A 57,671-nucleotide genomic window follows, 5' to 3' on the forward strand; every position below is an offset into this window, starting at 1 on the left:
CAGCCGACCAGCGGGACCGAGACCCATTCCGGGTTGGCCGCTTCGGCGATCACCAGGACCCGTGGTCGAGACAGGGACATCCAGAGGCCTCTTCGCTAGATCTTGAACGCGCCGGGGCGATGGCCGACAACAGGGAAACACTAGCCGACTCGGACGGTCTAGGCCATCGGCCTGATCGAAAGATTGCACCGATTTTTACAGTCCCGCGCTTTGGATAGCGGCAACGGGCTTCGCGCGGGCAGTAGGGAGACGCGATCTTGGCACTGGGCTATGTTGTTCCCGAATTTCCGTCGCAGACCCATGCGTTCTTCTGGAGAGAGATCGGCGCGATCGAGGATGCTGGCACACCCGTCCGCCTGTATTCGACGCGCCGCCCGCCCGCGGGGTCGTGCCCCCATGCCTTCGCCGAACAGGCCGCGGCGCGCACGACCTACCTGTTTCCACCCCGCATCGGTGCGGTGCGGGGTCTGCTGGCGCATCCGGTCCGTACCGCGCGTGCGGTGGCCTATCTGGCGGGCCTATCGCAGACGTCGATCGCCGGCAGGCTGCGGCTGCTGGCGCTGCTTCCCTCGGCGGCAGATCTGGTCCAGGACGCGCGACGCCACGATGTGCGGCACCTGCACATTCATTCCTGCGCCAATGCCGCGCATCTGGGTGCATTGGCTGCGATCCTGGGCGACCTAACCTACAGCCTGACACTGCATGGGGATCTGCCGGTCTATGGTGTGGACCATGCCGCCAAGATGGCACGTGCCAGCTTTGTCGCCGCGGTGACCCTGCCCTTGGCGCAGCAGATTGCGGAGGTCAGCCCCGCGACCCCGAACCCGGTGATCTGGATGGGCGTCGATTGTGCGCGCTTCACCCCGTCGGATCGTGCGCCGGGGCAGGATTTCACCGTCGCAACGGTGGCCCGTCTGAACCACATGAAGGGCCACCGGTTCTTCCTGCAGGCATTGGCCCAGCTGCGGCAGCAGGGCATTTCCATCGCCTATCGCATCGCAGGTGAAGGCCCTGAACGGGACGCGATCCTGGCCGAAATCGATCGGCTCGGCCTGCAGGACCAGGTCCAGATGATGGGGTCGCTGGACGAATCGCGCGTGCTGGATCTGCTGCGCAGCGTCGACGCGCTAGCCCTGTCATCCATCGGACAGGGCGAAGCGGCCCCGGTCACGGTGATGGAGGCGATGGCCTGCGGCCTGCCGGTGATCTGTTCGCGAATCGGCGGGACGGGCGACATGATTCGCGACGGCGTCGACGGGTTTTTGGTCCCGCAAGGCGATGTTGCGGCCATCGTCGACCGGCTGCGCCGGCTGCAGTCGGACCCGGAATTTGCTGGCGCAATGGGTCAAGCGGCCCGCCAGTCCGCCCTGGTTTCATTCGACCATCAAACAAACGCGCGGCTGCTTCTGAGTCGGATCGCAGAAGCCCAAAAGTAGCATTGGCAGAAAGACAAGCGGAAAATCGCTGCCAACCCCAAAAATTACGTGATACGCCTGCACAAATGCGGGGATCCGCTCAAGGTAATACGGCAATTGCAAAATCTTGCTGCTGATAGGGAACCTTTTCAGTTGGGGATAATAAAGCCTTAATCTTGATCGCATAATGCTGCCGTACATCGGGCAACACGAATGGGATCAAGGGATGCCGACAATCAGAGGATCGAATGGCGACGACGCCATGCGTGGCAGCGGGCAGTCAGACGAAGTCTGGGGTCTTGGAGGATTGGATACGTTCTACTGGCGGCCGGGCATGGGCAATGACCGCTATCACGGCGGTACCGGCAGCGAACGCTTTGATGCTAACCCCTATACGCCCGGCAATCCCGGCGGCGACAGGCTGTATCTGGAAGGCAGCGCGGGTGCCCGCATCTCCCTTCGGTCGACCGAGGACGGCGTGGCCCGGATCGGGAACGAACGGGTGGAGTTCACCGGCATAGAGCGCATCCATGGCACTGCCGGCAACGACATCGTCTCCGCGGCGAATGCATCCATGAACACCGTCGGCGGCGGCAAGCCCGGCCATGGCGTGTCGATCTTTACCGGGGCGGGGAACGACCGCATCGCCGGATCGCGCTATGACGACGTGCTGGACGGCGGGTCGGGCAACGACACGATCAACGGCGGCGCCGGCAACGACTTCATCCATTCCAGCACGGGCAACGACCGGATCAACGGTGGCGCGGGCCAGGACAACATCCGGTGGGGCAATGGCGATGCCAACCACAACCCCGGCCACGACACGATCAACGGTGGGGCAGGCGACGACCTGATCAACATCTGGATCAAGCGCGGCGACATCTGGGGCCATAACGAGGATGTCGGCATCGCAGGCGTTACCGTCACAGTTGACCGCGTGCTGTCGAACGGCGCGTTCTCGGGCAATGCCAGCACCACTATCGGCGGTGACGCCAGCCTGCGCTTCGTCAATTTCGAACTGGGCTGGACCCATTCGGGCAATGACGTCATCGATGCATCGCGGGCGCGAGTGTCCGACAGCGGCGACGGCGTGAACTTCAACACCCGGTGGGGCCATGACCGTCTGACCGGCAGCAGCGGTGACGACACGCTGGACGGATCGATGGGCAAGGACACGGTCCGGGGCGGTCAGGGTGATGACAGCATCTGGATCGGCGACGGCAACAACGGCGATGGCGATCGTGACGTGCTGATCTTCCGCGCGGGTGACGATGCCGATACCGTCTACGGGTTCGAGACGGGTCGCGATGTCCTGGATCTGGGCGGTCGCAGCTATTCCGCGACGGAGGTCCGCGATGGCACCCTGCTGAACTTTGGCGGCGGCGATTCCGTCCTGCTGCACGACGTCTTCGATTTCATCTGACGTCATGACATGATCTGCGCGCATCGGCCCCGATCCGGGCCGATGCGCGCAGAACACTAGCGGTTCAGCACCAGGACGACCCCGACCACGACACCGGCGATCAGGATCACGAAGCTGGCGGCATTTCGCGTCCGTTGAACCACCTGTTCCCGAGCCGTCGGCCGGAACGGGATCGACGCGATCGGCGCCACGCCCAGATATTTCGTCACCATGGCCTGCGTCCGCAGCACAGGGCGTCGCACCTCCAGCAAGAAGCCGGACAGCAGCGCCAGACCCAACCCCAGGACGACACCCAGCATCGCCAGACGCTTGCGGCCCGAACTGAGCGGGTATTCCGCCTCGGTTGCGCTTTCCAGCAGGATCATCTGCTGACCATAGTCGCTGGTCACAAGGCTCTGATCCAGGCGCGCCTGCGACAGGCGTTCGGCGATGGCCATGCGCGGTACCTCCAGCGCGGCAAGCCGGCGGGTATAGTCCGCCATCGTCTCCGACACCTCGGGAATGCCCGCGACATTCGCGGCGATCATCGGCAGGCGGCGGTCGATCGCCGCCAATTCCAGCTGCAGCGATTCCTCCTGCTGCCGGATCAGGTCGATCTGGCGGCTTTGGCCGACCGACATTTGCTGTCCGTCGCCTTCGCGCAGGGCGTCGATCTGCGCCTCCAAGCGCTGCACTTCGGGGTGGTTCGGGGCCAGCGTGCGCCGGGCTTGGGCCAGATCGACCTCCAGGATGCGGAGCTGCTGGGCCAGCGGTTCCTGGCGGCCCAGTTCGGATGTCCCCACCTCCAGCGCCAGGCGCTCGCGTTCCAGCGCCTGCAGGGAGCGGATCAGTTCGGTCCGCTGGCCTTCCAGACGGGTCTGCTCTGCGGCCAAAAACTCCAGGTTCTCAGGCATCCGGTCGGTGTTTTCCGTGCGGAAGGCCGCCAAGTCGGCCTCGACCGCGGCAATCGCCTCAAGCGCGCGGCGGTCCTGCGTCTCCAGCGTGCCGATCAGCTCGCTCAATCGCTGGTCGCGCTCTCTCAAGTTGCCGGTCTGGATCTGGTCGACGATGTCATTGGCCAGATTGGCGGAACCGGCGGCGGTGCCGGTCTGCGCCGTCACCTGGATGGCGGACACCTCCTCCATCGCGCCGGCAGAGGCGGTGACGCCCGCGACAAAGTTGATGCGCACATCCTGGCGGAACTGCGCGACCTTTTCATCCTCGCTCAGCGGCGTGTCGTCGTAGAGGTTGAAACGGTCGATCATGTCCAGCACGTTGTTGCGGGCCATGATCCGCTGTTCGATGGTGCGCAGGCGGGTGGCGGTGTCGCCGCTGTCGACGCCACCGGTCAGGACGGTCGGCTGGACCTGCAGCACGGCGATCGATTCAAACGCTCGGGGCAGCGCCAGCGCCTGTGCCAGCGCGACCAGCACGCAAACGACCAGAAGCGCGGCCATCACCGGTCCCCGGCGCGACAGCATCCCGATGAATTCGCGTATTCCGACAATCGGTCCCATTCAAGCCTCGGCGTTATGAAGAAACAGCCCCAGCACGGGGCAATGACGGGTGACATGCGCCTCGCAGCGGCGCAGATCCGCCGCCGTGTCGCGGCGTCCGTCGATCGTCAGCAAGACCGTGTCGACCAGCGGCAGCGCCGCCAGGCCGGCATCGTCGGACAGGCAAGGGGGCAGGTGCAGAATGGTGACATCCGCGGCCATCCCCATGATCATCTCTGACAGGGCCTGCTGGAACTGCGGCGACAGCAGCGTGATCGCGGCCAGGTCGGGCGCGGCCTGCACGGTGGCAAAGGCAAGCCGCGGCGTCACCGTGCAGGCGCGAAACAGCGGACCGGCGGGCGCCCTGGCTTGGCCAAACCGGGCCAGCACCGGTTGATGCGCAATGTCCAGATCGATCAACAGGACGTGGCGGTCCGGTCGGCGCGCCTCGGACAAGGCCAGGTTCAGCGCGGTCAGCGACGATGCCGGGCCCGGACTGGCCTGGCTGACGCCGATGCGCGTCCAGCCGCGTTCGGTCACCTCGGGCAGCATCCGCGTCCGCAGCAGGTCATAGGATCTGCTGCGTTCAGACCCGTGATCGTCCGCAATCAATGCACGAAGTGCGGCCTTTTGCGGCATCTCGATCTGGGGCAATGCCGACCATGCCTTCAGATGGTCGTGCCTGCGGGCGCTGGTACCGTCCATTCTCAAATTCTTTCTTCCGTCTCGACGCCGTTTCGTATCATATCATCGGGCACATTGCATGAAGCAGATCGACTTGTCCGCACATTCCGACAGCTCCCTTCCGCACTATCCCGTCACCGCGATCGTCATCGGACGGAACGAGGGGGCACGCCTTCAGGCCTGTCTGCGCGCCTTGTCGCAGCAGCTGTCCCGGATTGTCTATGTCGATTCGGGATCGACCGATGGCAGCGCGGATTTTGCGCAGGCGATGGGCGTTCAGGTCGTGCATCTGGATATGGGCCTGCCATTCACCGCGGCGCGGGCCCGCAATGCAGGGTTGAAAGCCATTGCCGCCGACCCGACCGAATTCGTCCAGTTCATCGACGGCGACTGCATGCTGCAGCCGGAATGGCTGCCTGCCGCCGTCCCGGCCCTGCAGGCAGATACCCAACTGGCGGTTGTCGCCGGACGGCGCAGGGAGCTTTATCCCGAACGATCGGTCTATAACTGGCTGTGCGACCTGGAATGGGACACGCCGGTCGGCGACGCCCGCGCCGTGGGCGGCGACATGCTGATTCGCCATCATGCGATCGCCGCCGTCGGGGGTTTCCGCGAATCGCTGATCGCGGGAGAAGAGCCCGAGATGTGCGTCCGCCTGCGGGCGGCCGGGTGGCGCATTCGCCGGCTGCCCGTGGAAATGACGCTGCATGACGCGGACATCACCCGGTTCGGGCAATGGTGGCGGCGCAGCAAGCGCGCGGGGCATGCCTTTGCCGAAGGTGCGGCCCTGCATGGCGCGCCCCCCGAACGACACTGGACCGCGGAGACCCGGCGCGCCCTGATCTGGGGCCTGATCCTGCCGGTGGTGGCGGTTCTTGGCGCGCTGCTGGTGCATCCGGTGTTGCTGGCGCTGCTGCTGGTCTATCCGTTGCAGGCGATACGCCTGTCGCGGCGCTTGGGACGCAAGCGGGCGGTCTATACCCTGATGGGCAAGTTCCCCGAGGCCATGGGCGTGGCCCAGTTCCACCTGAACCGGCTGCGCAACCGCCGAGGCGCGCTGATCGAATACAAGTAGGTCGTCGGCCGGTTCCCCGGCCGACATATGCCGGGTCAGTTTTGGCCCGTGGGCCGCATGCGTGCGCGCAGAGCGCGGCGCGCGGCCATCATGTCGCCCGCGGCGGCGGGCTGGACCGCATCCGGGGTGGGAGAGGGGGCAGCGGCCACCGGTGCAGGGGTCGCGGGCGTGGCCCGTGTTCCGCCCAGATGCGCGGCCAGATCACGCAGCACCGGGAACCGGAAGATGTCCGTGATCGAACTCCGCGTTACTGCCAGCTCGTCCCGGATCGTCCGGTGCAGCTGCACCGCCAGCAGCGAGTGCCCACCCAGTTGGAAGAAGTTGTCATCCGCGCGAACCTCGGGCAGGCCCAGGATGCGGGCCATGATCTGGCCGATCCGCGATTGCAGGTCGTTGACCTCGGGCGCCGGGGCGGGGACCAGCGTGGCGGCCGCAACGGGCGGTGGTGCCGGCGGTGCGACCCGGGCCGTGGGCGGCGCGGCATCGGCCGCCGCCAGCGCCTTGCGGTCGATCTTGCGGTTGGGCGTCAGCGGCATTTCCGGCAGGACATGGATCTGCAGCGGCACCATGAAATCGGGCAGCTCGCGCGACAGCGCCGCGCGCAGCGCCGCGCCGTCCAGCCCTTCTCCGGTGGCATAGCCGATCAGTTGCCGATCGCCCGGACCCTGGCCCTTGGCGACGACCGCCACGTCGCGGACGCCGGGCAGGCGGGCCAACCGGGTCTCGATCTCTCCCAGTTCGATGCGATAGCCGCGCAGCTTGACCTGCTGGTCGATGCGACCCAGGAACCGCAGGCGCCCGGTGCTGTCGCGACGGCACAGATCGCCGGTCCGATACAGACGTCCCTGGTCGGTCTGCGGAAAGGCCGCATCGGTCTGCGCCTGACGGTTCCAGTAGCCGCGGGTGACGCCCGCCCCGCCGATCCACAATTCTCCCGCGACACCGTCGGCGACCGCCTCTCCCTGCGGGTCGCGCAGGTGCAGGCTGGTGGCGGCGATGGGGTCACCCAGCCAGACATCGTCGGCCTGCGTGCCCAGATCGGCGACCGCCGACCAGATCGTCGTTTCGGTCGGGCCGTACATGTTCAGGACGCGCGCAGATCCGTTCCGTCGCAGATCGGCCAGCAGGCCCTGGCTCAGGGCCTCTCCGCCCAGGGCGATGGTCTTCAGCCCCGCCATCGCGGCACGCGACGGTGCGTCCTCCAACAGCAGGCGCGCCATCGATGGGGTGGCCTGCAGGTGCGTGACCTTGTGCCGCGTGATCTGGGCCGCGATGCCGTAATCGGCGACCTCGGTCGTGACCGGGTTCACGCGGTCATGCAGCACCGCCAGATGCCGCAGGCTGTCCAGCACCATCGACGGGGCGATGCCATAGTCGATCAGGCAGGCGATCTCGGTCACGCCGATCTTGCGCAGTGCTGCGATCCGCGCCTCGGCATCGTCGACGGTCCCGAACAGGCCGCTGTCGTTGAAATAGCGCAGGAAGGCGAAATCGAGGATGCCCTCCATCTCGTCCGGGTCCAGGTTCGACAGGTCCAGCGACATCGCGTCGGTGACGCCCGCGGGCTTCTTGAAGGCCGGGAAGGCCCAGGCATATTGCTTGACCAGCGCGGCGGCGGCGCGAAGGTATTCCTTCATCGGCTCGCGCGCGGTCTCCATCGCGGCCTCGCGCGTGTCGGCCAGATAACTGTGCAGCATCAGCGTGACGGTGAAATCCGCCGGATCGTGACCCGCCTCCCGCAGGGCTGCGTGATATTCCGGGATGCGGGCGGCGATGTCGTCCATGCTTTGACCCAGAAGATGGGTCAGCACGTTCGCGCCAAGCCGCCCGGCCTCGCGCCAGGTCTCGGGGTTGCCCGCGGTGGTCACCCAGATGGGCAGTTCCGCCGATACCGGCCGGGGCTGGGTTACGACGGCAAAGGGGGTGCCGTCGGCGCGCGGAAACTCGACCGCCTCGCCGCGCCACAGCCGGCGGACCTGGTCGATGGTCTGCAGCATCGCGGGCTTGTTGGCGGGCGGCGTGTTCTGCGGGCGCAGCACGAAATCGTCCGGCTGCCAGCCGGAGGCCACGGCGATGCCGGAGCGCCCGTTGGTCAGGTTGTCGATGACGGCCCATTCCTCGGCGATGCGGGCAGGGTGGTGGAGCGGGCCGACGCACGACCCTGCGCGGACCGCAATGTTCTGCGTGACCGCCGCCACCGCCGCCCCGGTGACCGACGGGTTCGGATAGGGGCCGCCGAAGGCGTGAAAGTGCCGCTCGGGCGTCCAGACGGCCACGAAGCCGTGGCGGTCGGCGAATTTCGCGCCCTCCAGCAGCAGTTCGTATTTCTTGGGGCCTGCACCGTCGTCATTGCCCCAGTAGTACAGCGACATCTGCATGCCCTTGCGGCTGCCGGTGGCAGGCTCCGCCGTGGCACCACCCAGAAGATCGCCTGCGATGACGACCTTCCAGCCACGGGTCAGCGTCCAGAAGATCTCCAGCACGGAAATGTCGAAGGACAGGCTGGTGACCGCCAGCCAGGTGCCCGGTTCGGGGTCATCCAGCGACCGGTCCATGCCGGCGAAGAAGTTCACCACGTTGCGATGTTCGACCATCACCCCCTTGGGCGTCCCGGTCGAGCCGGAGGTATAGATCAGATAGGCCAAGTCCTGGCCCGATGCGGGCCGGGGGTCCGCCTCCGGTCCCTTGGCGTCCAGCGGCAGCACGCGCGCCTGATGCGCGGGCAGGCGCGACAGGATCGCCGGGTCGGCCACGACCACCGGCGCACCGCTGTCGGCGATGTAATGCTGCAGCCGGTCGGCCGGATAGTCCGGGTCCAGCGGCACATAGGCGCCGCCCGCCTTCAGGATCGCCAGCGCACCGACGACCAGTCCCAGCCCGCGCGGGGCGAAGAGGCCCACGGGCACGCCGGGTCCGACACCCATCGCGGCCAGCTGTCGCGCCAGATGGGACGCGCGTTGGTCCAGCTGGGCATAGCTCAGCCTCTCTCCGCGAAAGATCAGCGCGTCGGAATCGGGGCGTCGGGCGACCTGTGCGGCGAACGCGTCCTGGATCGTCGCAGGCGCGCCCGGGCCCGCATCGCGGTCGTCGCGGGCCACGGTCGCCATGGCATGGGCCGGCAGGGTCGGCGCCTTGTCCAGCGGCAGGGACGGATCGGCCGCGGCCAGCGCCTCGGTCACGTTGGCGATGGCGCGCCATGCGGCCTGCGAAAGGCGCGTGCGGTCCCACCAGACCTGCACGCGCGACTGCTCGCCCTCCTCAAGCGCCACGCAGATCGCGGCGCCGGTCGGCGCGTCCCGCGGTCCCGCGGCCAGGATCAGGCCGGGTGTCCCCGGGCGCCCCAGTTCCGGCGCGCGGGCGATCAGGTCGGCCAGCACCGGCGCCCGGTCCAGCAGCGCGCGGCGATCGCGGTCAAGGGCCGCGGCCAGCGCCTGCAGCGTCTCGCCATCGGCATCGACGGGCAGCGGGCGGAACCCCAGCATGTGGTCGCGCACGGCGTCCGGCAGATGCGGCGCAAGCCCGATGTCGAAGGCCGACGATCCCGTCATCCGGACCAGCGCGCCCACCAGCGCGGCCAGAACCGCCGCGGCGGGAAGCGGGCGGGGCAGCGTCAGGCCGTCGGCCTGCCAATCCGCGGGCGCGTCCGACAGCGCGGCTTCGGGAACGACCACGGGGGCAAGACGCGCCATGCGCTTGCGCCAGAACGGCTCGTCCCGGGCAGCGTCGCGGATGGCCGCATCCAGGGCCGGATCGGCGGGGCCGGTCGGCAGCCGGTCGCCCACGGACAGCCCATGCGCCACGGCCTGCCCGTCCGTGCCGTGCAGGCCCGACAGGCGCAGCGCGCCGCCCTGTGCCATGGCGACCAGAATATCGTGGTCGCGGACCTCCAGCACCTGTCCGGGCTGGGCCGACGGGTTGCCCTGCGCGGGTTCCGCCCCGCCCACCAGCAGGATGCCACGACCGGTCCGCAGGCGCGGGCGCAGCATCGGGTTCCAGTAGGGGCCGTGGTCCAGCGCACGGACCAGCCGCGCCTGGCTGTCGGCATCCTGCGCCGGGTCCAGCGTCGCCGCATGCGCCGGTCGGTCGATCCGCATGTGGCGTTTCACCGGCGCGTGAGGCTGAGCCGAGCCCTGATCGTCGCCCCGTTCCAGCATGTCGATCAGCTGGGGCAGGCTGCTCAGCGCTGCTTCCCAGCAGCGGGCGTTCAGGGTCAGGGCGGTGTCGTCGGGTGCGATCTGGACCGGCACGCGCAGCAGGACCGGACCTTCGTCCACGCCGCCGCTGATGCGGTGCCAGGTGATCGCGTGGCTTTGCACCCCCTCCAGCAGCGCCCAGATCGGGGCGTTCAGCCCGGCCCGTTCGGGCAGCGGACCGTCGTGGAAATTGACCGCCCCCCGCCGCGCCAGGGCCAGCGTCTGCGCCGGAATGACGGTCAGGTTCGCCACGCTGAGGATATAATCGCATTCCGCCACAGGACCCACCGGCAGGCCCTGCGCCCGCGCCGCCGCAGCCAGAGCCGGGTCCTCGACCGTGAACGAGCGCAGGACATGGCCGCGCCCGGTCAGGATCCGCGCTGCCTCCAGCGCAAGCGAGGCGTTGCCGATCAATGCGAAATCAAGCTGGGTCACGGTCTGTCTCCGGGTCGAAAAATCTGTCGGGGTCGGCTTGGGGCCAGCGCGTGGCGGATCAGCGCGCGCGCCTGCCCCTTGGGCATGGTCTGGTCTTCGCGGCGGATCGCGCGCAGGCGCCGCACGGTCAGGCCGGCCAGATGGGCCAGCACCGCCGCGACGGCATAGGCGCGGCCGTGGTTCTTGCGGAAGTAATGCTCGCGCGAGGCGAACCAGTAATCGGGCGGCAGGGTCCATTCCCGCATGCCCGTGCTGACCGACCCGATATGCATCACGCGGGCATCCGGCAGGTAATGCGTGGGCCAGCCCGCCTTTGCGGCGCGCAGGCACAGGTCTGTTTCCTCGAAATAGAGGAAATACGCCTCGTCAAAGCCGCCGATCGCGTCCAGGACGTCGCGGCGGATCATCAGCGCCGCACCGGCGGCCCAGTCCACCGGCGCGGCGAAGGGCGGCATCGGCATGGTGACGACATGGCGTGCCAGCAGGCGTGAGATCGGCCCGGTACGGGCCGCGTCCTCCAGCTCGCTGGCGGCGGTCGGGAAGCGGAAATGCGTGGTGTGGTGGTTGCCGTGCTCGCCCACGACCCGGCACCCCAGCAGGCCGATGGCCGGATGCGTCAGCATGTGCGCCCGCATCCGCGCGATCGTGTCGGGTTCCAGGAATGCATCCGAGTTCACGATCAGCACCAGATCGCAGGGTCGATCCGTCGGCACGCGCAGCGCGGCATTGTTGCCCGCACCGAAGCCGCCGTTATGGCCCGACTGCAGCACCCGCAGACGGCCGCCTGCGGTCCAGCCGCGGTCGGCGGCCACCCGGCTCATCTCCTCGAAGCTGCCATCGCCGGAATCATTGTCGATCAGCGAGACGACGCCCTCGATCCCCTCCATCGCGATGACGGCGGCCTCGGCCGAGCGCAGAGACATCTGCGCGCTGCGCCAGTTCAGGATGATCACATGCACGGCGCCCACGCTCATTCCGCCGCCCTCCGGAGGTCAGCCTTGTCGCCCTCTGCCAGATCCTTGCGCATCCGGTCTGCCAGTACCCTGACGCAGGGCTCCAACACCATCGAATCGTGGTCCCCGGGTACCTCGATGACGGTCAGCTCCGGCATCCAGGGCGACCACAGGTTGTCCTCGAAGACGTATTCGCGCGCGGTGCTGACATGCATTCCGCCCGACACCTTGAACTGCCGGTCCAGCCGCGGCCGGTATAGGGTGACCGGACCGTCCCAGACCCGCATCTCGAACTGGGGCAGCGCGCCCAGGAAGGCGGCATGGATGGCGGCGTTGTGGAAGCCCGCGGAATCCGCCTGCGGCAGCTGCTGGCGACGCGACCGTTCGTAGGCCAGCCGTTCCCGCAGCCAACGCGACAGGAAGCCAGGCCCCTCGCGGCGGATCTCGGCGGCCCGGATCATCAGGCGGTCCTTGCGCGTAAGGGTCGGGCGCATGGGCACGGGCGTGTCCAGCATGACCAGGCGCGCCACGCTCTCTCCATCGGCCTGCAACTGACGCGCGATCTCCAGCGCGGTCAGGCCGCCGCCGGAAAAGCCCGCGACCAGATAGGGGCCTTGCGGCTGGATCTGGCGGATCTCCTCGATGCAGCTGGTGGCGGCCTCGGCCAAGGTCGCATGCGGGGCGGCATCGCCGAACAGGCCGCGCGCCTGCAGGCCCCAGACCGGACGGTCGGGCGACAGGCGCTGCGCCAGCGCGCGCAGGTTCAGCACGTTGCCGAACATGCCCGCGACGATGAACAGCGGCGTGCCCCCGCCCGCGGCGCCCTGGCTCATCGGCACCAGATGGGTGAAGCTGGCGGTCTGCGCCTGAGCCAGGGGGACGACCTGACCGGGGCTGCTGTCGGGGCGCGGACCGATCCGCGCCTCGATCAGGGCGGCCAGGGCCGCGACGTTCGGGGCCTCGAACAGCGTCGCCAGCGGCAGGTCGATCGCATAGGCCTTGCGGATCATCGCGAACAGCCGCACCGCGATCAGCGAATGGCCGCCAAGGTCGAAGAACCCGTCATCGACGCCCACCTGCTGCACGCCCAGCAGGTCGCGGAAGAATCCCGCGATGCTGCGTTCCAGATCGGTTCGCGGTTCGACATAGTCGCTGTCCAGGTCCGGACGCTCGAAGCTGGTGCTGGCGCCGGCGGCGCGGGCGCGGCTGCTGCGGGTCTCCTGCGCGATCAGCTGCGGCAGGTCCATGCTGGAGATGGCGATCTGCGGCAGCCCGGCCTGCAGCGCCTGTTCCAGAAGCGCGGGCCCGCGGCCGGGCGGAATGCCCTGCGCGACCATGCGCGCCAGACGCTCCTGTCCGGGGCGGGTGGGCTGCGCCATCTCGGGACCGCGCGCGGCCAGGCGCACCGCGGGGGCGGCGTCCAGGCGGCGCAGGGTCAACCCCTCGACCTCGACCAGAACGCGGCCCTGCGCATCGGTCAGCGTCACGTCGAAGCTGGCATAGCCGTCGGATGCGTTGGCCAGCCTGACAAGGCTGGTGACGGCGGCCGGCAGGGGCGCATGCATGGTCAGCGCCCGATAGGACAGCGGCACCCACAGCTGCGCCCGGTCATAGCCGGGGATCAGGTCCATCGCCCAGCCCGTCGCGATATCCATCAGCGCCGGGTGCAGGATGAACCCAAGGTCCAGATCGGCCAGGGCGGCATCGGGCAGGCGCAGCTGCGCCAGGCCCTGGCCGTCGCCCATCCAGGTCGCCTGCAGGACGCGCCACCGCGGACCAAAGGCCATCTGACCCTCCTGCGCGGATTCCAGGGCATGGCCCACCGGCGCACGGTCGACCCGCATCCCCGCCGTCAGCGCCAGAAGGTCCAGCGGCGCGCGTGCGGGTTCGGCGGCGGTGATGCCGCCCTCGGCCACGGCGACGGGCCCCTGGCCGAAATCGGCCTCGACCAGGAAGCCGGTGGTCTCCTGTCCTTGGGTCAGCGTCACGCGGAAATCGCGGGTGCCGCCATCCTCGACCGTCAGCGGGTCAAGGAAGGTCAGGTCGCGCAAGGCCCAGGGCGCATGCCGACCCGCCGCCTGCAGCGCCTGCGCCGCCAGTTCGATGGTCCCCGTGCCGGGAAGCAGCGCCACGCCGTCGCGGGTCCGGTGTTCGGCGATGATCCAGTCAGAGGCCGACAGCCTGCCGCCGAAGCGGTCGACCGCGCCCTGGCGCGCATGCGTGGACAGCAGGGGCTGATCGACGGGCAACGGCGGCGGGTCGTCGCGGCGCCCCGTCAGCGCGTCGGCAGCCATGCCGATGTCGGCCCAGACCCCCCAGTTCAGCGACACCACCTGGCCAAAGGCCGCGATCCCGGCTCCGGCGACGGCGTTCAGATATTCGTTGGCGGCGACATAGTCGACCTGTCCCGCCGCCGCGATCTCGGTCGAGGTCGACGAGAACAGCACGGTGCGCTGGACCGGATGCGCCGCCAGCACCATCGCCAGGTTGCGCGTGCCGTGGACCTTGGGGGCCAGCACGTCCTCGATCCCGGCGGTGGACTTGGCCAGCATCGGCGCATCGTCGACGACGCCCGCGGCATGGATCAGGTCGGTGATCGGACCCAGCCTGCCGCGCAGCGCGGCCACGGCGCGCGACAACGCCTCGGCATCGGTGACGTCCGCGGCCTCGACCGCGATGGTCGCCCCGGCCGCGCGCAGGTCGCGCAGCGCCGCCATCTGGCGGGCCTGACGGTGGTCGGGATCGGCGGCGATGCGGGCGTCCCATTCCTCCTCGGGCGGCAGGGGTCGCCGCGTCAGCAGCGCCACCGCCGCGCCCTGCGCGCTGATGTGGCGCGCCAGGGTCAGCGCGATGCCGCCCAGGCCGCCGGTGATCAGCACCGTCCGCCCCGGACCGAATGTCGGCGCGGCGTCCGGCGCAGGCAGCGTGGCGGGCACCAGATGGCGCGCCAAGCGGCGACCGTCGCGCCATGCGGCGCGGGCCGGGGGCGCGGGGTCCAGCAGATCCTCGACCAGGCGTTGGGCCAGTGCGGTCTGATCGCCGCGCGTCTGCACGTCGATGCTGCGCGCCGACAGCCACGGGAATTCGCGCATGCCGACGGCCAGGGGGCCCAGAATGGTGGCCTTTTCGGGGGCCTCGATCTTTTCGGCCCCCACCTGCACGGCGTCCGAGGTGATGGCGACAAAGTCGATCTCCTGCCCGCCGCCCTCGTTCGCCAGAGCCCGGATCAGGTGCAACGCGCTGTTGAAGCCCTGTTCCAGATGGCGATGGAAGGCGCTGAAGCCCGCCCGCGCGCCTTGGCGCCCGGCATCGGGCACCAGCCAGAAGCTGACGATCCGTTGCGGCAGCCGGTTCTGCGCCACCAGCGCGGCGATCAGCAGCTCGAAATCCGATGCGCCATTCTCTGGCGCGACGATGAAGTCGGATTCCCCCGTCTGCGCGAAACAATCGCCCGGGCGCAGCCAGATCACCTCGTGCCCGGCATCGCGCAGCTGCGTGCCCACGCGGGTCGCCAATCCGGTCTCGTCTGCCAGGATCAGCCAACGTTCCGCCGCGGCCTGCGGACGGCCATCGGCACCCAGTTCGATGTCTGGGGCCGACAGCCGCCAGGACGGTCGCCATGCCCAGCCCTGTGCTTCCGGGATGGCCAGCGGTGCGTCGTCGGTCGTGGCATAGGAGGCGTCGGACGATGCCGGTTCGATGAAGTAACGCTTGCTTTGGAACACATAGCCCGGCAGCGGCACCCGGCGGCGACCCTCGCCCCAGATCGGCGACCAGTCCAGCGCCAGCCCGGTGGCCGAAAGCCGCGCGAACGCGTTCAGGAAGAAGGCGTCATCCTCGATCGCGTGGTCCGGATGGCGCAGGGTGCTGATCACCCGGTCGGGTGCTGCGCCATTGGCCTGCGCCAAGGCAGACATGGCGCGGCCGGGGCCGACCTCGACGAACAGGCGCGCGGGATCCTCGCGCAGCGTGGCGATGCAGCCCGCGAAATCGACATGGTGGCGCAGGTGATCGACCCAATAGCGCGGGTCGGTGGCCTGTGCGTCCGTCATCCAGGTGCCGGTGCGGTTCGACAGGATCGGGATGCTTGGCGCGGACAGCGGGATGCTGCGCAGGAAGGCCTCGAATTCCGGCAGGATCGGATCCAGCATCCGCGAATGGGCGGCGATGTCGATCGCCACGCGCTGACAGTCGATGCCGCGCGCGACCAGCGTCGCCTGCAGCGCGTCGATCCGGTCGCGGGGGCCGGACACCACCGACAGGCCGGGGGCGTTGTCGCAGGCCAGATCCAGGTCGTCGCCCGCCTCGGCCATCAGCTCTGCAGCGGGCAGCGGCACGCTGAGCATGCCCCCCGGCGCGATGCGGTCGAACAGCCGCCCGCGCAGTTCCACCAGCGCGATGCAATCCTCGAACCCGATCACCCCCGACAGGCAGGCGGCAGTGTTCTCGCCCATCGAATGACCGGCCAGCGCCTGCGGGACGACACCCCAGCTGATCCACAGCTGCGCCAGCGCGTATTCGACGATCATGATCAGCGGAAGCTGGACCGACGGGCGGTTCAACGCCTCGGTCGCCGCCTGTTCCTGGCCCGGCTCGGGCAGCCACAGCGCCCTGGGGTCGCGGTCGGTCAGGCGTTCCAGCACGGCAAGGCCGCGGTCCATCCAGTCGCGGAAGACCGGCTCGGTCTCGTACAGGCCGCGCGCCATGTGGATCGATTGCGCGCCGCCGCCGGGGAACAGGAAGGCAGGCTTGGGCGCCGCCGTCATCCGGTCGTGGTTGAAGACCCGGCGGGTGTTGCCGGTCTCCAGCAGCTCGGCCGCCTCGGTCACATCGGCGGCGACCAGCACGCGGCGCTTGTCGAACAGCTTGCGTCCCTGCTGCAGGGTGAACCCCACATCGGCCAGGTTGGCGTCGGGATGGGCGCGCAGCCACGCGGCCAGCGCGGCCGCGTTGGCGTCCAGCGCGGCGCGGGTGCGACCCGACACGATCAGCGGCTGGACTGGCCAGTCGGAGGGCTCCGAGGGCGGGGCAGGGGGCGCCTCCTCGACCACGACATGCGCGTTTGTGCCGCCCACGCCAAGCGAGTTTACCGCCGCCCGGCCCGGGCGGTCCGGGTGCGCGGGCCAAGGCTCGCGTTTGGCGACGACGTGGAAGGGGGTCGAATCAAAATCGATCACCGGGTTCGGCGCCTCGTATCCCAGGCTCGGCGGGATTTCGCGGTGATGCAGCGACAGGGCGACCTTGATCAGACCGGCAGTGCCGGCGGCGGTGTCGGTATGGCCGATATTCGTCTTGACCGACCCGATGCCGGTCCGACCGCCCCCCTGGCCCAGGGCAAAGGCCTCGGCCAGGGCCGCAACCTCGATCGGGTCGCCCAGGCTGGTGCCCGTTCCGTGGCATTCGACGTAGTCGATGGTCGAGGGGTCGACGCCCGCGATCAGATGCGCCTCGGCCATGGCGGCCGCCTGCCCCTCGACCGAGGGAGCCAGATAGCCGGCCTTGGCCGAACCGTCGTTGTTGATCGCGCTGCCCCGGATCACCGCCCAGATGTGATCGCCGTCAGCGATCGCGTCCGAGAGGCGGCGCAGCAGCACGACCGCCGCGCCGCTGCCGAAGACGGTGCCCTGGCTGCGGTGATCGAAGGCGCGGCAATGACCGTCCGGCGACAGGATTTCGTTCGGTTTGTAGATATATCCCCGACCCTGCGGCAGCTCGATCGTGACGCCGCCGGCAAGCGCCGCGTCGCAATCGCCCGCCAGCAGCGCCTGGCATGCCGAATGGACCGCCACCAGCGAGGTGGAGCAGGCCGTCTGCACGGATACGCTTGGCCCGCGCAGGTCGAAGATGTGGCTGACCCGGGTGGACAGGAAATCCTTATCGTTGCCGGTATGGCGCAGCAGGAACATGCCCGTTTCCTCGACCAGGTCGCGGTTCGAGCAGATGTTGACGGAAAAGTAGCTGCCCATCCCGCAGCCCGCCCAGACCCCGACCATGCCCAGGCTGTCGGGCCGGTGCCCGGCATGGTCCAGCGCATGCCAGCAGGTCTCCAGGAACTTGCGGTGCTGGGGGTCCATCACCGCCGCATCCTTGGGGCTGAGGCCGAAGAACTCGGCATCGAAATGATCGAACCCGTCCAGCCGGGCGGCAAAGGGGACGTAATCGGGATGGCTGATCCGTGATTCCATCTCTCCGGCCGCGCGCAGCTCCTCCGGCGTTAGATGGATGATCGATTCGACCCCGTCGCGCAGGTTTTGCCAGTACTGCCGGGGGTCGGACGCGCCGGGAAGATCGACACCAAAGCCCACGATGGCGATGTCACGCATGTTGATCGGCGTATCGGTCAAGCCCGTCTTCCTTGTTCTTCCGGATCACAACCCTGCGCTGAGCGCGGTCCGCAATCCACCACTGAAACCTTACAATGGGATGATTATCAAAGCTGACGGAATGTTGCATGGGAATTTACGCTAATTCCTGTGGATTCACGTCATCGTTCCCCTTAAGCGTGACGTTCAAGCTGGGAGAAGACATGGGCAACAGTCTGTCGCTGATCATGTTGGCAGCGTGGCCGGCCGTGGCGGCGATGCTGTTCTCGCGGCTGACGCCCCGACAGGCGCTCATCTGGGTGCCGCTGCTGGGATACCTGCTGCTGCCGCCGGTGGTGGGGATCGATCTGCCGATTCTGCCGACCCTGGACAAGCATGCGATCCCGTCCCTGTGCGCGATGCTGGGCGCGGTCATGCTGCGCGATCGCTTTCCGATGCCCTGGATCCGGCTGGAGGGCTGGGTCGTCATCCTGACAGTCCTGGCGATGGTCACCCCGACCCTGACGGTGGCCACCAATCCCGAACCGTTGATCGAGGGGATCACCTATCGTCCCGGCCTGGGTCTGTTCGACGCGCTCAACGGCACGATCAACACCGTGCTGACATTGCTGCCCTTCCTGCTGGGGTATCTGGTCTTGTCGTCAATCGACGGCATCCGGGCCTGGATGGTGGCGCTGACGCTGGCGACCTTGGCCTATTCCCTGCCGATGCTGTTGGAGATTCGGGTTAGCCCGCAACTGAACGTCTGGATCTACGGCTTTTTCGCGCATGATTTCAGCCAGACGATCCGCTATGGCGGCTTCCGCCCGATGGTCTTCCTGGAACACGGCCTTTGGGTCGCGATCCTGGTCGTGACCGCTGTCATCTGCGCCGCGGTGGCGCTGCGCGACGGGGATGCGCAGGCGCGGACCCGCAACATGGCCGTCCTGGCCTATCTGCTGGTGGTCCTGGTGCTGTGCAAAAGCGCGGCATCGATCATCTACGGAATGCTTCTCGTGCCGCTGGTGCTGATGACGCCGCCGCGCCTGCAGGTTAGCATCGCCGCGGCGTTGGCCGCGGTGGTGATGGCCTATCCGCTGGCGCTTTGGCTGGGTGTGATGCCCACCGACGCGATTCGCGACTTTGCCTTGTCGATGGATGCCGAACGGGGCCGGTCGCTGGAGTTCCGTTTCATGAACGAACAGGTGCTGCTGGACCGCGCCTCGCAGAAGCCGCTGGCGGGCTGGGGCGGATGGGGCCGCAACCTCGAGATCGATCCGATCTCGGGTGAGTACACCAGCGTCAGCGACGGATACTGGGTGGTGGTGATGACCATCAGCGGCATTCTGGGCTATCTGTCGATCTTCGGCCTGCTGTGCGGTTCGGTGATCCGGCTGTGGCTGGCGACGCGGTCCGGTCCGGTCGACCGCTGGACCGCCGGCCTGGCCCTGATCATGGCGGCAAGCCTGGTGGACCTGATCCCCAATGCGACCGTCACTCCCCTGACCTGGATGAGCGCGGGTGCCCTGGCCGGGCTGGCGGCCCGCGGCATGCCCGTCGGAGCCAGGCAGGCCGCACCGGCCCCCGCCGCGCGCCGGGCGATGAAGACGGTGATTGGATGACCGGGCGCGCGCACTTCCAGGCCGCCGCGATGCGGGTAGTGGAACCGCATGGCGCGTCTGCGGCATCCGGCCCCCGGCCATTCAAACCCCTGACAATCGAGGGCACGTGGACGAACTCCTGAACAGATCTTGGGACGTGATTATCGTCGGCGCCGGCCTGGGCGGTGGCCTCTGCGGTCGTGCCCTGGCCGAGGCGGGCCTTTCGGTGCTGTTCGTGGAAAAGGGGTCCACCGGCCCCCGCTTGGCCGAGAACGGCCAGGAATGCGGCTATGACGACCCGTTCGCGCGGCAGATGTTCGGCTGCTGGCCGGTGCCGGTGGAATCGACGGTGGACGGTGCCACGTCGGTTGGCTGGGGCGCGCAGGGTGTGGGCGTCGGCGGCACCTCGGTCTTCTATGCCGCCGCCATGGAACAGCCCGAACGCCACGACATGGAATCCGTCCCCGGCCTGCCGCATCCGACGGGCGGCTGGCCGGTGGGCTATGATGAATTCGCGCCTTGGTACGACCGTGCGCGCGACGTGATGGCCGTCAACGGCAGCCAGGACCCGTTGGGCGAACCGGCAGCGCCCCTGGCGGCCCCGCGCCCGCTGGCCGCGCGGGACGAAGCCTTGGGCCAGGCGCTGGAGAGGGCAGGGCTGCATCCCTATCGCGCGCACCTTGGCATCCGCCAGCTGGAGGGGTGTCGCGAGTGCATCGGCCGCAAGTGCCCCCGCGACTGCAAGATGGACGGTCGGTCGGCGGGCGTCCTGCCCGCCCTTGCCACGGGGCGCGCCGCGGTGCTGGACGGCACTGATGCCCTGTCGCTGCAAGGTGATGCCAGGACGGTCACACATCTTCGCGTGCGCCGCGACGGAGTCGAGCATCTGCTGTCAGCGCGGGCCTTCGTGCTTGCTGGAGGCAGCCTGTCGTCGCCGCGCCTGCTGTTGGCCTCCAGCACCGATTACTGGCCCGACGGCTGCGGCAATACCAGCGGCCTGGTGGGTCGGGGCCTGATGTTCCACATCAACGAACGCATAGCCATCTGGCCCCCGCGTAACGCGCCCGTCAGCGCGCCCGGACCGCTCAAGACCTTTTCGCTGCGTGACCTGTACCGGGACGGGCCCGATCGGATGGGGCTGTTCCAGTCCCTGGGACTGCCCGCCGATTACGGAAACATCCTCTACGTGCTGCGCCAGCGCTATCAGGCCTCGCCCTTCAGACACTTGCGCATCGGTCATGAGTTGCTGCGCCTGCCCGCGCTGACCGCGGCCAAGCTTCTGGGAGATGCCCGCGTCTTCGCCGGGATCATCGAGGACCTGCCGGACGAGGACAACCGCGTCCGGCACGACCCCGCGCGGCCCGACACGATCATCTACGAATACCGCATGTCCGAAGAGCTTCTGGCCCGCCGCCTGCGGTTCCGCAAACTGCTCAAGCGGCGCCTGCGCGGGCTCCGGTCCCTGTGGCTCAGCCATGCGCCCGAACTGAACATCGCGCATCCCTGCGGTACCCTTCGCTTTTCGGACGATCCACGCCAAGGCGTCCTGGACCGCGACTGCAAGGCGCATGACCTGGACAACCTGTTCGTCGCCGATGCCAGCTTCATGCCCAGTTCGACCGGGGTGAACCCGGGCATGACCATCGTGGCGAACGCCTTGCGGGTGGCCGATGCGATGGCCCGGCGGCTGAAGGCCGCGCCATGACCGGGGTCGCCGTCATCACCGGCAGCAGCACGAATCTTGGTCAGGCGATTGCGCGCCGCCTGGCGGCGCATGGGATGACGGTGCGGGGCGTCTCCCGCCACCCGCGCCCGGCCGAGGGACTGTTTCAGACGCTGCAGGGCGACGTCACCGACGCCCAGGCCATGCGCGACCTGGCGCAGAGGATCGAGGGCGAACTTGGTCCGGTCACCATTCTGATCCATGCCGCGGCGATCCATCGCCGCCAGGACTTCCTGTCCGCCCGGGCCGAGGATGTGTGCCATCAGGTGCAGGTGAACCTGTGCGGGCGCATCAACGTGACGGCCGCGTTCCTGCCCGGCATGGTCGCACAGGGGCGCGGCCGCATCATCAACGTCGCCCGTCCGGTGCCGCGTCCCCCGTTGCCCGGCAACCTGGGATTCGCCGCCGCGCAGGCCGGAGCAGACATCCTGACCCGGACCCTGTCGGTCGAGGTCGGCGGCCGTCTGCCCGGCATCGTCGTGACCGAGTGGGTGCCTGACCTTGATCCCGAACATGGCCCCGATCGGGTTGCAGGACTGGGCGCGGCGTTGGCGTTGAACGATGATCCGGCCCTGCACGGCGCGACCGTCCTTGGGGATCGCCAGATCCTGCCGGGCCGATCGCTGCGGCGCCGTGTCCTGGACCTGCTGCTGCTGAAACCCGCCGCCAGACCAATCGTCCTGGCCCCGGAACCGACCAGCCTGAAAGAGACGACATGAAGCACATCCTGTATTCCGCCCTTGCCGCCCTTGGCCTGTCCGTGCCCGCGCCTGTTACAGCCGAACCCGTGCCCGAACGTGACAGCGCCCGCGTGTTCGTCTTCGGCAACAGCCTGATCCATCACCTGACCGACACGGACGAGACGACCGTCCCCCATTGGCTGGCCGTGATGGCCCGGCACGACGGGCGCGATCTGGCGCTGGACGGACGCTTCGGCTTTCCGCGCGAATTCGCGGCGGAACTGCCGCCGGTTCCGAACTGGTCGTTCGATGCGGTCACCCCCGCCTGGAATCCGGATCAGCCCTTTGCCTCGGCGCGGTTCGACACGATCATCCTGAACCCCGAGAATTTCATTCAATACGGCCGTTCGGACAAGCGCTATCCGGGCGACAACCCCGACCGCCAGTCCCCTTATGGCGCAACGGTCACCGTCTTGGACTGGGTCGTGCAGAACACCGACGCGCCGCGCATCCTGATCTACGAAGGGTGGGCCGACCTTCACCCCTTTGCCGATGATTTTCCGCCTGAACCGGCCGAGATGCAGCGGTATTACCGCCACGCGCAGAACGGCTATGCCCGCTGGTACGACGACTATGTCGCGCGGCTTGCGGGGGTGCGTCCCGATGCCGACATCAGCCTGCTGCCGGTCGGTCGCGTGATGGCACGCCTGCTGTCCGAGGCGCCGCTGTCGGCCATCGCGCCCGATGCGCTGTTTTCCGACCTGTCCCCCCACGGGACCGAGACGATCTATCTGCTGGCGGCGATGATCACCTATGCCGATCTCTATGGCGCGCGGCCGCCGTCGGGACTGGCGCTGCCCGACACCATTAATCCCGACTTCGCCGCCGCGTATGAGGATACGGCCGACAGAATCTGGGACATCATGCAGACCGGGCGGCACTGACGACCATGCGCGCAATGATCGGATCGCTGTTCACGGGGCAGGGGCTTGCCCAACGGGCCTTCCGCGGCTCTGCCCTGACGATGATCAGCTTCGGGGGCATCCAGGCGATCCGCCTGGCCTCGAACCTGGTACTGACTCGTCTCCTGTTCCCCGAGGTTTTCGGCCTGATGACCCTTATCATGGTCATCATCCAAGGCCTGAACAACTTTTCGGACGTGGGGATCACCCCTGCCATCCTGCAAAGCCGGCGGGGCGACGACCGGACCTTCCTGGACACGGCCTTTACCATGCAGGCCATCCGCGGGGTGATCCTGTGGCTGGGCTGCTGCATCCTGGCGGTGCCGGCGGCGTCCTTCTACGGGGTGCCCGAACTGGTCTGGTTCCTGCCCGTCGCGGGAACCACCGCGATGATCTATGGCCTGCTGCCCACGAAGATCGAGACCGCGAACCGTCATCTGCAGATGGGTCGCCTGACCATCGTGGAACTGGCGACCGCGGCGGTGACCACGATCATCACCATCGGGCTGGCCGCCATGCTGGAATCGGCCTGGGCGCTGGTGATCGGGCTGATCCTGGGGTCGGTGGTCAAGGTGCTGATGGTCAGCTACTGGATGCCGGGCCCGGCAAACCGGTTCCGGTGGGACCCGGATTGTGTTGCCGAACTGGTGCGTTTCGGCAAATGGATCATGCCGTCGACCGTGGTGGGCTTTGTCATCTCTCAGGGTGACAAGGCGGTCCTGGCGCGCTTGCTGACGCTGACGCAGCTGGGCATCTACAATATCGCGTTCTTTCTGGCCAGCTTTCCGCTGATGCTGGGAACGACGGTGATATCCCGCGTGATGATCCCGCTTTATCGTACCGCGTTCGAGGATCCCAGTGCCGGGCACATGCGTCGCGTGCGCATCGTGCGCGCCGCGCTGACGGGCAGCTTCATGCTGCTGCTGGCGCTGCTGGCGACATTCGGGGAACATCTCGTCGTGCTGCTCTATGATCCGCGCTATGCCAGTGCGGGGCCGCTGGTGACGCTGATCGCGCTGGCCAGCATTCCGTCGTTGATCGGTCTCAGCTATGACCAGGCCGCTTTGGCCGGAGGGGACTCCCGCGGGTTCTTCTGGGTCACGCTGGTGCGCGCGGTGCTGTTTCTCAGCCTGTTCACCCTTGGTGGCGTCCAGGCGGGCATTCCGGGCGCCTTGGCGGGGCAGGCGCTGGCGGCGATTCTGGCCTATCCGATGCTGGTGCGCATTGCACGCAAGCACGGGGCATGGGATGGTCTGCACGACCTGACCTTCGGCGCGGTTGGGCTGGTCTTGGCCGCGGTTCTGCTGATCTAGGCGGGCTTTGCCGCCACGCGGTGCAGGTGTTCCATGCGGCGCCTGAACTCGCTGTGGAAGTCATGGGCCTGCGCGAAGTCCAACGCGTGGGCCGAGGCCTTGGCGATTGCCGCCCGGTCCAGCCCCGCGATGATGTCGGCGGCCTTCCTGGGCTGTCCCATCGGCATGACCCAACCGCCGCCGGATTGCTGCGCCAGTTCAGACCACATCCGGTTGTTCGTGCCCAGAACGGGCACACCGCAGCCCATCGCCTCCAGATAGCTGCACGAGGGGTCGGACTGCCTGTGCGGGGCCAGGAACAGATCCGCGTTCCGGCGCATCCACGGCACCAGGCCGGTGGCGAAATCGACAGGCTGATGCAGATGAACCGCCTCGCCCAGATCATGCCGCGCCACATCGTCCGCGATCGCCTGCCGCATGTCGCCGGCGCCAAAGATGTCCATGCGGAAATCCACGCCCTGCTCGCGCAGCGCGATGGCGGTGGGGATCAGGTCCTGCGTGCCCTTCATCGCGATCAACCGGCCGGCATGGACGATCCGCAGCGGCCCGTTCCACCCCGCGCGGGCCTGCATTTCTGAAGCCGTGGCCATGGTCTCCCGCTCCGACCGATTGTCCAGATAGAGGCATGTGTCGTCGTTCAGCCCCCCATAGGCCGCCATCGCTGGATAACCGTTGGCCTGCACCCCGTCCGCTGACCGCAGCGCACGGCGCAGCCGCAACTCCTGCGTCAGAAGCCACTGGACCGACCGGGCCAGCCGCAACGGGCGGCGCGCCAGGTCCAGCCGCGCGACGGCCAGGCGGGTCTGCAGCGGGTATTCGATCGCATAGACCAGCCGCGCCCCAACCGCGCCCCACAGGCGGGCCAGATCCAGCTGCCGATGGTCGTCGGCCGTGCCCAGCACCACCTGCGCGCCGCGCAGATCCTCGGCTGAGATGGGCGCGTCCTGGGCGATCAGGCGCAGCTCTCCGGGCAGGTCCGCGGCCGTCACCGGGCTGGCAAAGGGCAGCGTCGCCGATCCCTGTCGCAGCACGACACGGGTCGGGCCGCCCCATTCGCGCGCAAACAGGTGCAGGCCCGCCACGAACTTGTCGTCCATCCATATCTGCCCGTCACGCATCATCACGTGGACCGAGGGCACCATGACCAGCATGCCGGTCATGACTGCCGGGGTCTTTCACGCAGGGCGCGCAGAGCATGTCCCGGCAGGATCAGCGCGCCGCGGACATAGCGCGGGCCCAACCGCTTGGGGCTCAGCGCGGCGCGCCACAGCCATTCCATGCGGGCCGCCCGGAACAACCGCGGGGCGCGGCGCTGCTTGCCCGTGACGAAATCGATGCCCGCCCCCACCGAGGCAAAGCCGACCTGCGGGCAGATCCTGCGCCCGCGCGCGGCCAGGATCTCCTGCCGCGGGGCGCCAAGGGCCAGCAGGCACAGCGATGCGCCGCTGGCGTTCAGGCGGTCCAGCAGGGCGTCGGCCTCGGCACCGTGGGGATCGAAAGGAAAGCCGGGGGCAGCGACCAGGCTGACGGTCAGTCCGGGATGCGCGGCGATCAGGCGGCGGGCAGCATCCTGTCCGCCCTCCTCGGTGCCGGCCAGAATGGCCACGCCGCGGTCCAGGCGGGCAGCCAGCGCGCACAATGGCTGCACCAGGTCCGATCCTGGCACCAGCGACACCCGCTGTCCGCCAAGCCGCGCCAGCCAGACGACCGGGTTGCCGTCCGCCACGATCAGGTCATGCTGCGCATAGGCCGTGCGGAAATCGGCGTCGCTGCGCAGCTTTTCCAGATGATCGACATTCATCGTCGCCAAGGCAAAACCCTGACGGGCCGCCAGCCGGGTTTCGACGATCGACAGCAGCGCTTGGCGGTCCGGCACGGTCAGGGCGACGCGGTCGTCGCCGATTGCGAATTGCATCATGGCTCCTTCACGGGGGTGGCGGTCGGCGTCGGCGGCAGAAGTCTGCGCAAATGGTCGGCAAGCACCTCGACATTGCCCGGCTCAAGGATCGACAGATGCGTTCCCGGCAGGTCGTGGAGGGTCCACCCGCCCGCCGCAATCTGCGCCCAGCCCAACCCCTGACGTTTGCCCTCCGGGGAATCCCAGAAGCTGGCATCGGCGCGGAAGATCGCGATGGGCCGATCATAGGGCTGGGGGCTGTAATGGATCACGGCCTGCACGTTCGCCTCGATCAGCTGGGCCATGTCGACGGTCGGACCTTTGCCGTCGGTCGGCAGCAGGTCGCGCACCTCGGGCTGTTCATGGGGTCGGCGGTTGTCCAGCGTTTCGACGATATGGCGCAGGCCGTGGCGGCGCAGCTGGCCCAGATGCGCCCGCAGCTTGGCCCAGCCTCGGACCGAGGGCCGTCCGCCGGGGCCCGCGGCGTCCAGCACCACCAGCAGGGGCACCTCGCGCCCCGCGCGGCGCAATTGCTGCGCCAGTTCCAGCGCGAAATACGACGCCATCGACACCGCGACCAGGCAGACCGGCTGCCCCGGCAGGTGCCGGTCCAGCTCCTCCAGATAGGTGCGGGCGACGGCTTCGACCCTGATATCCAGTCCGCCCTCGGGAACGCCGACCGTCAGGCCCAGCACCGGATAGTCGGGACCAAGCGCGTCCGACAGGGGCCGGAACAGTGCCTGCTTGCGGCCCAGAACATGGACGCCGATGATCGGAACGTTATGTCCCAGGGGCTGGGTCGGGATCAGATAGCGGGGCCGATCCGGGGTCGTGCGATGCAGGCGGACCAGCCCTTCGGGCGTGGGGGCCTGCATGACATCGGCCGTGTGCAGGCGCAGTCCGGTGCGGCTTCGCACAAGGCTGATCAGGCGCAACGCCAGAAGGGAATCGCCGCCAAGGTCGTAGAAGTCGTCATCCGGTCCGACATGGGCCAGGTCCAGCACATTGGCCATGCAGGCGGCCACGGACAGGACCTGCGGTTCGGCATGGCCGGGTCCGGCCACGGGCCCGGCGGCGGCGGGACGGGGCAGCAGGTCCCGCGCGATCTTGCCGTTCGCGGTGACCGGCAGATCATCGACCGCCATCAGCCGTGGCACCATATAGGCAGGCAGCTGGTCGCGCAGATCGCGCGCGACCTGGTCGATGTCGGTGCCATCCTCGGCGACGACCCAGCCCAGCAGGCGTGCCGGCGGTCCCTTGTCCAGGTCCACGAAAAGCTGCAGGACGCCGGGGCGTGCCGCCAGGGCGCTTTCGATCTGGCCCAGTTCGATCCGCTGGCCGCGCAGCTTGACCTGTCGATCCTCGCGCCCCAGGAACATCAGCTGCCCGTCTGCCGACCAGCGGCCCAGATCGCCGCTGCGATACAGCCGGCCTTCGGCGTCGGCCGTGAACGCCCGTGCGGTCGAATCAGGATCGTCCAGATAGCCGCCGCTGACGGCCTGACCGCCGATCACGATCTCTCCCTCGCCACCCACAGGCGTGGGCGTACCGTCCGGCGCGCGCAGCACGACGCGGGCATGGCCAGCGGGACGACCGATCGGAACCTCGGACCCGGCGGACAAAGACGATCCCTGCCACAGGGTACTGGTCACCGTGGCTTCGGCCGGGCCATAGGCGTTGACGAACCGGACGCCAGGGGCCAGGCGCTGCCATTCGCGGAAGGCTGCGGGCGGCACGCGTTCGCTGCCCGTCACCAACAGGCGCAGGCTGTCTGGTATGGGCCGCGGATGATCGCGCAGGTCCGCGACCATCTGTTGCCAATAGCTGGCGGGCAGGTTCAGAACCGTCAGCCCATGCCGCCGGACCAGATCCAGCAGACCCTGGATCGAGCCGAGCGGCGTGGCGTCGCGCAACACGACATGCGCGCCGGACAGCAGGGTCGGCCAGACCTCCTCCAGTGCGACGTCGAAACTGGGCGTCGCGAATTGCAGGACAGCATCCTGTTCGGTCAGCGCATAGGCGTCGACCATCGCATGGGCATGCGCGCTGAGTGCCGCGTTCAGCCCCCGAACCGCCTTGGGCGTTCCGGTGGAGCCGGAGGTGAAGGTGACATAGGCCAGGCTGTCCGCATCCAGGGGTGGTCGCGGCGGGGCGTGGGCTTGGCAGGCGTCGTCGGCCATCACCACGTTCGGTGCAGCGGTCGACAGCGGCATGTCCTGCTGGACCACGATGGCCTTGGCACGGGCCTGGCGGATCAGGCCGGACAAGTAGTCGTGGGACTGATCCAGATCCAGCAGCAGAAAACCGGCGCCAGCCTTGAGCGTGGCCAGCATCGCGGCGATCTGGCGCACGGATCGGGGCAGGGCGATCGCCACGACATCCTGCGGACCGATGCCGCATTCGACAAGCCGCGCCGCAAGGGCATTGGCCTGCTGGTCCAAGGTGCGGAAATCGACGGAATGACCCGTCTGCGCCTCGGTCACGGCGGTCCGGTCGCCATGACGGGCGACCGTCGCCTCGAAGGCCGATGCCAGGTCGGGCAGCACATCCGGGACGGGCCGGTCGGGGCGCCCCAGGGTGTGCAGGTGTCGCTGCTCCTCTGCGTCCAGCATCGTTAGGTCGGACAGCGGCGTGTCGGTGTCGGCTCGACCCATCGCCTGCAGCAGGTTGGCCATCTGGTGCAGGATGCGGGCCGCCACCTCGTCCGGCAACCGGGCGGCGTCATGTTCCAGCGACAGCCACAACGCACCTTCGTCATGGACCGACAGCGACATCAGCGCCGTGCCCTCCTCGATCAGGCGGACGCCGGTCCAGCCGCAGCCGTCCGCCGCAAGCCGCGCGGCAAGCGTGCCGCGCTGGTACATCAGAACGGTATCGTAAAGCGCCGAACGGCCCTGCCGACCGGACCACTGCCGGATGAGCGTCTGTCGCGCATGGGAATGCGGCCGCAACTGCAGCGTCTGCGCCCGCAGGCGCGCCAGCAGGTCGCCGAAGGTTCCGATGTCGTCCATCCGCACCTGGAACGGCACCGTCGTGACCAGACAGCCCGCGACCCGATCATTGCGACCACGACCCGATTCCACCAGACCGAAGGCCGCGCCCGACCGCCCGGTCCAGCGCACCAGCAGCATCGACCAAGCCGCCTGCACCACCGTCAGCGTGGTCACCTGCGCCGCATGCGCCAGACGGCGGATGGCGTCGCACGCGTCCATCGACAGAGTCAGGTCGGTCTGGTGCATCGGGCCATGCGTTTTCGCCGGGGCCGCGGGAAAGGCCGACGCGACGGTTTCATCGGACAACGTGGTGGCAAAGGCGGCGCGGGCCTGCGGCTCGTCCAGCTGATGCTCCCGGATCGCCTGGATGAAGCCGATGCCGGGTGCCATCAGCGGATCGCCGGACAGGATCCGCCACAGTTCGGTCAGAATCAACGCGATGCTGGTCCCGTCGATCAGGGCGTGGTGGATGGTCCAGACCATCCGGGCCTGCCCCCCACCCAGATCGGCCATCGTGACCCGCCATCCGGGCCGTTCGGTGGGGTCCACGCCGGCCGCGCGGTCATCGGCCAGAAAACGGTCCACCATCCCGTCCGACAAATCGGCACTGTCCATATGCACCGGCGCGTGGTCCAGCACGTCCAGGCGCAGGATGCCGGTATCGTCGGTGACCAGGACGGTCCGCAGTGTCTCGTGACGGTCTGACAACTGCTGCCATGCGGCCAACAAGGGGCCGGGCGCCAAAATGTCGGACGGCGCGTCCAGAACGATCTGTTCGATATGGGCGCGGTTCGGATCTGCCTGATCGCTGCCCGCTAGAAAAGCCGCCTGGCTGTCGGTGGCGGCGGGCAGATCGCGGACGATCTTTCGATCATCCGTGCTGACAGACGGTCCGTGCAGCATATTCCTAATCCGTTCCGACCAAATAAGATGAAACCAGCGATACCCGTCCAATCACGCTATCGCAAAGAAAGAGTTGCCGCATAGCCGATTGATCGCGATTTTACATAGATGAACCTGCACGCGACCTTACCGGTTCCGGCTGTCCGCGAACAGTGCGGCCAGCTTGCCGGCCTCTGTTGCGATGTCATGGCGCGTCAGCGCGCGCGTACGGGCGGCGGCGCCCATCCGTTCCAGTTGGTCTCGTGGGGTCCGGGCGGCGGTGTCCAGCGCCCTCGCCAGGTCGTCTTCGGACCCGGCCGGGATGAGCCAGCCGGTCTGGCCGTCGACCATCAGCTCGGGGATGCCAGCGATCAGGGTGGCGATGCAGGGGCGGCCCGCCGCCATCGCCTCCATCAGGGCCACGGGCAGGCCTTCGGCAAAGCTGGGCATGGCCATGACATGCGCCGCAGACAGCGCGTCGCGCACGCCGGTCTCGTCCAGCCAGCCGGCCAGCGTGACGCGCGTGTCCAGCCCGTGCGCCCTGATCGACCGCTGGATCTCGGCCCGCAGCGGGCCGTCACCCACCAGCGTCAGGTGCACCGGCGCGGTGCAGCGCGCCATCGCCTCGATCAGCAGGACCTGGCCCTTCTGCTCGGCGAAGCGGCCAATGCAGACCACGCGCAGTGGGTCGTGCACGTCCGGTCCCGGCGGCAGGGGAACTGGCGCCGCGAACAGGGCGGGGTCGATGCCGCAATGGACCACTTTGATGCGGTCCCAGGCATCGAAGGGCGCCCATCGCGCCAGCTGGCTGCGTCCGAAGGCGCTGACCGCCACCGCGAAACGCGCTTCGGCCACCTTGTCACGCAGCAGTAGCGTGTGCGGGCTATCGAACTCCTCGGGGCCGTGAAAGGTCACGCTGTAGCCCGGGCCGCCCAGCATCCTTACATAGCGGACCAAATCGGCCGAGTTTGTTCCGAAATGGGCATGCAGATGCGTCAGGCCCAGCTGCCGGCTGCGATCGGCCAGGATGGCAGCCTCTGCCAGATAGATCACCTGGCGCAGGGGGCCGCGCCCGGGCCCGCCCCGCCGCCCTGCCGACAATGCCCGAAGCAGGCTGCGCGGATGGCGGATCACCGCACGGATCAGCGCCATGCCCAAGGCCAACGCACCCCGGTCCAGCACGTATTCGGTCCGGTCGGCCTCGGCCTGATCCTCGGCAGACAGCACGGGTTGATCGTCGCGCCGCATGGCGAACCGCGCGACGGTCAGACCGGCCGCCTCGAGGGCCCGAATCTCCCTGCGGATGAAGGTCTGGGACGGACGGGGATAGGTGTTGATGACATAGCCGATCCGGTCGGGGGGCAGCGTCGTGTCCATGTCGTCACCGTTCATATTATTCGCCTTAAAGTTTAATTACTTGCGTCTTACACTCGCATGAATGGTGCCCGAAAGACGCCATTCTGTCGATCTTGTTTCGCAAATGAACCGATCGGTGCTATAGTTGTCAGGATCATTTTGAAAGGGTCGGGGCATTTTGCTGGTCGGTATTATCGCAACCTCTGCAGTCATTGGCATCGTCTCAACCATCCTGTTCCTCGTGCTGGGGTTCGGGTGGCTGTCGTCGATCCTGTGGGGCTACGTCGGTTGCGGCATGCTCAGCGTGTTCGCATTGTCCCTTCTTGTCAGCCGTTCCCTTCGATACCGCAATTGTCCGGGGCGATCCAACCTGAACGATGCGGCGCCCGTCGGCGGCGCGGACTGCGATTAAACTTGTACGCAAGATAAACTGGCGCGATGAGTTGGCACGGCTATTGCTGAGGCTCCATGATGGAGGCTCAGATGACGAACGCCGTGACCTGGATGTGGATTGGCAACCACCAGCAGATCAACACCACGCCAGGAACGCCCGCGACCGGGACCGAGGCGGACGGGATGAAGGGCTACAAGGTTGTCGGCCAGAATCAGATCAAGCCGGTCGAGTTGGACGGACAGCTGCGCGCGATCAATACCGCCCAGGGCCCGGCCGAGGCTTATGCGACAAGCTACAGCCAGCATCCTGACGGTGCCAGCAAGTTCGCCTATGGTTCGCCCACCGATGGGGGGCAAAGCACCAGCCAGATCACCGGCTTCCTCAAGGTTCAGTACAAGCTGACCTTTCCGGACAACACCACCAGCACCCAGGACGGCGTGCTGATCCAGATGCGCAACGGGGACATGTTCTTCCGCCCTGCCAAGGACAGCGTCGCGGCATGGTCCGACGTCAAGTCGCTGCATTCGGTCGAGATCATCGAGGCCGACCCCCTGCCCAAGGAGGTCTATGTCGCCAAGATCTCGTTCGCGCCTGACATCCACGACATGGAGATCATGTGCTTTGCCGCGGACACGCTGATCCTGACCGCGGACGGGCCGCGCCCGGTCGACAGCCTGCAGCCGGGTGACCTGATCTGGACGCGCGATCACAGATATCAGCCCCTGCGCTGGATCGGCAGGCGCCGTTTCGATGCCGTGGATCTGGCGGCGAACCCCAAGCTTCGTCCGATCCGCATTGCGGCCGGGGCGCTTGGCCTAAACCAGCCGTCGGCGCCCCTGTCCGTGTCGCGCCAGCACCGCATCATGATCCGGTCATCGGTCGCGCGGATCCTGTTCGGGACCGACGAGATCCTGGCACCGGCTTGCCAACTGATCGATGTTCCGGGCATCGCGGTGGACATGTCCGTGTCGCAGGTGACCTATTGCCATCTGATGTTCGACGCCCACCAGGTCGTCGATTCCAACGGCGCACAGACGGAATCTTTGTATCCCGGCCCCCAGGCCCTGCGCGCGATGGGGTCGGCGGCCCTGTCCGAACTGCGGCAGATCTTTCCCGAATTGTTCGCGGATCAGGCCCACCCGGCCGAGGCCCGCACATTCGTGCGCGGCCCCCGGCTGCGCCAGCTTGTTCAGCTACACACCGTCGGACAGGCCGCGCTGGTCAGCTGAACGCTGCCGGCCTCAGCCGGCCGTCGGCGCGCCGTAAAGGCTGCGCGCCTCGCGGAAGGACACAAGGCGACGACGATTTTCGTCCCAGAGGTGCAGGTTCACCGACCGCAGGCTTTCGCGCAAGGTCAGCCGCTGTGCCGATGCAAGTTCGTCATGGTCGCGCAGGATTTCCGGCAGGCGATAGAACGGGATGCGGCTGTACAGGTGGTGGACATGATGCACCCCGATATTGGCGGACAGCCAGCGCAGGGGCTGGGGCAGGATGTAATGCGACGATCCGGCCAGCGCCGCATCGTGCAATTGCCATTCGTCCCCATTGGCCCAGTGTGTTTCCTCGAACTGATGCTGGACATAGAACAGCCACACGCCGACGGTCCCCGCGACGATGGTCGTGGGCAGGAAGATCAGCAGGACGGGCATCGGCCCGGCAAACCAGATCATCGTGCCCAGGATCAACGCCAGCGCCAGATTGGTGCCCAGGGCCGATGCCCAGAACCGCCATCCCGCCCGCATCAGCCCAAGCGGCAGACGGTTCTGCAGCAGGAACAGATAGCTTGGCCCCAGCACGAACAGCACCAGGGGGTGGCGATACAGCCGGTACATCAGCCGGCCGAACCGGCCGCGGCTGCGATACTCGCCCACCGTCAGGGTCATCACGTCGCCGATGCCGCGTTCGTCCAGGTTCCCGTGCTGAGCGTGGTGCAGCGAATGGGTCCGGCGCCAGACGTCATAGGGCGTCAGGGTCAGCACGCCCAGACCCCGCCCGATCCAGTCCTGGACCTTGCGATTGCGAAAGAACGACGCGTGGCCGCAATCATGCTGGATGCAGAAGATGCGGACCAGGAACAGCCCGTTCACCAGCGCGATCGGCACGGCCAGCCAATAGCTGACCGACAGCGCCGCCCAAGCCAGCGCCCAGAGTGCCAGGAACGGAACGATCGTGGCCATCAACTCCCACACGCTGCGGCGGGTCGACGGCTCGCGATACTTGGCGAGGACCTGCACCCATTCCTTGGCCTGGCGCGGCGTGCTTGCGTTTGGTGTACCCATAATCAGCGACTCTGCGCCCCCTCAGTTCATTTCAGGCGGCGATAGCACAGAAAGGACGCCGCCGCCTATGGGGCCCGTGACGTCCCATTGCCGCATCATGGCTGACAAAGGGTTGGAGACCGGATCGGACACGGTTTCGTCACCGGACCGACAGCAGTGGTGATGATGCGCGGAACCGGCGCACGCCGGCCGCGTTTTGCGGTGAACAATTCAGGCGAGGCCACCCGATGATCATCCCGTTTGCACGACTGACGCTGACTGCGGCCGTTCTGGCGCTGGCAGTCCCCATCGGCGGTCTGTCAGGCAGTGCGGCGTGGGCGCAGGCCGCACCGGCCGAGCGCGGGTCCGAGGCACCGGAATGCGCGGCCGATGCCGGTGTTGCCGAACCGGCAACCCAGCCTGACGCATCCGAGGACAGCACAGCCGCGGAAAACACCGGAACCACCGGCTGGAGCGGTGGAACGGGCGGGTCACAGTTGGGGACCAACATTCAGGGCGCCGTCGAATCGTCCCCGACCTGGCAGCCCCCGACGGCGCGAGGTTTGGATCTTGCCGGAACTGCGGAAGACCAGCCGGCCTGCTGACGCCTGCGCTGCAAGATCATTCGGACGGTGCCGCTTGTTGGTGCATCGCTGACATTTTGTGCATCTTTCACGGGTGCCGTAACCTGTGATTACAGCCTTGTGGCTCTCCTCACGGAATCATGGTCATTTTATTGAGAGTTACGCAAAAGCCGCTGCCGAACAATCGGCAGCGGCTTATTTTTGTCTGCGCTCCAGAGGCCACCCCGCTGTGGTGCACTCAGAATTCCATCATGCGTGCGGTGCCTGCCTTGGGCGATCCGGCCCTATGGCGCGGCGCGGCGACTTGGACGAACGGATCGTCGCTGGTGCGAAGTGGATCATCCCGTGTGTCCCATGTCGAGGCCGGCTGGAAGGTGAAGCTGGTCAGGGCTGATGCCAGTACGCCTGCCTGATGCTGCAGTGATGCTGCGGCGGCGTTCGTTTCCTCGGCCACGGCGGCGTTCTGCTGGGTCACTTGGTCCAGATGGTTCACGCCCGAGTTGATCTCGGACAATGCGGTGGACTGGTCGCTGGCGGCCAGGGCGATGGCTGCGACCTGATCCGACACCTCGCGGGCCTTGGACAGGATCTGCTCGAGACTGCCCCCGGTGCGGCTGACCAGTGAGGATCCTGACCGAACGTGCTGCGAGGAATCCGAGATGAGCCCCTTGATCTCACGCGCGGATTCCGACGCACGCTGCGCCAGCCCGCGCACCTCGGATGCGACCACGGCGAAACCGCGACCCGCCTCTCCGGCGCGGGCGGCCTCGACCCCGGCGTTCAGCGCCAGCAGGTTCGTCTGGAACGCGATATCGTCGATGACGGTGATGATGCGGTTGATTTGGTCCGAGGACGCCTCGATCTTTTCCATGGCCTGGATCGCCTCTCCGACGATGCTGCGGCCCTCCTCGGCGATCGAGCGGTTGGCGCGCGACACGCTCTCGGCCGTGCGCGCCAGATCGGCGGTGGAGTGCACGCTGGCGGTCAGTTCGGTCAGCGCCGCCGCCGATTCCTCCAGCGTGGCGGCCTGCGTCTCTGCGCGACCTGCCAGGTCCTGGGCGGCAGAGGTGATCTCGTCCGAGCCCGTGCGCACCTGGCGGGCGACCTCGACGATGCGGCCCATCGTGCTGCCCAGATCGGACACGACCTTGTTGAAGCTGGCGCGCAGCGCCTCGTATTCTTGGGGGAAGGGATCATGCGCGGGGCTGGCGATCTGGGCGGTCAGGTCGCCAGCCGCCAGCCGCTCCAACCCGGTGGAAATGTCGGTCACGATGCGCGCCTGCTTGCGGGACTGCGCCTGCGCCTCGGCGGCGCCGGCCTCGCGCAGGGCGGCGGCGGCGTGGCGGGCCTCCTGGGCCTGGGCCAGGCCATCGCGGAACTGTTCCAGATTGCGGGCGATCGAGCCGATCTCGTCGCGCATCGCCGTGCCGGGGATCGGCCGGTCGTAGTTCTGGCGGGCGACATCCTGCATCGCGGCGTCGACGGCCGCCAAGGGCCGCAGGGCACGACGCGTCATCACCTGGTTCAGCGCAAAGGCCAGCAGCAGCGCGGCGGCGGTCAGGGCCACGGCCGTGGTCAGGTTACGCCACAGTACCGCCTCGATCCCGTCCATCGCCACGCCTGCATAAAGGACGCCGTTCACCTGACCCTGTTGATCGCGGACTGGGACATACAGCGTCAGATAGGGATGATCCAGGATCGTGGTCGTGCCGGAATAGGTCCGCCCCTCCAGCATGGCGGCATGAACCGGGCCCGTCGGGTCCAGCGGCGTGCCGACCGCGCGGGTGCCGTCCGGGCGCTTGACGTTGGTCGTCACGCGCATGAACTGGCCCAGTTCGGGGTCAAGCCGGAAGATGGTCGCCGTCTCTCCGGTCTGGCCGCCGACATCGTCGATCATGGTGTGATCGGCGAAATCGGGGATCTGCGGCCAGACGACGTCGCCCAGGGTGCCGTCCGGCCTGGTCGTCGCGGAAAAGCCGTCGTGGTCCACGGCAAGATCATAGGACAGGACGCGCAGCGTCACCCGTTGCGCGCTTTGGGCGTTTTCCAGAAGGCTTTGGCGTTGCGCCATGCTGAGCACGGTGACCAGCACAAGCGCCAGGGCCGTCATCAGGCCAAGGCTGGTCAGGGTGATCTTTTGGCGCAGGGACAGGCGCGGGACGAAGGACATCGAAATCTCCGGGACAGGGACCAGGAGCCGACGCTAGCGCACAAATGCTAATGCCCGGTTAGCGTGCCCCCGCTTGACTTGGCCCGGCCCCCCGCCTAGGCACGCGCCCTTCGCAGTCACAGGGCAGGGCATCCGACATGGCACCGCGCGGCAACGGCCTGGGCATCGACTTCGGCACCTCGAACTCGGCGGCGGGACATGCGCCGGACGGGACGCCGCGCCTGATCCGGCTGGAACCGGGGCAGACGACCATGCCCACGACCTTTTTCCTGGACGCCGACAGCCGCACCACCCTGATGGGCCAGCCCGCGAACCGCGCCCTGCTGGACGGGCACGAGGGCCGCTTCATGCGGGCGCTGAAGCGTGTCCTGGGCACATCGCTGATGCATGAAAAGCGGATGATCCTGAACGAGAGGGTGACCTTCGTCGACCTGATCGCGCGCTTTCTGAACCGCATCAAGACGCGGGCCGAGGCCGAGACCGGGCAGACCTTCGACCGCGCGCTGTCGGGCCGGCCCGTCGTCTTTCATGGCGATGGCGACCCGCGCGAGGCGCAGGCCGAGGACGATCTGCGTCTATGCTATCTGGCTGCGGGATTTCGCGACGTGGACTTCATGCCCGAGCCCGAGGCCGCGGCCATCGCCGCCGGTGCCGCGCGGCCCGGCGCCACTGGCCTGATCGTGGACGTGGGCGGAGGCACGTCAGATTTCTCGCTGTTCCAGGGGCAGTGGGCGGGGGTGCGGATCCTGGCCAGCCACGGCGTGCGGATCGGCGGCACCGATTTCGACCGCGCGGTCAGCCTGGATCACGTGATGCCGCTGCTGGGCCGGGGATCGGTTTTGCGCAAGGCGATGGGGCCGGGGACGTCGCCCGTACCGAACGCCATCTACAACGACCTTGCCACGTGGGAGAAGATCCCCTTTGTGAACACCCCCCAGAACCGCCGCATGGTTGCCGAAATGGTCCGGCTGGCCGAACAGCCCGACGCCATGGCCCGCCTGTCGCGCGTGCTGGAGGACGATCTGGGCCACGATCTGGCCTTTGCCGTCGAACGCGGCAAGATCGCCGCCAATGACGGTGCCGACGACGCGGCCATCCTGCTGGACGAGGTCGAACGCGGCCTGTCCGCGCCGCTGGCAGGGCAGGCGTTGGCCGACAGCCTGTCGCGCCACGCCAGCCAGCTGCACGAGGGCGCCGTCGAGACGCTGCACCGCGCACAACTGACCCCGGCGCAGGTCGACCGGGTGATCTATGTCGGGGGGTCAAGCCTGATGACGGTTGTGGGCGACACGATGCGCGCGGCCTTTCCCGATGCAGATCATTCGGCACAGGACGTGTTCACGGCCGTGGCCGACGGGCTGGCCATCGCGGCGCGGTAGGGGCGGGGAAGGCTGGCGGAAGGGAATGGGAGTCGAACCCACCCGGGACAGGCTCGCTGCCCCAACCGGATTTGAAGTCCGGCCAAACCACCGGGTCTGATGCCCTTCCGCGGTCCTTCGTCCCTGTCACCTAGGGGCTGGTGGCGGGTCCTGCAATAGAATGTTTCGCAACATGGCGGCCCGGGACGCAAGCTGCGATGCCAGGTCGCGGTGGTCCGGGTCGTCGAACGTCACGGCATCGACGGCCTGACACAGGCTTGCCACGGCCCGGTCGCGGTCCTGCGCGGACACACGGGCGAATTGTCGCGCCACTGTCGCGACCATCAGGTTGCCCGTCGGGCGCATCGCGTGGAACGCCGCAAGGGTCGCCAGCCGCAGGGGCCCGACCTGATCGACGTGACGCGCCAGGCGGGCATAGACGGCGATGAAATCCGGGGGCAGGGATTCGTTGATCCGCGGGGCGTCCTGCAGGGGCGCGTCGGGGGACAGGCCAAGCAGCCCTGCGAACACGCCGATGAAATCCGCGTCCAGCCGGGTCAGCACCCGCGCCGAGGCCCCGGTCCTGTCCGCGATCAGATCGGCCATATGGCCAAGGTCCATCATCGCGCGGATGGCGGGCATGCGGCAGAAGACCGCAAAATCGGGCAGGCTCAGCGGCCTGCCCGGTGGCACCGGGTTGATCAGCGCCTGTTTCCACAACGACCGCAGCCACCCGTCCAGATCGCGCCCGACCAGGAACAGGGTCGTGTCGAAACCCGTCAGCACCTCTCGGACCTGCTGCCAGGCGCAGTCGGGGATCAGCGCCCGATTGGTCATCACCCCCTCGCAGGACAGGATCAGCGTGTGGGCGCGCCCATCACGCAGGGGGCCGGTCTCGGCCGCAAGCCGCGACAGGTCGCCGCGTTTCAACCCTTGGACCAGCCATTGATGCTTGGGGTCGCGGGGCGTGTCGACCGAGGCATAGACGATGCCCTGCGCCGCCAGCACCCCGCGGTTCAGATGGCACCACGCCTGCAGGGTGGACGTCCCGGTCTTGGGCGGACCGGGATGCAGGATCACGCGCGGACGGCTGTCGTTCATGCGCGCCATGTCGGCCCGATCCGCCGGCGATGTCAACGCAGGGTGCGCCCTCAGCCCGCCAGCAGCGCGGCGTTCCCCCCCGCGGCGGTGGTGTCGACGCACAGGTGGCGTTCATGCGTGACGTGGGCGCGGTCCGGCACCGCCGTGATCAGCGGCACCAGCGGACCTGGCCGCGCGGCCAGGGCCCGAGCCATCGCCCGCCCCGTCGCCACGTCACCCCACCACAGCACCGCAGTCACATCGGGCAGATCGCGCAGCGCATGCGGATCGACATCGCCCTCTGCGACAACCGCCTGACCGCCGGCATCGGTCACGGCACGTGCCTGTGCCGCCGCGGCAGGGGCGCCGGGGCCCAGGCACAGGACGGGGCCGCGGGGCAGGGTGGTCAGGCGGTTCAGCTCTCCGGTCGGGCCGGGCATCAGCTGGTCGGTGGGCGCGGCGCCAGGGGCGGGACGGGTCAGCGCCGCAGCCAGGCGGTCGGTGCTGTCGGCCCCGGTCCAGTCCGTCGCCGCGGCGGCGGGGGCTGCGGGCGCGAACAGCCGCGTCAGGTACTGCGGGCCGCCGGCCTTGGGTCCCGTGCCCGACAGGCCCTCTCCGCCAAAGGGCTGGCTGCCGACGGTGGCGCCGACCTGGTTGCGGTTGACGTACAGGTTGCCCGCATGGACCGCCTGCGTGACCTCCTGCACCCGGCTGTCGATGCGCGAATGCAGCCCGAAGGTCAGCCCGTATCCCGTCGCGTTGATCGCCGCCACGACCCGGTCCAGGTCCCGCGCCTTGAAAGTCGCGACATGCAGGACGGGGCCGAAGATCTCGCGCTCCAGCGCCTGGATGCCGTCGATGCGGATCAGCGTGGGCGGTACGAAATGCCCCGTGGCGGGCGCCGCGACCTGGTGCAGGATCCGGTCGCGGTTCTGGTCCAGATACGCCAGGATCCCGGCCTGCGCCTCGGCGTCGATGACCGGGCCGACATCGGTGGACAGATCCCACGGGTCGCCCACGCGAAGCTGGTCCATCGCCCCCTGGATCATCGCGATCAGATGCGGGGCCACGTCCTCCTGCACGTAGAGACAGCGCAGCGCCGAACAGCGCTGGCCTGCCGACCGGAAGCTGGAGGCGATGATGTCGCGCACCGCCTGTTCGGGCAGGGCCGTGCTGTCCACGATCATCGCGTTCAGACCGCCCGTCTCCGCGATCAGCGGCGTGCCGGGGGCCATGTGGTCCGCCATGCTGGCGGCGATCAGCCGCGCCGTATCGGTGCCGCCGGTAAAGACGACGCCGTTGATGCGCGGATCGCGTGTCAGCGCCGCACCGACCGTCGCGCCGTCGCCCGGCAGCAGCTGCAGTGCGCCGGCCGGAACGCCCGCACGGTGCATCAGGCGCACGGCAAGGGCCGCGATCAGCGGGGTCTGTTCGGCCGGCTTGGCCAGCACCGCGTTCCCCGCCATCAGCGCCGCCGCGACCTGTCCGGTGAAGATCGCCAGCGGAAAGTTCCAGGGGCTGATCGCAGCGATGATCCCGCGCGGGGCATCCGTGCGGCCCTCGCCCTGCTGGGCGTAATAGCGCAGGAAATCCACCGCCTCGCGCAGTTCGGCCACGGCGTCGTTCAGGGTCTTGCCCGCCTCGCGGGACAGGATGCCGAAGATCGGGCCGAAATCAGCCTCGAACAGGTCCGCGGCGCGGCGCAGGGTCGCGGCCCGTTCCGAGGCAGGGGCCGCCCAGGGGCGGGCCGCATCGATGGCGCGGGTCACGGTGGCCTCGTCCGCCTCGGTGGCGGTTGCCAGGATGTCGCCGGTGGCGGGGTTCACCACCGGACTCGCCTGTCCGGTCGTCGCCTGCGCGGTCAAGGGGCCGGCATCGGCGATGGACCCGTCACGGGCAGCAAAGATCCGGTCCAGCTGGTCGCGGGCGGCCAGGTCAAAGCCCTGCGCGTTCACGCGGCCCGCGCCATAGATCGCATGGGGCGCCAGCAGGGTCGCGGGGGCCTGGGCCGTCGCCAGCGCGTCAAACGGATCGCGGGCGATCTGTTCGGGCGTCACGTCCAGATCGACGATCTGGTTCACGAAGCTGCTGTTCGCGCCGTTCTCCAGCAGGCGGCGCACCAGATAGGCCAGCAGGTCCTGATGCGCGCCGACCGGGGCATAGATGCGACAGGCGGTGCGATGATCGCGCAGGACGATGTCGTGCAGCCGCTCTCCCATCCCGTGCAGGCGCTGGAATTCGAACGGCGCATTGCCCGCCAGTTCCAGGATGGCCGCGACGCTGTGCGCGTTGTGCGTGGCGAATTGCGGATAGATGCGGTCGGTCATGCCCAACAGTCTCTTCGCCAGCGCGACATAGCTGACATCCGTCGCGGTCTTGGAGATGAACAGCGGAAAATCCGGATGCCCCTCGACCTGGGCGCGCTTCATCTCGGTGTCCCAATAGGCACCCTTGACCAGGCGCAGCATGATGCGGCGGTCGTGCCGGACCGCCAGCGCATGCAGCGCATCGATCATCGGCCCCGCCCGCTTGCCATAGGCCTGCACGACCACGCCGAACCCGTCCCATCCGGCCAGATCGGGGTCCGGCAGGACGGCCTCGATCACCTGCAGCGACAGGGCGAGGCGGTCCTGCTCCTCGGCGTCGATGTTCAGGCCCATGTTCGCCGCACGCGCCCGGCGGGCCAGATCGCGGACCACGGGGACCAGTTCGGCCATCACCCGATCCTCCTGCGCGACCTCATAGCGGGGGTGCAGCGCCGACAGCTTGATCGAGATGCCGGGGTTCCGGGCGACGGAGCCATGCGTGCAAGCGCCTGCGATGGCCGCGATGGCCTTGCGGTATTCGTCGGCATAGCGGTCGGCGTCGCGGGCGGTCATCGCCGCCTCGCCCAGCATGTCATAGCTGTAGGTGTATCCCTTGGCCTCCTGACCCTTCGCCCGGTCCAACGCGGCGTCGATGGTCTGGCCCAGGACGAACTGGCGTCCCATCTCGCGCATCGCGCGGGTGACGGCGGTGCGGATCACCGGCTCTCCAAGGCGGCGGACCGCGCCGCGCAGGGTGCCCGCCAGACCGGGCTTGCTGTCGTCCAGCACCCGCCCCGTCAGCATCAGCGCCCAGGTCGAGGCGTTGACCAGGCTGGAGGAGCTGTCGCCCAGGTGGCGGCCCCAATCGGAGGGGGCGATCTTGTCCTCAATCAGCGCATCGATGGTGGCACGGTCGGGCACGCGCAGCATCGCCTCGGCCAGGCACATCAGGGCCACGCCCTCGCGGGTGGACAGGCCGTATTCGGCCAGCATCAGTTCCATCATCGTGGGCTTGGATTCGGCGCGGATGCGGCGGATCAGGTTGGCCGCGCGGTCGCTGATCCGCGCACGGGTATCAGGCGACAACGCCGCATCGCGGACCAGCCGGTCCAGCAGGGGCGCTTCGGGTTGGAACTTGGCGGAAAAGGAAAGGTCGGTCATGGCGGCACCCCTGTCTGATATCGGCAGAATATCGCGTGCCGTCTGGACGATGGGACCAATGATGGGCAGGATCGCAGCCATATCGTCCAATCATGGGGCATAAAACGTGACCGACATCCTGGACCCGATCAATCGCCGCATTCTGGCGGAACTGGTGGCCAACGCCCGCATCCCGGTGACCGAACTGGCGCGCAAGGTCGGCCTGTCCAAGACCCCCGTGGCCCTGCGCATCCGCCAGCTGGAGGAGGCGGGGCTGATCACCGGATACCGGGCCATCCTGTCGCCCGTGCGCCTTGGCCTGACCCATGTCACCTATGTCGAGATGCGCCTGTCGGACACCCGCCACAAGGCGCTGGAATCGTTCAACGCCGCCATCCGCCTGATTCCCGAGGTCGAGGAATGCTACATGATCGCGGGGGGGTTCGACTATCTGCTCAAGGTGCGGTCGCGCGACATGGCCGATTACCGTCGCATCATGGCGGAAAAGCTCTCCGCCCTGCCGCATGTCGCCTCTACCTCCAGCTATGTCGCGATGGAGGCGGTGATCGAACAGGGCATCGCCCCGATCTAGCCGAACAGGTCCAGCCGGTGCGGGTTCAGGCGGCGCAGATCCCCCCGGCGCAGCGTGACGCCGTGCCGGTCGAAGAAATCCAGAATCTCGATGGCGACCTTGCGGCCGTTCTGAACGCGGTCACGGAACAGGGGGGCGGTGAACCAGCCGTCCGGCGTCGCGGCCGCCACATCGCGCAGGATGGTTACCATGTCGGCCGTCACGGCGCGCGCAAAGAAATGGTCATGTGCGATCTGGTCGGTGCGGCCCAGCTTCTGCGTCATGCGCAGCACGCGGCGCACCTCCTTTTCGTCCACCCCGAATTCGGTCGCGAAATCGCGCACCCGCGGCGGGCGATAGCGCAGATCGCCCGTCAGGGACGGAAGGATGCGGGCCCACAGCGCCTCGTCCTCGGCCGACAGGCGCACCTCGTGGCCGGGCAGGCGCAGAAAGGCGCCGTCGGGGACGATCCGGCCGGCATCCGCTTCGCCCCGCAGCAGCGCCAGATAGGACTCCTTGGGCAGCCGCGGCGTCAGCGCCAGGCGCAGCCGTTCGCGGCCCATGCCCGGCAGGTCGGGGTTCTCGGCGTGAAAGGCGGACAGCTCGTCGATGATGCCCCGCTGCAGCGCGTCCAGATGCGCGGGCGACAGGGCCAGCCCCGCGACCATCCGTGCCCCGGACAGTGCCGCGGCCGCATCGGCGGGCGACAGGGCGCGGTCGCGCATGAAGACCGCCGAATCGACCGGGCCCACTGCCAGCATCGCCTGCAGCGGATCGGGGGCCTGGGCGGCCTCGATCAGCGCCAGCCGTTCGGGGGTGCGCCGTTTGCGGGCGGGGGGGCGCAGGTCCAGGAAATGCCCGCCGCCGATGGTCCGGCTGGCGGACACGTCGCGCAGGATGAACCGGTCGCCGATGGTCGCGGCGATGGGACGGTCCAGCACGATCTGGACCGGACCGCTGTGACCGGGGGCAATGGGGTCGCCAAGGGGCACGATCCGCGCGCCCAGTTCGGCCGCGTGGCTGTGCAGGCGGGCGGGAAACCACGTGCCGATGGGCTTCGGTTCCGTGTCCAGCACGGTAAGGACGGCGTCGATCCGTTCGGTCGGCGCGTGCAGCGCGGGGGCCAGCACGATGTTGCCCCGATGGATCGCGTCCTTGGCGACGGCCTCTCCCGCCAGGTTCAGGGCGCAGCGTTGCCCGGCAAGGCCGCGGGTCGCCTGCCGGTTCTGCGCATGGATGCCACGGACCCGCGCCGCGATCCCCGACGGGCTGATCGTCACCAGATCGCCGACGGCGACCTGCCCGGACAGCACCGTCCCGGTCACCACCGTCCCTGCGCCCTGCAGGGTGAAGCTGCGATCGACCGCCAGGCGAAAGCTCGCATCGGCGGTGCGATGGGCCACCTGCGCCTCGGCGGCGATCAGGGCGGCGCGCAGGCTGTCCACGCCCTCGCCGGTCAGGGACGACACGGGGATGATCGGCGCATCCGCCAGCCCGCTGTCGGCCAAGGCGTCGCGGATCTGGGCCGTGACTTCGGCGCGGCGGTCGGCATCGGCCAGATCGGCCTTGGTCAGCGCGACCAGGCCCTGCGACAGGCCCAGCAGGTCCAGGATCGCCAGATGCTCTCGCGTCTGCGGCATGATGCCGTCATTGGCGGCCACGACCAGCAGGGCCAGGTCGATCCCGCCCGCGCCCGCCAGCATCGTGTGGATCAGCCGTTCGTGCCCCGGCACGTCGACGAAACCTGTGACGGTGCCGCCGCCAAGATCGGCATAGGCGAATCCCAGGTCGATGGTGATGCCTCGGGCCTTTTCCTCTGCCAGGCGGTCGGCATCGGTGCCGGTCAGCGCCTTGACCAGCGCGGTCTTGCCGTGGTCGATATGCCCCGCGGTTCCGACGATCACGTCAGCGCCTCCAGCAGGTCGCGGTCATCGCCCAGACAGCGCAGGTCCAGGATCAGCGCGCCGTCGCGGATATGGCCGATGACCGGACGCGGTCGGTCGCGCAGCCATGCCGCTAGGCGGTCCGGCGCGTCGCCGCCCGCCCCGCTGATCCGCAGCCCGGCGGACGGAATCGTGTCCGTCGGCAGCGAACCCGATCCGATCTGGCTGGCGCATTCCGTCGGAACGACCCGATGATCGGGCAGCAGCGCCGCGACCTGCGGCGCCAGACGCGCGGCCTGCGCCGCGATGTCGGCATGCGAACGGGACAGCATGCGCAGCACGGGCAGCCGCTGGTCCAGCCGGTCGGGGTCGAGATAGAGGCGCAGCGTCGCCTGCAGCGCGGCGATGCGGATCTTGTCCAGCCGCACGGCGCGCTTCATGGGGTTCTTGTTGATCCGCGCGATCAGGTCGCGCCGGCCCACGATGAACCCCGCCTGCGGCCCGCCCAGCAGCTTGTCGCCCGAAAAGGTAATCAGGTCCGCGCCTTCGGCCACGGCTTCGGCGACGGTGGGTTCGCGGCGCAGGCCCCAACGGGACAGATCGACCAGTGATCCCGCGCCCAGGTCGTTCAGCATCACCACCCCGGCATCGCGCGCGATGGCGGCCAGGTCCGGGGCCGGAACCTCGGCGGTGAACCCCTCGATGCGATAGTTCGATGTGTGGACCTTGAGGATCAGCCCGGTCCGGTCCGTGATCGCGTCGCGATAGTCGCGGGCGTGGGTGCGGTTGGTCGTCCCTACCTCGACCAGCCGGGTACCGGCGCGGGCCATGATGTCGGGCATGCGGAATGCGCCGCCGATCTCGATCAGCTCGCCGCGCGAGACGATGCTGTCACGGTCCTGGCCGAAGGTGTTCAGCGCGATCAGGACGGCGGCCGCATTGTTGTTGACGATGGTCGCGTCCTCGGCCCCGGTCAGTTCGCACAGAAGACCGCGCAGATGGTCGTCACGCTGGCCGCGCCCGCCGGTCGTCAGGTCGAATTCCAGTGCCAGCGGCGCGGCCATCGCGGCGGAGGCGGCGGCGATCGCCTCGTCCGCCAGGATCGCCCGGCCCAGGTTGGTGTGCAGAACGGTGCCGGTCAGGTTCAGGATCGGGCGCAGCTGCGTGACGGCCGCCGCCGCCAGATCGGCGGCCAGCAGGTGCGGCAGGCGTGCGGCCTCGGCCGCGCCGTCGGCCCCGTCGCGGATGGCCGCGCGGGCCGCATCAAGGCGCAGACGCGCGGTCCGGGTCACCGCCTGACGGCCATGAGCGTCGATCAGCGACGGCACCGCCAACAGCACCTGATCGACCGATGGCAGCGCCCGGAACCCCGACATCAATAGCCTGCAAGGAACGGGTTGAACCCGCCGCGATGCTTGTCGGTGTCCTTCATCAGCAGGTCCAGCCCCAGGCTGCCGACGTCGTCGGCGATCGCCTCAAGGCTGGGGTTCTTGTTCTGGTACAAGATCTTGACCCAACTGTCGCAATCGCCACAGACCTCGGCCCGGACGGTCGCCTGGTCGGTCTCGACGCTGCGATAGCTGATCTGCCCGGTCTGGCCGCAGCACAGGCAGGTCAGGCGGACCTCGTTCCATTGGGTCTGGCAGCAGGCGCAGGCGGCATAGCGCACGCCGTCCAATTCGCCGACCCCGATCACGCTGGAGGTCGCGGGCTTGCCGCCGCAGACCGGGCAGACGCCCGTGCGGATCTTGACCAGCTGATCGGCGGGCAGCCCCGCGGCCAGGCGCGACAGATGCAGCTGCACGGCCAAGGACGCGAACAGGTGCGGCGCAATGCTGTCATCGGGAATGCTGTCCGACAGGATGTTCTCCAGCAGCCAGTGACGATCGGCCAAGGGCGCGGCGGTCACGGCGGACAGCGCGATGCGCGCGGGTTCCGGCATGTCCAGCGCCGCCGCATGGGTCAGCACCGCGTCCAGGACGGCATGCAGGTCGGGGTCGGATGCCAGCCGCTGCCGGTCGATCGGCGGCATGCGGTTTTCGCGGGCCAGGCGGATGCGGTCGGCGGGCAGGGGGGCGGGGCGGGGCAGTTCGTCCGCCAGCCGGGCCTGGAGATCCGCAAGCTGACCCAGAAAGGCCAGCCACGGCCCAAGGTTGTCGCTGTGCTGCGCCAGGAAGGCCAGGCGCTTGGCACGGGTCGCGAACAGGCGCATGGGCTTGGGCAGAAACACCAGCGGCGCCGTGGGTACGCCGCCGATGGCCGATGGATCGGGTTGGATAGTGGTGTTCATGTCAGTCTCCGGGCCGAACCGGCCACAGGGGATGCCGGTGATGGTGGCCGGCAGATTACTCTGCCGGGCCCTTGTTGTCGCGGCTGGCGATCTCTCGCAGCCATTTGCGGTGGTGGCGCCAGGCCCATCCGCCGGTGACCGTGCCCCGGGTCATCGCGCGCAGCGTGCCCCGCGTCCAGATCGCGGCATAGACGTGCATGATGAACACCAGGATGATCGCGACCGCGGACAGCGCATGCACCAGAACCGCGATGCGGCGCAGCGGCACACTGACCAGATGGCCGGCCACCTGCTGCCAGATCATCACGCCGGTGACGATCAGCACGATGATCAGGGCGGACATGCCCCAGAAGACGAACTTCTGGCCCGCGTTGTACTTGCCCAGTTCGGGCAAGTTCTCCTCGCGGCCCTTCACCACGTCGCCGATCTGGGCGACCCAGGTCGTGTCCTCGGGCTTGGGCATGTTCAGGCGCCACAGCTGGATGAACATCAGCGCGAAGCTGAGGAACAGCACCACGCCGATGATCGGGTGGATCCAGCGCGTGGTCTGCCCGCCGCCGAACAGCCCCGTCAGGAAGTACAGCGACGGGTCGAACAACGCCAGGCCGGATAGCGCCAGCGCGATCAGGCTGAACGCGGTCACCCAGTGGTTCGCGCGCGTGAACCCGCGATAGCGGCTGACCTCGACCGGCTGGATGCTTTCCAGCCGGTCACCCCGTTCCGAGTAGTACGGACGATGCGCCATCAGACGTGCCCCCCGCCGGTCGGACCGCCGTCGGGATCTTCGCCCTTTACCAGCTTGTCGGCGGCCTCGATGTCATGCTCCTCGACCTCGTTGCCGCGGGCGAACAGACCGTGCAGCGTGGCGCCCACCGCGGCCAGACCGATGGCCACCAGGCCCGCGGTCTTGGTCACGCCCTTCCAGCCCTCGACCACCGGAGAGATCCGGGGGTTTTCGGGCAGGTCGTTGTAGATCCCGGGCTTGTCCGCGTGATGCAGCACATACATCACGTGGGTGCCGCCCACGCCGGCCGGATCGTACAGGCCCGCGTTTTCATAGCCGCGCGATTTCAGGTCCTCAATCCGGGTCTCGGCATGCGCCTGCATGTCGGCCTTGGTGCCGAAGACGATGGCCTGAGTGGGGCAGGCCTTGGCACAGGCGGGACCTTGGCCCACGGCCACGCGGTCCGAACACAAGGTGCACTTGTAGCTCTTGTGGTCGGTCTGGCTGATGCGCGGGATGTCGAAGGGACAGCCGGTGACGCAATAACCGCAGCCGATGCAATTGTCGTGGATGAAATCCACGATACCGTTGGAGTACTGCACGATGGCGCCCGGCGCCGGGCAGGCCTTGAGGCAGCCCGGATCCTCGCAATGCATGCAGCCGTCCTTGCGGATCAGCCATTCCAGGTCGTTGGTCGCCGGGTTCTCCCATTCCGCGAAACGCATCAGGGTGAACATGTCGGGGGTCAGGTCATGGGGGTTCTCATAGACCCCCACGTTCTCTCCCACCGCCGGGGTCGTGTCGTTCCATTCTACGCAGGCGGACTGGCAGGCCTTGCAGCCGATGCACTTGGACACATCGATCAGCTTGGCCAGCTTTTCCAGCTGGCGGTCCGGTTGCGGCACGTTCCGCGTGGCCGAGATGCGCACGACGTCGCGCGCATCGAAATAGGCCTCGGTCGGTTGCACGGGCGGGTTGGACGCCGCCGTGGTCGGGCTGTTTGCCATGTCGTTCATGCCACCGGCTCCTCGGTTGCGGGTTCGATGTTGACCAGGAACGCCTTGAATTCGGGCGTGTCCGTGTTCGCATCCCCGATGAACGGCGTCAGGCTGTTCGGCCCCCAGCCCTTCTTGGCGGCCCCCATGAAGCCCCAGTGCAGCGGAATGCCCACCACATGGACGGGCTTTCCGTCACAGATCAGCGGCTGCAGGCGACGGGTGACCACCGCCTTGGCCCAGACCTGTCCGCGCTTGCCGAAGACGCGCACGCGGCTGCCGTTGGTGATGCCGCGCTCCTCGGCCAGCTGGACGCTGATCTCCACGAAGAACTCGGGCTGCAACGCGGCGTTCACCCGGTTGTGCTTGGTCCAGTAGTGGAAATGCTCGGTCAGGCGATAGGAGGTCGCGACGAACGGAAACTCGTCGCTGGTCCCAAGCCGGGCCACGTCGCTTTCGAAGACGCGCGCCACCGGGTTCCCGCGCATCCGCGCGTTGAACACGTTGGCCATCGGGCTTTCAAACGGCTCCATATGCGTCGGGAAGGGCCCGTCGCGCATCATGCCCCGGCTGAACAGGCGCGAGACGCCCTCCTGGTTCATGATGAAGGGTCCGACCGTCGACGGGTCCGCCGTCGGCGCGATGTCGGGCACGTCGTAGCCGCCCCATTTCGCCCCCTCCCACTGGATCAGCGGGCGCGTGGCGTCCCAAGGCTGGCCCGCCATGTCGGCCGAGGCGCGGTTGTACAGCACGCGACGGTTGGCCGGCCAGGCAAAGGCCCAGTTCAGGAACATGCCGGTCTCGTCGGGATCGGAATTGTCCCGCCGCGCCATCATGTTGCCGTCCTCGGTCCAGCTGCCGGCATAGATCCAGCAGCCCGCCATGGTCGTCCCGTCATCGCGCAGCTGTCCGAAGCCGGACACCTGCTGACCGGCCTGCAGAATCTGCGCGCCCGTTGCCGGGTCCGTCACCGGAGCCAGCGCGCGGCCGTTCATCTCGCGGGCCAGTTCCTCGGGCGTGGGCTCTCCCGGATCGGCATAGTCCCAGGACAGGTTCACGATCGGATCGGGGAAGGCGCCGCCTTCGGCCCGATACAGGTTGCGCACCCGCGTCCAGATCTGCGCCATGATCCAGGTGTCGTGCTTGGCCTCGCCCGGCGGCGTCGCGCCCGGCCAGTGCCACTGCAGCCAGCGGCCCGAATTGACCAGCGCGCCCTCGTCCTCGGCAAAGCAGGTCGTGGGCAGTTCCAGAACTTCGGTCTGGATACTGGCCGTGTCGACCTCGTTATGCGCGCCGTGGTTCTCCCAGAAATGCGAAGTCTCGGTGGACAGGGGGTCCATCACGACCAGCATCTTCAGCTTGGACAGACCCGCCGTCACCTTGCCGCGGTCCGGGATGGACAGCATCGGGTTGAAGCCCTGACAGAAGTACAGGTTCACCCGGTCGTTGTTCATCAGTTCGAACATGCGCAGGATGTCATAGGCCGGAACGTCCAGCTTGGGCAGGTATTCATATGCCCAGTCATTCTCGGCCGTAGCGGCATCGCCCCACATCGCCTTGAGGAAGCTGACCATGAACTTGGGATAGTTCTGCCAATAGCTGGTCTGACCCGGCTGCAGCGGCGTGAACTCGCGCGTGGACAGATAGGTCTGCCAGTCGACCTCCTTCTCGGTCGGGATGTTCAGGTATCCCGGGATCAGGTTCGACATCAGGCCGATATCCGTCAGGCCCTGGATGTTGGAGTGACCGCGCAGCGCGTTCATCCCGCCACCGCGGACGCCGATATTGCCCAGGATCAGCTGCAGCATCGCCATGCCGCGGATGTTCTGGGCACCCTTGGAATGCTGGGTCCAGCCAAGCGCGTACATGGACGTCATCGTCCGGTCCACGGCCGAGCATTCGCCGATCATCCCACAGATATCCAGGAACTTGTCACGCGGCGTGCCGGTGATGTTCTCCACGAATTCCGGCGTGTAGACGTCGACATGCTGCTTGAGCATGTTCCAGACGCAGCGCGGGTCCTGCAGCGTGGGATCGGTCAGCGCAAAGCCGTCCTCGCCCATCTGATAGTCCCAGCTCTCCTTGTTGAAGTCGCGCTTTTCCTCGTCATAGCCGGTAAACAGGCCGTCGGACCAGCCGAAGTCCTCGCGCACCAGGAAGGACGCGTTGGTAAAGTTGCGGACATAGTCCCACTGGACCTTGTCGTTCTCGATGCACCAGCGGATCACCCCCATCAGGAAGGCGATGTCGGTGCCCGGACGGATCGGCGCATAGTAGTCCGCGACCGATGCGGTGCGGGTGTAACGCGGGTCGACCACGATCAGCTTGGCGCCGCGATGCGCCTTGGCCTCGGTCACCCACTTGAAGCCGCAGGGATGCGCCTCGGCAGCATTGCCGCCCATGACGATCGCCAGGTCGGTGTTCTTGATGTCAGTCCACGGATTGGTCATCGCTCCACGGCCGAATGTCGGGCCCAAACTGGACACCGTAGGGCCGTGTCAGACGCGTGCCTGGTTGTCGAATCCCACAATCCCCATGGACCGGACCGTCTTGTAGGTCAGCCATGCGGTTTCGTTGGTCGTGGCCGAAGCCGCCAGGAATCCCGTCGTCGTCCAACGGTTGACGGGGGTGCCGTCATCGTTGGTGGCGATGAAGTTCGCGTCCCGATCATCCTTGAGGGCGCGGGCGATCTTGTCCAGCGCCTCCTCCCAGGTGATCTCCTCGAAGCGGTCCGATCCCGGACGGCGCAGGCGGGGCTGCGTCAGGCGCGTAGGCGCATGGACGAAGTCCTTCAGCGCGGCGCCCTTGGGGCACAGCGTTCCGCGGTTCGTCGGGTGATCGGCATCGCCCTCGATATGCATCAGCTCGGCGGTTTCGCCGGCCTTCACGTCCCCGCGCGAATACATGATGATCCCGCAGGCGACCGAGCAATAGGGACAGGTGTTGCGTGTTTCCGTGGTCGTGGCCAGCTTGAACGCGCGCACATGCGCCGCCTCCGCTGCCTCGGCCCCGCCGAAGCCCATGGCTCCAAGCGACGTTGCCGCAACCCCCGCACCCGCTAGCCGTAAAAAGCCGCGACGCGAAAGGTCGATATTCATGGGACCCTCCCTCTGCCTGTCAAATTCGATAGGTACATCCCAATTCTCTGCCGCGGCCCCGGCCAAGTCAAGGCACGAAGCCTTGCGCGCGACCGAACGGACGGTCTAGAACAGGGCATCAAGCCGATGCGCCGGGGGCGTTCGGGCCGCGTGGCTCCGCCGGAAACGGGGGCTTGGCACATCGGCGCGAGACCCCGCGTTCAGCGGGGTCCGCCGATCCCAGCCCTCAAACCCTGACCGGAGCCATCCCATGCCCCTGATGTCACGCCTGCTGGCCACCGTCCTGGCCACCGCCCTGCCGCTTTCCGCCGCGGCCCAGGAAACGCTGTATTTCTCGGCCATTCCCGACGAGGACGAGACCCGCCTGGTCGAACGCTTCACCGCCGTCGCCGACTATCTGTCGGAGGAGCTGGGCGTGCCGGTCGAATTCGTTCCGGTCAAATCCTATCCCGCCGCCGTCACCGCCTTCCGCAACGACCAGGTCCAGCTGGCCTGGTTCGGGGGGCTGTCGGGCGTGCAGGCGCGGCTGCTGGTGGACGGCGCCCGCGCCATCGCGCAGGGCGACGAGGATACCAGTTTCGTCAGCTATTTCATCGCCCATACCGACACCGGCCTGACCGAGTCCGAGACCTTTCCCGAGGCCGCGCGCGGCATGTCCTTCACCTTCGGCGCCAAGACCTCGACCTCGGGGCGCCTGATGCCGGAATACGCGATCCGCGAGAATACCGGCGAGGCGCCGGAGGAGTTCTTCGACCGCGTGGGCTTCTCGGGCGATCACAGCCAGACGCTGCGGCTGGTCGCGTCGGGTGCCTGGCAGGTCGGCGCGCTGAATTATGCCGTTTACGATCAGGCGGTTGCCGATAACGCGCCCGAGGTCGAGACGGCCAAGGTCATCTGGAAGACGCCGCCCTATCCCGACTACAACTGGACCATCCGCGGCGACGTGGACGCCCGGTGGGGCGAGGGTTTCGCCGACGAGGTGCAGGCCGCGCTGGTCGGCATGGACGACCCGGAGCTGCTGGCGGCCTTCCCGCGCAACGCCTTCATCCCCGCCGCGAACGAGGACTATGCCCCCATCGAACAGGTCGCCCGCGATCTGGACCTGCTGGAGTAATCCTTGCAACTGCTGGACGGGGTCGATCTGGGCTATGGCGGCACGCCCGTCCTGGCCGGGGTGCGACTGCATGTCGCGCCGGGCGAACGGGTCGCCCTGCTGGGACGCAGCGGTTCGGGCAAGTCGACGCTCCTCTCCGCCCTGCACGGGGCGGCGGCGGGGCGGGGAATGCGAATCGCGCTGGTCCCGCAGGACGCGGCGCTGGTCCCCCAGCTGTCGGCCCTGCGCAACGTGCTGATGGGGCGGCTGGACGATCACGGTGCCTGGCGCAACCTGCGCACGCTGGTCCGTCCAGCCTCCCCCGACCGCGCCGCCGCCCTGGCCGATCTGGACCGCGTGGGCCTGACACCCCAGGCCGATGCCCGCGTGGAATCCCTGTCGGGCGGGCAGAAGCAGCGCGTGGCCCTGGCCCGCGCCCTGCATCGCGGAGGCGACCTGATCCTGGGGGACGAGCCGCTCTCTGCCGTCGATCCGCGCCAGGCGCAGGAGTTGGCCGCGCTGCTGCGCGCGGCCTTCCCGACGGCGATCCTGGCGCTGCATGACGTGGCCGTCGCGCGGGCCTTTGCCACGCGGGTCATCGGCCTGAAGCAGGGTGAGTTCCTGTTCGACCTGCCGGTGGGCCAACTGGACGCCTCGCGGATCGAGGCCCTCTATGGCTAGCCTGTCGCGCCTCGGCGTGGTGGCGGGGTTCCTGGCCGTGGCCGCCCTGTGCCTACCGCTGGCCGACCTGACGGTGGCGGGCCACGACCCCTGGGCCGCGCTGGCCCGGATGGGCCGCGGCTTTCTGGCGCCCGATTTCGGCGCCATCGAACAGATCGCCCGCGCCGTCGCGCTGACCGTGGCCTTCGCGGTCGCGGGCGTGACCCTGGGGGGCGTGGCGGGGCTGATCCTGGCGCCCTTCTACCGGCTGCGCGCGGTGCGGGGCTTGGCCATCGCCCTTCGCTCGGTCCACGAGCTGTTCTGGGCGCTGCTGCTGCTGCAGGTCTTCGGGATCAGCGTTTGGTCGGGGGTGCTGGCCATCGCGCTGCCCTATGCCGGGATCTTCGCCAAGGTCCTGTCCGAGATCCTGGACGAATCCGACCGCCGCCCCGACCGCTGGCTGGGTCCGTCGGTCGATCCGCTGACGCGGTTCCTCTGGGCGCGCGCGCCACTGGCCTGGCCGCAGATGGCGACCTATGCGCTCTATCGGCTGGAATGCGGGCTGCGGTCCTCGGCGGTGCTGGGCTTCATCGGGCTGCCGACGCTCGGCTTCCAGCTGGACACATTCTTTCGGCAGGGGGAATACGGCGCGGCGGGGGCGGTCATGGTGATCTACATCACGCTGATCGCCACGGTCCGGCTGTGGATGCGGCCCCGGCTGCTGCTGGGCTGGCTGGTCTTCGCCGCGGTGATGCTCTGCACCGTGCGCACGCCGCCGATGGGGCAGGGCGCGCTGTGGCGGTTCCTCGGCCAGGACATCATCCCCGCCCCCCTGCGCCAAGGCGACCCCGCCGCCCTGCTGCCCTGGCTGTGGGAACTGACGAGCACCGCGATCCTGCCCGGCCTGGCCGCGACGCTGATCGTCGCGCAGCTGGCGCTGGTGCTGGCGGGGGCGGTGGCCTTCGTCGCGCAGGCCGCCATCGTGCCGCGCGTCACCGGGCGCGTCGGCGCGGGCCTGGGGCATCTGGTGCTGGTGATCCTGCGGTCGTTCCCGGAATACATGCTGGCCTATCTGTTCCTGCAGGTCTGGGGGCCGTCCATGCTGCCCGCGATCCTGGCACTTGGGCTGCATAACGGGGCGATCATCGGGCATCTTCTGGGCCGTCAGGCGACCGGACTGACCCTGCGCGCGGACGCGCCCCGCGGCCTGACGCTCTGGGGCTGGGAGATCGTGCCGCGCCTGTTCGGTCCGTTCGTGGCGCTGTGCCTCTACCGGTGGGAGATCATCATCCGGGAATCCGCGATCATGGGCGTCCTGGGCATCGCCACCCTGGGGTTCTTTCTCGACGACGCCATCGGAGAGCTGCGCATCGACCGCGCAGTCGTCATCCTGGCCGCGACCGGGCTGGTCACGGTCGGCATCGACGCGCTGTCGCGCGCCATCCGCGCCCGCCTTGGCGCGGGCGATCTGCGGGTCGGGGACGCGCGGCCGGGGATGGTCCCCGGCCAGGCGACCAACTGCTAGGCGGCCATCTGCGGCTGGCGCACCGCGCAGGCAAAGGCCAGGAACTTGCCGTCGTCGTTGGACACCAGATCGCCCATCGGACGGGGCGTCCAGCCAAGCCGCGACGCCATGCGCAGGAAGGCCGGCGGTCCCAGGAACAGGCAGTCGGTGGCACCGACGTCGTGCAGGTATTCGTTCGACGCCTCCAGGATCGCCTCGGCCAGGCCCGGTACGGGCAGGGCGGCAAAGCGCGTCAGTTCCCACGCCTGCGGGTCGACGGGGGGTTCGTCATGGCACAGGTTGGTGGGCATGCCCGGCAGCAAGCCGCGATGCGCGTCGCGGATCATGTAGGAATAGACCACCTTGCCGCCGCCGAACGAACAGTCGGTCCGTTTCAGCCGCGCCCCGCCGATCGCACGACCGTCGCGATGGGCGATCACGTAGACGGTGTCGAAGGTGTCGTACTGCTCGAACTCGATGCCCTCGGCGTGGTGCAGGGGCCATGCCATGCGATCCACGAAGATCTGCTTGCGCAGCTGGAAGAAGCTGGCCACCAGGTCGAACTGGGCCATGTCGCGCGGCAGGCGGATCGTGGCGATCTGCACGTCTGTCTTCGTCTGTGTCATGTCACGCATCCCTATTGCCGATACCCGTCGGGCAGCTTGGCCAGTCCCAGGAACTGGCGACCGCCGGTCACCTTGTTGGGCAGCCACAGGCCCCAGCTGGTGACCTCGACCGCCAGCACGCCTTCATCCGCATAGGCATCGAAATAGGTCAGCATCGTCTCGACCATGTCGCGGCTGAATTCCGCGGTTGCCAATCTCGGCTCTCTGATTCCCTTAACCACCTTTGTCCTCCATAGCTGACAGGTGTTAACGGCTTGCTACCCATGGCCGGGCTTGTCGCGCGAAAAGCGGACAAGCTGCCTTTTCAGTATGTCCGAAAAGGCATATCCTGCAGGTCGTGAAGCAGGAGAGGCGTGATGCTGAACGATCTGATCCCCAATTTCGACGACGAGATCGCCGAAATGCACGCTCTTGCGCCCTCGGGTTGGATCATGGGGTTCAACCTGACCTACAAGGGCCCCGAACATCTGCACAACGCCTATCCGGATGCCTGGCGATCCATCTACGAGGACCGGAACTACTTCTTCGGCGATCCTATCGCGATGTGGACGATGACCCATGACGGCGCCGCCCGCTGGTCCGAGGTGCTCATCCCCGACCTGCGCGGGGTCATGCAGGCGGCACGGCGGTTCCGCCTGAACTATGGCGTGGCGATATCACGCAAGGTGGCAGGCAAGCGGTCATTCCTGACGCTGTCCCACCCCGACCGCGAATTTTCCGATGACGAGATCGCGCGCTGCCGCGCCAAGTTCAACCTGTGGACCGACCTGGTCCTGAACCGCGCCGCCCTGACACCCGCCGAACTGGACGTGCTGCGCTGCTTCCGCGACGGCCTGGGCCAGATCGAGACCGCGACGCAGCTGTCCATCGCCGAATCCACCGTCAAGCAGCGGGCGATCAAGGCCTGCGGCAAGCTGGGTGCGAAAAGCCGCACCCAGGCCGTGGCCATCGCGGTCGCCCGCAACTATCTGTGACCGCTACTGGATCGCGCGGATCGCCGGATAGGCGGCGCGATAGGCCCGATGCGCCGCGGCGAATGCGTCGCGCAGACCGGCATCCGGTGCGATCTCGGCGGTGACGCGGGGCGCGGTCATCACCTGCTCGACCGTTCCGGCCTCGGCGGCCACCATGCCAAGCCGTGCGGCGCCCAGGGCCGCGCCAAAGTCGCCGTCCTCGGGCAGGGTCAGGGTCACGTCCAGCGCGGTCGCGATCACCTCCAGCCAATAGCGTGACCGCGCCCCGCCGCCGATGGCCATCAGCCGCGTCGGACGCGCGCCTGTCGATTGCAGCGCGACAAGGCTGTCGGCCAGCCCGAAGGCCACCCCCTCCAGCACGGCGCGGGTCAGGTCGTTGCGGTCGGTCGCGGCCGCCAGCCCGGTCAGGCTGCCGCGGATCGCGGGGTCGTTATGCGGCGTGCGTTCCCCAGACAGATAGGGCAGGAAGCGCACCGGCCCCGGCGCGCGCAGCGGTCCAAGGTCGGCGGTCAGCTGGGCGGGCGTGGCCCCCGTGACGCGGCCCAGCCAGTTCAGGCTGTCGGTCGCGGCCAGCATCACGCCCATCTGGTACCAGCGCCCC

At 68.1% G+C, this 57,671-nt stretch carries 40 protein-coding genes and 1 tRNA gene (2 of these 41 running past the window's edge); 17 read left to right on the forward strand and 24 right to left on the reverse strand.

What is annotated here, in order from left to right:
* Positions 1–80 carry the 5' end (the start) of a glycosyltransferase family 4 protein gene (locus SY26_RS05785; protein ID WP_198143096.1) on the reverse strand. Its footprint begins 1,189 nt before the window's first position, so only the first 80 of its 1,269 coding nucleotides appear in the window; it begins with the start codon at positions 78–80; the stop codon falls past the left edge of the window.
* A gap of 177 nt (positions 81–257) precedes the next feature.
* Here SY26_RS05785 and SY26_RS05790 point away from each other — a divergent pair, with 177 nt between their 5' ends.
* Both SY26_RS05790 and SY26_RS05795 read left to right on the forward strand, forming a co-directional pair.
* Positions 258–1,436, forward strand: a complete 1,179-nt coding sequence (locus SY26_RS05790) for a glycosyltransferase family 4 protein (RefSeq protein ID WP_045999751.1) — start codon at positions 258–260, stop codon at positions 1,434–1,436.
* A gap of 205 nt (positions 1,437–1,641) precedes the next feature.
* A complete protein-coding gene (locus SY26_RS05795) occupies positions 1,642–2,838 on the forward strand; it encodes a calcium-binding protein (RefSeq protein ID WP_176695061.1) in 1,197 nt (398 codons plus the stop codon).
* Positions 2,839–2,894: 56 nt separating this feature from the next.
* Here the strand turns inward: SY26_RS05795 and SY26_RS05800 are convergent, their stop codons facing one another.
* Together SY26_RS05800 and SY26_RS05805 are read right to left on the reverse strand one after the other, a co-directional pair.
* Positions 2,895–4,334, reverse strand: a complete 1,440-nt coding sequence (locus SY26_RS05800) for a hypothetical protein (RefSeq protein WP_157020424.1) — start codon at positions 4,332–4,334, stop codon at positions 2,895–2,897.
* Positions 4,335–5,018, reverse strand: a complete 684-nt coding sequence (locus tag SY26_RS05805) for a tyrosine-protein kinase family protein (protein WP_045999753.1) — start codon at positions 5,016–5,018, stop codon at positions 4,335–4,337.
* A 58-nt stretch (positions 5,019–5,076) separates the two neighbouring features.
* Here SY26_RS05805 and SY26_RS05810 point away from each other — a divergent pair, with 58 nt between their 5' ends.
* A complete protein-coding gene (locus SY26_RS05810; protein WP_045999754.1) occupies positions 5,077–6,072 on the forward strand; it encodes a glycosyltransferase family 2 protein in 996 nt (331 codons plus the stop codon).
* A 35-nt stretch (positions 6,073–6,107) separates the two neighbouring features.
* Here the strand turns inward: SY26_RS05810 and SY26_RS05815 are convergent, their stop codons facing one another.
* The 3 genes from SY26_RS05815 to SY26_RS05825 are packed head-to-tail and all read right to left on the reverse strand — an operon-like array spanning position 6,108 to position 17,997.
* Positions 6,108–10,700, reverse strand: a complete 4,593-nt coding sequence (locus tag SY26_RS05815) for a MupA/Atu3671 family FMN-dependent luciferase-like monooxygenase (protein WP_045999755.1) — start codon at positions 10,698–10,700, stop codon at positions 6,108–6,110.
* Positions 10,697–11,674 carry a glycosyltransferase family 2 protein gene (locus SY26_RS05820; RefSeq protein ID WP_045999756.1) on the reverse strand — a complete coding sequence of 326 codons (978 nt, stop codon included), beginning with the start codon at positions 11,672–11,674 and terminating at the stop codon, positions 10,697–10,699. The genes SY26_RS05815 and SY26_RS05820 overlap by 4 nt, the downstream gene beginning before the upstream one ends.
* On the reverse strand, positions 11,671–17,997 hold the full coding sequence (locus tag SY26_RS05825; RefSeq protein ID WP_369799400.1) for an SDR family NAD(P)-dependent oxidoreductase: 6,327 nt from the start codon (positions 17,995–17,997) through the stop codon (positions 11,671–11,673). Before SY26_RS05825 ends, SY26_RS05820 begins: the two co-directional genes overlap by 4 nt.
* Before the next feature lie 182 nt (positions 17,998–18,179).
* Here SY26_RS05825 and SY26_RS05830 point away from each other — a divergent pair, with 182 nt between their 5' ends.
* From SY26_RS05830 to SY26_RS05850, 5 genes are all read left to right on the forward strand, one after another.
* Positions 18,180–19,577, forward strand: coding sequence for a hypothetical protein (locus tag SY26_RS05830; protein WP_045999757.1), 1,398 nt, complete (start codon positions 18,180–18,182; stop codon positions 19,575–19,577).
* Positions 19,578–19,713: 136 nt separating this feature from the next.
* On the forward strand, positions 19,714–21,261 hold the full coding sequence (locus SY26_RS05835; RefSeq protein WP_232303277.1) for a GMC oxidoreductase: 1,548 nt from the start codon (positions 19,714–19,716) through the stop codon (positions 21,259–21,261).
* Positions 21,258–21,998, forward strand: a complete 741-nt coding sequence (locus SY26_RS05840; RefSeq protein ID WP_045999759.1) for an SDR family oxidoreductase — start codon at positions 21,258–21,260, stop codon at positions 21,996–21,998. The genes SY26_RS05835 and SY26_RS05840 overlap by 4 nt, the downstream gene beginning before the upstream one ends.
* Positions 21,995–22,903 (forward strand): hypothetical protein, encoded by a 909-nt coding sequence (locus tag SY26_RS05845; protein ID WP_052715153.1) that lies wholly within the window; start codon positions 21,995–21,997, stop codon positions 22,901–22,903. Before SY26_RS05840 ends, SY26_RS05845 begins: the two co-directional genes overlap by 4 nt.
* A 5-nt stretch (positions 22,904–22,908) precedes the next feature.
* Positions 22,909–24,234 (forward strand): oligosaccharide flippase family protein, encoded by a 1,326-nt coding sequence (locus SY26_RS05850; protein WP_157020425.1) that lies wholly within the window; start codon positions 22,909–22,911, stop codon positions 24,232–24,234.
* Here the strand turns inward: SY26_RS05850 and SY26_RS05855 are convergent.
* The 4 genes from SY26_RS05855 to SY26_RS05870 all read right to left on the reverse strand — a co-directional run bounded on the left by SY26_RS05855 (position 24,231) and on the right by SY26_RS05870 (position 31,398).
* The gene (locus tag SY26_RS05855; RefSeq protein WP_045999761.1) at positions 24,231–25,394 is read right to left on the reverse strand and encodes a glycosyltransferase; all 1,164 of its coding nucleotides are present in this window, start codon (positions 25,392–25,394) and stop codon (positions 24,231–24,233) included. The two genes, SY26_RS05850 and SY26_RS05855, sit on opposite strands and share 4 nt — an antisense overlap.
* On the reverse strand, positions 25,391–26,152 hold the full coding sequence (locus tag SY26_RS05860; protein ID WP_349548229.1) for a WecB/TagA/CpsF family glycosyltransferase: 762 nt from the start codon (positions 26,150–26,152) through the stop codon (positions 25,391–25,393). Before SY26_RS05860 ends, SY26_RS05855 begins: the two co-directional genes overlap by 4 nt.
* Positions 26,149–30,027, reverse strand: a complete 3,879-nt coding sequence (locus tag SY26_RS05865) for a non-ribosomal peptide synthetase (protein ID WP_045999763.1) — start codon at positions 30,025–30,027, stop codon at positions 26,149–26,151. Before SY26_RS05865 ends, SY26_RS05860 begins: the two co-directional genes overlap by 4 nt.
* A gap of 126 nt (positions 30,028–30,153) precedes the next feature.
* A complete protein-coding gene (locus SY26_RS05870) occupies positions 30,154–31,398 on the reverse strand; it encodes a glycosyltransferase family 4 protein (RefSeq protein ID WP_232303278.1) in 1,245 nt (414 codons plus the stop codon).
* Positions 31,399–31,540: 142 nt separating this feature from the next.
* On the opposite strand from SY26_RS05870, the gene SY26_RS05875 reads away from it, so the two are divergent.
* Positions 31,541–31,774 (forward strand): hypothetical protein, encoded by a 234-nt coding sequence (locus SY26_RS05875; protein WP_045982075.1) that lies wholly within the window; start codon positions 31,541–31,543, stop codon positions 31,772–31,774.
* A 71-nt stretch (positions 31,775–31,845) separates the two neighbouring features.
* Positions 31,846–32,985 (forward strand): Hint domain-containing protein, encoded by a 1,140-nt coding sequence (locus tag SY26_RS19815; RefSeq protein WP_052715154.1) that lies wholly within the window; start codon positions 31,846–31,848, stop codon positions 32,983–32,985.
* Positions 32,986–32,997: 12 nt separating this feature from the next.
* Here the strand turns inward: SY26_RS19815 and SY26_RS05885 are convergent, their stop codons facing one another.
* On the reverse strand, positions 32,998–34,035 hold the full coding sequence (locus SY26_RS05885) for a fatty acid desaturase (protein WP_045999764.1): 1,038 nt from the start codon (positions 34,033–34,035) through the stop codon (positions 32,998–33,000).
* A 227-nt stretch (positions 34,036–34,262) separates the two neighbouring features.
* Here SY26_RS05885 and SY26_RS05890 point away from each other — a divergent pair, with 227 nt between their 5' ends.
* Positions 34,263–34,619, forward strand: coding sequence for a hypothetical protein (locus SY26_RS05890; RefSeq protein WP_045999765.1), 357 nt, complete (start codon positions 34,263–34,265; stop codon positions 34,617–34,619).
* A gap of 217 nt (positions 34,620–34,836) precedes the next feature.
* On the opposite strand, the gene SY26_RS05895 is transcribed toward SY26_RS05890, so the two are convergent.
* The gene (locus SY26_RS05895) at positions 34,837–36,768 is read right to left on the reverse strand and encodes a methyl-accepting chemotaxis protein (RefSeq protein ID WP_052715155.1); all 1,932 of its coding nucleotides are present in this window, start codon (positions 36,766–36,768) and stop codon (positions 34,837–34,839) included.
* 137 nt (positions 36,769–36,905) lie between these two features.
* Here SY26_RS05895 and SY26_RS05900 point away from each other — a divergent pair, with 137 nt between their 5' ends.
* Positions 36,906–38,147: an Hsp70 family protein gene (locus tag SY26_RS05900; RefSeq protein ID WP_045999766.1), complete on the forward strand. Its 1,242-nt coding sequence runs from the start codon at positions 36,906–36,908 to the stop codon at positions 38,145–38,147.
* A 13-nt stretch (positions 38,148–38,160) separates the two neighbouring features.
* On the opposite strand, the gene SY26_RS05905 is transcribed toward SY26_RS05900, so the two are convergent.
* The 3 genes from SY26_RS05905 to putA form a co-directional block, all read right to left on the reverse strand.
* Positions 38,161–38,256, reverse strand: a tRNA-Sec gene (locus SY26_RS05905).
* Between the two features lie 17 nt (positions 38,257–38,273).
* Positions 38,274–39,236 (reverse strand): hypothetical protein, encoded by a 963-nt coding sequence (locus SY26_RS05910; protein WP_045999767.1) that lies wholly within the window; start codon positions 39,234–39,236, stop codon positions 38,274–38,276.
* A 41-nt stretch (positions 39,237–39,277) separates the two neighbouring features.
* Positions 39,278–42,673: a bifunctional proline dehydrogenase/L-glutamate gamma-semialdehyde dehydrogenase PutA gene (putA, locus tag SY26_RS05915; protein WP_046000274.1), complete on the reverse strand. Its 3,396-nt coding sequence runs from the start codon at positions 42,671–42,673 to the stop codon at positions 39,278–39,280.
* A 106-nt stretch (positions 42,674–42,779) separates the two neighbouring features.
* Between putA and SY26_RS05920 the strand changes: the two genes are divergently transcribed.
* Positions 42,780–43,244 carry an Lrp/AsnC family transcriptional regulator gene (locus SY26_RS05920; protein WP_045983443.1) on the forward strand — a complete coding sequence of 155 codons (465 nt, stop codon included), beginning with the start codon at positions 42,780–42,782 and terminating at the stop codon, positions 43,242–43,244.
* Here the strand turns inward: SY26_RS05920 and selB are convergent.
* The 6 genes from selB to fdnG are packed head-to-tail and all read right to left on the reverse strand — an operon-like array spanning position 43,241 to position 52,213.
* Complete coding sequence (gene selB, locus SY26_RS05925) at positions 43,241–45,127, reverse strand: selenocysteine-specific translation elongation factor (protein WP_045999768.1); 1,887 nt, start codon at positions 45,125–45,127, stop codon at positions 43,241–43,243. The two genes, SY26_RS05920 and selB, sit on opposite strands and share 4 nt — an antisense overlap.
* Positions 45,124–46,482 (reverse strand): L-seryl-tRNA(Sec) selenium transferase, encoded by a 1,359-nt coding sequence (gene selA, locus SY26_RS05930; protein ID WP_045999769.1) that lies wholly within the window; start codon positions 46,480–46,482, stop codon positions 45,124–45,126. The genes selB and selA overlap by 4 nt, the downstream gene beginning before the upstream one ends.
* Positions 46,482–47,396 carry a formate dehydrogenase accessory protein FdhE gene (gene fdhE / locus SY26_RS05935; RefSeq protein ID WP_045999770.1) on the reverse strand — a complete coding sequence of 305 codons (915 nt, stop codon included), beginning with the start codon at positions 47,394–47,396 and terminating at the stop codon, positions 46,482–46,484. The genes selA and fdhE overlap by 1 nt, the downstream gene beginning before the upstream one ends.
* A 55-nt stretch (positions 47,397–47,451) precedes the next feature.
* On the reverse strand, positions 47,452–48,141 hold the full coding sequence (locus tag SY26_RS05940) for a formate dehydrogenase subunit gamma (RefSeq protein WP_045983439.1): 690 nt from the start codon (positions 48,139–48,141) through the stop codon (positions 47,452–47,454).
* On the reverse strand, positions 48,141–49,136 hold the full coding sequence (gene fdxH, locus SY26_RS05945) for a formate dehydrogenase subunit beta (protein WP_198143097.1): 996 nt from the start codon (positions 49,134–49,136) through the stop codon (positions 48,141–48,143). The genes SY26_RS05940 and fdxH overlap by 1 nt, the downstream gene beginning before the upstream one ends.
* Positions 49,133–52,213, reverse strand: a complete 3,081-nt coding sequence (fdnG, locus tag SY26_RS05950) for a formate dehydrogenase-N subunit alpha (protein ID WP_084693716.1) — start codon at positions 52,211–52,213, stop codon at positions 49,133–49,135. The genes fdxH and fdnG overlap by 4 nt, the downstream gene beginning before the upstream one ends.
* A 250-nt stretch (positions 52,214–52,463) precedes the next feature.
* On the opposite strand from fdnG, the gene SY26_RS05960 reads away from it, so the two are divergent.
* From SY26_RS05960 to SY26_RS05970, 3 genes are read left to right on the forward strand one after another with little or no spacing between them, the layout of a single operon-like run.
* Entirely contained in the window at positions 52,464–53,327 is an 864-nt protein-coding gene (locus SY26_RS05960) for a putative selenate ABC transporter substrate-binding protein (RefSeq protein ID WP_157020426.1), read from the forward strand.
* Between the two features lie 3 nt (positions 53,328–53,330).
* The gene (locus SY26_RS05965; RefSeq protein WP_045999773.1) at positions 53,331–53,987 is read left to right on the forward strand and encodes a phosphonate ABC transporter ATP-binding protein; all 657 of its coding nucleotides are present in this window, start codon (positions 53,331–53,333) and stop codon (positions 53,985–53,987) included.
* Positions 53,980–55,491, forward strand: coding sequence for an ABC transporter permease (locus SY26_RS05970; RefSeq protein WP_045999774.1), 1,512 nt, complete (start codon positions 53,980–53,982; stop codon positions 55,489–55,491). The genes SY26_RS05965 and SY26_RS05970 overlap by 8 nt, the downstream gene beginning before the upstream one ends.
* On the opposite strand, the gene SY26_RS19820 is transcribed toward SY26_RS05970, so the two are convergent.
* Positions 55,488–56,096 carry an acyl-homoserine-lactone synthase gene (locus SY26_RS19820; protein WP_198143098.1) on the reverse strand — a complete coding sequence of 203 codons (609 nt, stop codon included), beginning with the start codon at positions 56,094–56,096 and terminating at the stop codon, positions 55,488–55,490. The two genes, SY26_RS05970 and SY26_RS19820, sit on opposite strands and share 4 nt — an antisense overlap.
* 11 nt (positions 56,097–56,107) lie before the next feature.
* Positions 56,108–56,290, reverse strand: coding sequence for a hypothetical protein (locus SY26_RS05980; protein WP_045983434.1), 183 nt, complete (start codon positions 56,288–56,290; stop codon positions 56,108–56,110).
* A 162-nt stretch (positions 56,291–56,452) separates the two neighbouring features.
* On the opposite strand from SY26_RS05980, the gene SY26_RS19825 reads away from it, so the two are divergent.
* Complete coding sequence (locus tag SY26_RS19825; RefSeq protein WP_052715157.1) at positions 56,453–57,070, forward strand: LuxR family transcriptional regulator; 618 nt, start codon at positions 56,453–56,455, stop codon at positions 57,068–57,070.
* Positions 57,071–57,073: 3 nt separating this feature from the next.
* Here the strand turns inward: SY26_RS19825 and xylB are convergent, their stop codons facing one another.
* Positions 57,074–57,671, reverse strand: partial view of a xylulokinase gene (gene xylB, locus SY26_RS05990; protein WP_045999775.1) — the end only. 851 nt of this gene lie beyond the right edge of the window; 598 of the gene's 1,449 nt are visible here — the last part of the coding sequence; its start codon lies off the right edge, out of view; it ends in the stop codon at positions 57,074–57,076.

The sequence above is a fragment of the Paracoccus sp. 228 genome (assembly GCF_000967825.1).
Taxonomy (GTDB): Bacteria; Pseudomonadota; Alphaproteobacteria; order Rhodobacterales; family Rhodobacteraceae; genus Paracoccus; species Paracoccus marcusii.

Coding starts and splice junctions, on each gene's coding strand:
- SY26_RS05795 (WP_176695061.1), top strand. CDS start 1,642: ATGCCGACAATCAGAGGATCGAATGGCGACGACGCCATGCGTGGCAGC.
- SY26_RS05800 (WP_157020424.1), bottom strand. CDS start 4,334: ATGGGACCGATTGTCGGAATACGCGAATTCATCGGGATGCTGTCGCGC.
- SY26_RS05805 (WP_045999753.1), bottom strand. CDS start 5,018: ATGGACGGTACCAGCGCCCGCAGGCACGACCATCTGAAGGCATGGTCG.
- SY26_RS05810 (WP_045999754.1), top strand. CDS start 5,077: ATGAAGCAGATCGACTTGTCCGCACATTCCGACAGCTCCCTTCCGCAC.
- SY26_RS05820 (WP_045999756.1), bottom strand. CDS start 11,674: ATGAGCGTGGGCGCCGTGCATGTGATCATCCTGAACTGGCGCAGCGCG.
- SY26_RS05830 (WP_045999757.1), top strand. CDS start 18,180: ATGGGCAACAGTCTGTCGCTGATCATGTTGGCAGCGTGGCCGGCCGTG.
- SY26_RS05840 (WP_045999759.1), top strand. CDS start 21,258: ATGACCGGGGTCGCCGTCATCACCGGCAGCAGCACGAATCTTGGTCAG.
- SY26_RS05845 (WP_052715153.1), top strand. CDS start 21,995: ATGAAGCACATCCTGTATTCCGCCCTTGCCGCCCTTGGCCTGTCCGTG.
- SY26_RS05850 (WP_157020425.1), top strand. CDS start 22,909: ATGCGCGCAATGATCGGATCGCTGTTCACGGGGCAGGGGCTTGCCCAA.
- SY26_RS05855 (WP_045999761.1), bottom strand. CDS start 25,394: ATGACCGGCATGCTGGTCATGGTGCCCTCGGTCCACGTGATGATGCGT.
- SY26_RS05860 (WP_349548229.1), bottom strand. CDS start 26,152: ATGATGCAATTCGCAATCGGCGACGACCGCGTCGCCCTGACCGTGCCG.
- SY26_RS05865 (WP_045999763.1), bottom strand. CDS start 30,027: ATGCTGCACGGACCGTCTGTCAGCACGGATGATCGAAAGATCGTCCGC.
- SY26_RS05870 (WP_232303278.1), bottom strand. CDS start 31,398: ATGAACGGTGACGACATGGACACGACGCTGCCCCCCGACCGGATCGGC.
- SY26_RS19815 (WP_052715154.1), top strand. CDS start 31,846: ATGACGAACGCCGTGACCTGGATGTGGATTGGCAACCACCAGCAGATC.
- SY26_RS05885 (WP_045999764.1), bottom strand. CDS start 34,035: ATGGGTACACCAAACGCAAGCACGCCGCGCCAGGCCAAGGAATGGGTG.
- SY26_RS05890 (WP_045999765.1), top strand. CDS start 34,263: ATGATCATCCCGTTTGCACGACTGACGCTGACTGCGGCCGTTCTGGCG.
- SY26_RS05895 (WP_052715155.1), bottom strand. CDS start 36,768: ATGTCCTTCGTCCCGCGCCTGTCCCTGCGCCAAAAGATCACCCTGACC.
- SY26_RS05900 (WP_045999766.1), top strand. CDS start 36,906: ATGGCACCGCGCGGCAACGGCCTGGGCATCGACTTCGGCACCTCGAAC.
- SY26_RS05910 (WP_045999767.1), bottom strand. CDS start 39,236: ATGGCGCGCATGAACGACAGCCGTCCGCGCGTGATCCTGCATCCCGGT.
- putA (WP_046000274.1), bottom strand. CDS start 42,673: ATGACCGACCTTTCCTTTTCCGCCAAGTTCCAACCCGAAGCGCCCCTG.
- selA (WP_045999769.1), bottom strand. CDS start 46,482: ATGTCGGGGTTCCGGGCGCTGCCATCGGTCGATCAGGTGCTGTTGGCG.
- fdhE (WP_045999770.1), bottom strand. CDS start 47,396: ATGAACACCACTATCCAACCCGATCCATCGGCCATCGGCGGCGTACCC.
- SY26_RS05940 (WP_045983439.1), bottom strand. CDS start 48,141: ATGGCGCATCGTCCGTACTACTCGGAACGGGGTGACCGGCTGGAAAGC.
- fdxH (WP_198143097.1), bottom strand. CDS start 49,136: ATGAACGACATGGCAAACAGCCCGACCACGGCGGCGTCCAACCCGCCC.
- SY26_RS05960 (WP_157020426.1), top strand. CDS start 52,464: ATGCCCCTGATGTCACGCCTGCTGGCCACCGTCCTGGCCACCGCCCTG.
- SY26_RS05970 (WP_045999774.1), top strand. CDS start 53,980: ATGGCTAGCCTGTCGCGCCTCGGCGTGGTGGCGGGGTTCCTGGCCGTG.
- SY26_RS19820 (WP_198143098.1), bottom strand. CDS start 56,096: ATGACACAGACGAAGACAGACGTGCAGATCGCCACGATCCGCCTGCCG.
- SY26_RS19825 (WP_052715157.1), top strand. CDS start 56,453: ATGCTGAACGATCTGATCCCCAATTTCGACGACGAGATCGCCGAAATG.